Source organism: Flavobacterium sp. N3904 (genome assembly GCF_025947305.1).
GTDB lineage: Bacteria > Bacteroidota > Bacteroidia > Flavobacteriales > Flavobacteriaceae > Flavobacterium.
Map to the genome: position 1 here is coordinate 2,411,720 of NZ_CP110009.1, position 57,671 is coordinate 2,469,390.

Sequence of the window (57,671 nt, forward strand, 5' to 3'; positions counted from 1 at the left end):
TTGTAGCTTCCTCGGTGTTGTATTTAATAGCTGGTTTTGTGCTGTAATTGAATAAGTTATGATTAGAAAAGATGTTTTGTTTAATGAATTTCTAATTCGAAATGCAACTCCTGAAGATGCAGTTCAGATGGAATATGTTCAAAAACAATGTTATCCTACTTTGCATCCAACAGAGTTATTAAACAGAGAACATTTTATAAATCATATCAAAGTTTTTCCAGAAGGTCAGATTGTATTGGAAAGAGATGGGGTTATTGTAGGCTCAGCGAGTACCTTTCGGACTAATTTTCCAACAAAGGAATCTACATTTCTGGAATCATCGGATAATTTATGGATTACAAATGCCCATGTTCCCGATGGTGAATGGATGTATGGAATAGACATGGGAATTTTACCGGAATACAGAGGTTTGGGCCTTTCGACAGAAATGTATTTGGTGCGGCAGGAAATATGTAAAAAACTAGGTCTAAAAGGCCAACTCATTGCAGGAATGACAATAGGTTATGGCAAAGTAAAGCACAAAATGGCCATAGAAGAATATTGTTATGCGCTGGAAATTAAGAAGTTTACAGACCCTACGGTGACGCCTCAAAAGAAAGCGGGGTTCAGATGGATAAAGCCATTGTACAATCATATTAATGATCCAGAAGCCGGTTTTGCCTGCATTTTAATGTATTATCCTGTTGATGAAGATTATAAATTAAAATTATAATAGATTACTAAGGGGCTAAGAATCTAAATATCCAATACTCTAAAAGATATGATTGCTAAAAAGATTTTGAATGATACATTTTTAATAAGAATCGCAAAAGTTGAAGATACTATCCAAATGGAGTATGTACAATCTAGATGTTATCCTACGTTGCATGAATCGGAAATTTTGGATAGAAATCATTTTGCCAATCATATAAAAGTTTTTCCTGAGGGTCAAATTGTTGTAGAAAAAGAGGGAATTATTGTGGCTTCGGCCAGTACTTTTAGATGTGATTTTCCGGAACACGACAGTACTTTTCTGGAAGAAACAGATAATTTATGGATTACCAATGTGCAAATTCCAAACGGTGATTGGATGTACGGAATAGATATGGGAGTTTTGCCGGAATATAGAGGATTGGGACTTTCAAAAGAAATGTATAAAGCACGAAATGAGGTGTGTGCAGCACTCGGATTGAAAGGACAAATCATTGCAGGTATGACCATCGGTTATGGAAAAGTAAAAGACCAAATGACTATTGAAGAATATTGCAAAAAGGTTATGAACAACGAAATAATTGATCCAACAATTACACCGCAACGTAATGCTGGATTTCGATGGATTCGGCCTTTATACAATTATATCAATGATCCTGAAGCAGGGTTTGGAAGTATATTAATGTATAGGCCAGTCGACGAGAATTATTATTTATAGATTAAAAATTAAAGAATAAAAAAAATAAAAAAAAATAAAATGGGAACTCAAATTAAAAAAGTATCAGAAATTCCAGGGCCAAAAAGCAAATTGATTTTAGCAAGGAGAGCGGCTGCTTTACCGGCTGGGCTTGGAAAATCTACCGAGGTGGTAGTTGAAAAAGCAGAAGGAGCATTGGTGTGGGACGTAGATGGAAATCAATTGATTGATTTTGCTGGCGGAATCGGAATGGTAAATTTGGGACACAGACCACAAGTGGTTATTGATGCCGTAAAAGAGCAATTGGACAAATACATTCATCCGGGAGCCCTTGTAACTACATTTGAACCTTATTTGGAATTTGCCGAATTGTTAAACGAAATTACGCCGGGTGATTTCCCGAAAAAGACGTTATTGGCAAATTCTGGTTCTGAAGCTGTTGAGAATGCAGTAGCCATTGCGAGATATTATACCAAAAGACCTGCCGTTATTTGTTTTGAAGGAGCCTATCACGGACGTACCATGCTTACCTTAAGTTTGACTAGTAAATATGGTTTATTCAAAAAAGGATTCGGCAGTTATGCACAAGATATTTATCGTTTTCACTCTCCAAATGTATATAGAAGACCAAATTCTATGACCGAGGAAGAATATATTGATTTTTGTATCGAACGTTTTGATCAAAATTTAATTTCTCATGTAGATCCATCTGCCGTTGCGGCTATTATTATTGAGCCAGTTCAAGGTGAAGGTGGATTTATTCCGGTACCAAAACGTTTCTTGGAAAAAATTAGAAAAGTGTGTGATGAACATGGAATAGTATTCATTGCCGATGAGGTTCAGGCAGGAGCGGGTAGAACTGGAAAATTTCTTTCTATAGAGCATTCAGGTGTAGTTCCGGATATTGTTACGATGGCAAAATCAATTGGATCTGGATTGCCAATTTCTGCTATTACTGGAAAATCCGAAATCATGGATGCACCACATTTAGGTGGAATTGGTGGGACGTATAGTGGAAGCCCAATTGCAGTTGTTGGAGCGCTTGCGACCGTGAAAGAAATCATCAAACCAGAATTTTTGGATCGTGCAACGCATGTTGGTAAAATCATTACCGACAGAATCAATGCCATGAAAGAGAAATTCGAAATAATTGGTGAAGTTCGCGGACTTGGAGCTATGCTTGTGGTTGAGTTTGTAAAAGACAGAACAACCAAAGAACCCGATATGGATTTTGCAATGGCGGTTATCAAAAAGTCGGTGGCTAATGGTTTGATTTTAATTAGAGCGGGATTGTATACCAACTGTATTCGTTTCTTGCCACCAATTGTAATTACTGACGAACAATTGAATGAAGGTCTTGATGTAATCGAAGCTGCTATTCAAGACGTATTGAACGAGAGAGGATAATATATTTTTGAATGTGTTTCCAAATAGGTTTCTAAAACGGGTTAGGAACTTGAAAATCTATAATTAAATAAAAAAAAAGAGTGCTACTAATTTTAATACATAATGCCACAATTATTACTATGGATGAGGCTTTCGCCATTGCTGATTCCATAGTAATTAATGATTTAGGCAAGATTGAAGCGATTGGTACTGTAACCGAACTTCGAAATCAATTTGGTTCTTTTGAGAAAGAAATTGATTTTCAAGAGAAAACTATAGTTCCAGGACTCAACGACGCGCATATTCATGTTTGGAAAATTGGACATCTTCGCACCTATATGTTGGATGTTCGTGGCGTAAAATCGATAGTAGAATTCAAACAAAAGCTTAAAGATTTTGCTGCCAAAAATCCAAACTCGGAGTGGATTATGGCTCGCGGAATCAATGAAATGGTACTCGAAGAAAAGCGTTTACCTACCAAAGAAGATTTGGATGAAATCATTTTAGACCGACCTGTTTTTGTCATAAGAACTTGTGCCCATATTGGTATTGCCAATTCCAAAGCGATTGAAATTTCGGGAGTTAGTGAAGCTACCGAAGTGCCTTTTGGAGGTGAAATTCGCAAGAATCAAGACGGCAGTTTGCAGGGAATTTTTACCGAAAGAGCTTTGGGTTTAATAATGAATAAGATTCCTCCTTTTACTTTCGAGGAATATAAAAATATGATTCTTGAAGCGCATGATTATTTGTTAAGTCTAGGAATCACTAGTGCTACAGATCCTGCGGCCAACGAAGAATTGCTTGCGGCCTATATTCAATTGGATCAAGAAGGTTTACTCAAAGTGAGAATGAACGTTTTTCCACTTCGAATTCCAGACGGTAGTGACGAAATTCAGGTGTTGCCGGAACAATATGAATCGGAATTTTTGCAAATAAAAACCGTGAAGTTCTTTTCGGATGGAGGGTTGAGTTCGGCTACGGCGGCATTGAATGTTCCTTATAAAAACACCGATGGCTACAAAGGAGTGTTGCGATTGGATTATGATAAATTTTATGCCACAGCCAAAGAAGCGGTGGATAAAGGTTTCTCGGTAGCGACGCATGCCATTGGTCATCAAGCAGTCGATTTGACTTTGAAAGTGTATAGTGATTTGTTCAAGATCGATCCTACTTTAAGACACAGAATCGAACATGTTGGGTTTTTATCACAAGAAAATATAAATGATTTCAAACGAATGAATATGACTGCTGCGATGCAACCCGTATTTATTTATGAACTGGCCAATAATTTCAAAAGCACTTTGCCAGATGAATTATTAGATGTCGTTTATCCGTGCAAAACGGTTTTAGATAATGGAATCAATTTGGCTTTATCAACAGATGGACCAGTAGTGAAAGAAATTAATCCTTGGGTAAATATTGAAACGGCGATTACCCGAAAAGCAGCTGATGGTTCTATTATTGGCGAAAGCCAAAAAATTACTTTGCAACAAGCATTGTATGCATATACACAAGGAAGTGCTGTTGCCGATAATCTCGAAAATATAAAAGGAAATTTGACTGTTGGGAAATATGCCGATTTTATCGTTTTAAATCAAAATCCTTTTGAATTGAATACAGTTGCTACTGTAGAATCTATTGAGACTTGGGTTGCTGGTATACGCAAATATAAAAAGTATTAGGTTGATTCGAAAATAAAACCAAAAAATCGTTTTTTATTGCAAATAAATTAATTACTTTTGATTTATTATAAAATATTTACAAAATCAATTAAAGATGAGTGTATTAGACGATGAATTAGATTTCCAAATTTTGACATTATTGCAAAAAGACGGTAGGATGTCATTTACTGAAATTTCAAAAGAGATAAATGTTGCAGTAAGTACTATAAGGCACCGTTTTATCAATTTGGTTGAAGATGGAACTTTGAAAATAATAGGAAGGATTGATCCAAATAAAATTGGGTTCAATGCTTATGCCAGTATTTTGATTTCGGTCAAACCAAAAACGTTCATGAACTCAATTTTTGAAGAGTTGACTAAATTGCCAGAGGTGAGTTTTTTGGCATCAGTATCGGGTGATTTTGATATAGAAGCGAATGTAATGTGCCGGGATATGGAACATTTGAATGAGTTAATTGGAGATAAAATACATGTTTTGGAAGGTGTTTTTGATACCAAAACCAATATGTATATGAAGATTTATAAAATAGCGCAACCCGATTTGGAGTTGGCAAAATTATCAAGCAAACAAAATGAATAATACAGATAGATTATACGAAAGAAGAAAGAAAAGTGTTCCAAACGCTTTGGGGATTTTTAATCCTTCCAGTATTCAATCGGCCAAAGGCGCCATAATCATTGATGCCGATGGTAGAGAACTGATTGATTTTGCTGGTGGAATTGGTGTAAATAATGTAGGACATGGTGTTCCTGAAATTATTGAAGCCATTCAAAAACAAGCCGAAAAATTTATTCATGCTTCATTCAATGTTTCGGTGTATGATCAATATTTGGATTTGACTGAAAAATTATGTGAAATATTACCTCATGGCGAATCTACAAAAGCGATGCTTACTTTATCAGGTGCTGAATCTGTAGAAAATGCTATTAAAATTGCTCGTGCGGTAACCGGAAAATCGGGAGTTATCTGTTATGATGGTTCTTTTCATGGTCGTACCATGATGGCGATGACTTTGACATCCAATGTGAAATACAAAGAAGGAGCTGGACCTTACGCACCCGAAGTATATCGTTTGGAATATCCATATTACAAACCGAGCATGATCGGCAGAATGACTCAAGATGAGTTTGATGATCTAATGATTATGAAGTTGCATAAAACTTTTTCGTCAACCGTTTCTATTAGTCAGACCGCTGCGATTATTTTGGAATTGGTGCAGGGAGAGGGCGGTTTTACGGTAGCTTCCAAAAAATACGTTCAATATTTACGCAAATTCTGTACCGAAAATAATATCTGTCTGATTTTTGATGAGGTGCAATCCGGCTTTGGTCGTACCGGAAAATGGGCGGCTTACGAGCATTATGATGTAACACCAGATTTGTCTACTTGGGCAAAATCTATGGGTGGCGGAATGCCGATTGGTGCTGTAATTGGGAGACAAGAAATTATGGATGCCATAAAACCAGGACTTATTGGAGGAACTTATTTAGGAGGCCCGTTGAGTTGTGTGGCTTCATTGGCAAGCATCAATTACATGCAAAAAAATGACATCAATGCTGCTGGCAAAAAAGTCGGTAAAATTGTTCATGATAAATTCAAACACATACAATCTTTATATCCGGAAACGATTACTGATGTACGTGGATTGGGAGCAATGTTGGCTATCGAATTCACCAATCCAAAAACCGGAATTCCAGATGGTGTGGCCACAAAAGCAATTGTAGATAAATGTTTGGCCAATGGATTGATTGTGATTACATCAGGAACTTACGGAAATTGTATTAGAATTTTGAGCCCGTTGTTTATTGAAGATGAAGTGTTGCATAAAGGCTTAATAATTTTGGAAGAAGCGATAGAAGAGGTTTTATCTTAAATCGGATTTATCTAAAAAAAGCAAATTAATTTAAAATATCCCCCATTTTGGGGTCAAAGGCTATGAGAAAGCAATATATAAATGGAGAATGGTGCGACGCAATAGATGGCGCAAAATGGGATTTGCAAAGTCCATCGACGGAAGAAATATTGGACAAAGTTCCTTTCGGAAATTCGGCCGATTGCAAATTAGCCATTGATGCAGCAGATAAAGCTTTCAAAGGATGGAAAAATACAACTCCTTATTTTAGAGCCGAGTTTCTAAAAAAAGCGGCCAACTATATGAGGGAAAATGTGGAGGCTTTCGCAAAAGAAACCGCTTTAGAAACGGGAAAACCAATGTTGGAGGCAAGGGGAGAATGGCAAGTTTCTGCCAATCTTTTCGAATGGTATGCTGAAGAAGGAAAACGCAGTTATGGAAGGGTAATTCCTTCGAGTAGAATCGACAAACGTTCGATGGTTATTTATCAGCCCTTGGGTGTCGTTGGTGTGATTACAGCTTGGAATTTCCCGGCTTATAATCCGGCAAGAGCAGTAGGAGCTGCATTGGCTGCGGGTTGTACTGTTGTAATGCGAGGTTCCGAGTTTACACCATTGTCGAGTTTTAATATGGCAAAAGCCCTGCATGAAGCAGGAATTCCGAAAGGAGTTTTTAATTTAATCAATACCGAACCAGTTTCTACAGGAACGGAAATGATTGAAAATCCTTTGTTGAAAAAAATAAGTTTTACTGGAAGTACTCGTGTTGGAAAAATATTAATGGATGGTGCTTCAAAAACATCAACAAAATTGTCATTAGAATTGGGTGGAAATGCTCCTGTTATAATTGATAAAGATGTTGATGTAGTATCGATTGCACATCAGGCTTTGGTTGCCAAATTAAGAAATTGTGGACAAGTTTGCGTAGCACCACAGCGTTTTTATGTGCATTCGAGTATTTTTAATGAGTTTATTTCAGTAGTAAAAGAGGATATTTCGAAACTAAAAACAGGAATCAATAGTGGAGATATTGATTTTGTTGGACCACTGATTAATAAAACGCAACAAAACCATTCATTGGCTATGCTCGAAAAAGCAAAAAGCGAAGGAGCAGTTGTTCATATTGGTGGAGAAAAATCAGAGAAAGGTTTTTTTGTGCATCCTGCCTTAATTGAAGCAAGACAATCACAATCATTTATCAAAACGGAAGTATTTGGACCGTTAATGATTGTAATTCCTTTTGATACTCAAGACGAAGTTATCGAATGGGCAAACGATACGGAATATGGTTTGGCATCTTATGTCTTTACCAATCACATTAAAAATGCAAATATTTATGCCGAAAATCTGGAATTCGGGATGGTAGGTATCAACGAATGGGCGGCACACGGAACAGAATTGCCTTTTGTTGGAATAAAAAGCAGTGGAATGGGTCACGAATCAGGATCAGAAGGATTGAAAGAATATTTGGAAATGAAATTGATTAGCTACGGAAATATGTGCTAAATTATAAAAAGACCACAATCAAAAATGCCATCAAATTATGAAAAAAGAGATTTTAGGCAAATATATTTTGCAAACGCCTTTGCCGGAACATGCAAAACAACAAGCCGAATTGCAGGAAATTGTATTTCCAACATTATCAGCTGAAGAATTAATTACAGAAGAAAAATACAAAAGACATTTGGAGATTTTTCCCGAAGGGCAGTTTATAGTTTTGGATGGGGATAGAGTGATTGCTTCCTGTACGACTTTGCTTCAAAATTACCATAAAGGGCATCATACTTTTTTGGAAATTTCGGATGATTTATGGCTGGGAACCCACGATCCAAAAGCAGAATGGATTTACGGACTGGACGTTTCAGTTCATCCCGATTATCAAGGAAAAGGAATTGGTAGAGAAATTTACAATGCACGTCAGGATGTAGCCAGACAATTGGGTTGTTTGGGACAAATGACTGCTGGAATGCCAATTGGATATGATAAAGTTAAAGAGCAAATGACCATTGCAGAATATTGCGATAAGTTGATAAAAGGAGAAATTATAGATCCAACAGTTACGGCTCAAACCAAATGCGGATTCATTCTTGTTGAACCTTTATTCGATTATTTAGACGATCCAAGAAGTGGTAATTGCTCCGTTTTAATGTATTGGCCATTAGACCCAAATACAAAATTAAGTGAACATCATTAATCAAAAAGTGTTCAGTTTTTAATGAACAGAAAAAAGAGAATTTAATGATATAGTACAGTTTTAAACTAAACTTACAAACCTTCTAAACTATTATAACCAACCAAAAAAACCAAACCAAATGAAAAAAATAGCATTATCGTTACTAGTACTAGCCGGCTTATTCTCAAGCTGTGGTAAAAAAGCTGAAGAAGCAAAGACAGGAACAGTTGATTTGGAAGCATTAAAAGGCTCTACTTTAAACATTCTCGCTTGGGAAGGGTATGCAGACGCTTCATTTACCAAAGAATTTGAGGAAAAATATGGAGTAACCGTAAAAGGAACCTATTTTGGATCTTCGGATGAGTTGGTTTCAAAATTACAAAGTGGTGGTGGTGCTAGCTATGATGTTATTACACCTTCGTCTGATGTGGCGGGATATATTGTTTCTTCTGGTTTAGTTGAAGCGATTGAGACCGATCAAATCAAAGCTTGGGATTCGCTTTCTCCAACACTTTTGGCAATGAAGGACGTTCAAAAAGACGGAAAATTTTATGGTATGCCTTTTACTTGGGGGCCAGACTATTTAATTTATAATGCTGATGTAATCAAGGAAACTCCGACTTCGTGGAGCCTTTTTAATGATCCAAAATACAAAGGTAAAATTGCTTTGTATGATGATATTTCTTCTATTTATTTAGTGGCACAAATGCTAGGTTTTGATAAAACAGATCCAAATGCTTTATATAATATGAGCGAAAATCAATTATTGGCCTGTAAAGCAAAATTGGTAGAAATGAAACCTCAAATCCGAAAATTTTGGGCTTCGGCAGGAGAATTGGATAATTTATTCAAAAACAAAGAAATTGTAGCTGCTGTGGGATGGCCTCTTACTCCCGCTAATTTGAATAAACAGGGAATGAACATCAAAGCCGTGATTCCTAAAGAAGGAGCAACGGGATGGATTGACCGTTTGATGATTGTAAAGGATGCCAAAAACAAGCAATTGGCACAACTTTGGTTGGATTATGTTTCCCAACCAAAAGTAATGGCTCAAGTGGCAGAATTTACGCAGTACTACGTAGCAAACCCAGCTGCAAATGCACTATTATCTCCAGAAACTCAAAAATTAATGGATGTGGCAAGTATGGATGCAATGTTCAAAACGTTGAATTTTTGGCAACCCGTAAAAGAGAGAAAACGATACAATGAAATTTGGAATGAGGTAAAAAACCAATAGTTTTATTGAGCTTGATATATCCTGACAGTTTTTTTGAATCTGTCAGGTATTGTTTTTAATTCTGTTTTTTTAACTATGAAGAATATCAATAAATACTTTCTAATTTTTCCATTATTGTTGTGGTTGCTACTATTTTTGGTATTGCCCTATATCTTCATTTTGACGCAAAGTGTGCTGTCAACAGATGATTTTGGGAAAGTGGTATACGATTTCAATTTTGATTCTTACATCAAGATTTTTACAAATCCGTTGTATTACGAAACATTGATTCGAACTTTTTTTTACGCCATTATTGTGGCTTTGGTTTGCATTCTGTTGAGTTTGCCATTAGCCTATTTTATTGCTTTTAAAGTCACCAAAAACAAGTCGTTCTATTACACTTTAATTGTGTTGCCTTTTTGGATGTCCTACATTGTGAGAGCCTATGCATGGAAAATTATTCTTGGTGAAAACGGAATTTTCAATTCCTCATTAATGAATTTGGGTATAATAGATAAGCCTCTACGCTTTGTGTTGTATTCTGATTTTTCTGTGATTCTGTGTTTGATTTATATCTTTTTGCCTTTCGTTTGTATACCAATTTATACTTCGTTCGAACAAATTTCAAAATCATTGGTTGAGGCCAGCAAAGATTTAGGAGCCAATTCTTGGGTGACTTTTCGAAAAGTAATTTTTCCATTGATTCTTCCCGGTGTAATATCTGGAGGGACTTTAGCCTTGGTGCTTACGCTTGGGGACTTCTTGGCAGCATCACTTTTGGGCGGTCCCAACACATTGTTTATATCGAGTATTGTTCAAAATTTATTTGGAACATCCAATGACAAACCGCTGGGATCAGCAGTTGGAGTAGTTTTGCTCGTATTGGTTTTTATATTACTAGAATTGTCGTCTCGTTATGAGAAAAAACACGAAACTCAATAATCATGAAAAATGTAAGAGCATTTATAATTTCCTTTTCAGCCTTTTCGGTGCTGTGGTTTTTGTATTTCCCAATATTCATTATTATTTGGTTTTCATTCAATAAAGAATCGGTAAGTTCATTTCCAATAGAACATTATTCGTTGGATTGGTACATAAAATTATTTCACAATCAATCAATGATTAATGCTGTTGAAGTCAGTTTTATAATTGCAATATCAAGTACGCTCGCCGCTTTAATAATTGGAATACCGTCTGCTTATGCGCTACACAAGTACAATTATTTTGGTAAAAACTTTTTGTTAAAAATCATTTTGCTTCCCATAACGCTTCCTGGAATTGTGACGGGAGTTGCCATGTTGAGTCTTTTTCCTTTAATGGGAATTCCATTGTCATTGAAAGCCGTTTTTATTGGTCATACGACTTTCTTAATTGGGATTATGATTACACAGATTTTGGCTAGATTCAAGAAATTAGATCCTTATCTGGAAATGGCCGCTTTTGATTTGGGAGCCAGCCCGTTGTCAGCTTTTTTTAGAGTGATTTTACCCAATATAAAAACAGCCATAATTGGCGCCGTTTTATTATCACTGGTATTATCAATGGATGAAATACCTGTTACTTTTTTCTTGATTTCAAGAGAAAACACATTGCCGATAGAAATTTATGGAATGATGCGTCGAGGGATTACACCCGAAGTAAATGCTGTGGCAACTTTGGTATTTTTAATATCGTCAGCGGCCATTTTTATTTCGTTAAAATTTAATAAAGAGAATTAAGCATGAGTAAATTAGAATTAAAAGGAATCAGTAAATCATACGGAAGTGCGCTTATCGTAAACAATTTGGATTTAGAAATTCAAGATGGAGAATTTTTGACCATTTTGGGGCCAAGCGGTTGCGGGAAAACAACAACGTTGCGCATGATTGCAGGTTTCGAAACTCCCGACAATGGACAAGTTTTACTCAATAAACAAGATATTTCGCAATTGCCTCCATATAAAAGAAATGTAAATACAGTTTTTCAAAATTATGCCTTGTTCCCGCATCTTAATGTGGCTGAGAATATTGCTTTTGGTTTGCACCAAAAAAAATTAAGCAAAACCGAAACCAATAAACGAGTGGATGAAATGCTAGAATTGGTTCAAATGACGGCTTTCAAAACCAGAAAACCTTTTGAAATGTCAGGTGGACAACAGCAACGTGTAGCTATTGCGAGAGCGATTGCACCCGATCCCGAAATTTTATTATTGGATGAACCTTTAGGAGCATTGGATTTGAAATTAAGAAAACAAATGCAATTTGAATTGAAACAGTTGCACAAGGATTTGAACAAGACTTTTGTATATGTAACGCACGATCAGGAAGAAGCCTTGACTATGTCGGATAGAATTGCAGTGATGAATCACGGAGTTATAGAGCAATTGTCGAACAGTCAAACCTTATACAATCATCCTAGAACCAAATTCGTGGCAGGATTTATTGGTGAAGCAAATTTGATTCCAGTACAAATAGCTAATACTTCAACATTTACATTAGAAGATAAAACCTTTAATTTCAATCATGAAATAAGTGATAATAAGGGAATATTATTTATTAGACCCGAAAATGTTTCGTTTGATACAATACATGACATATCGCTTCAGGTTACTATCGAAGATGTCATTTTTGTGGGGAATCATAGAAAATACAAATTGGTAACCGCGTCAGGTCAAAAAATCATTAAAACCGAAGATTCTTCGGTGGCATTAACAAAATTAATTGGTCAAACAGTGACTATTTATTTATCACCAAGTCTAATTCAGATTTATAATTCATAAATATTTTAGATTTTGGAGCAATCTGAAATCTAATTTCTAAAATAAAAAATTATGTATAAAATGTATATCAACGGTGCTTTTGTGAATGCGGCATCAGGCAAAACAAGAACAATATTGAATCCTGCGACCAAGGCTGCAATTGCTACAGTTCCAGAAGCACAAATTGAAGATGTAAATGGGGCTGTCGACGCCGCAAGAGCTGCTTTTGATGGAGACGATTGGAAAAGTAAAACGGCTCAAGATCGTCAGAAAATATTGTTTGCAATAGCGGGAAAAATAAGAGACAATTTTGATGTTTTTGTAAAATTGGAAGTAGAAAATAATGGTAAGCCCATTCGTGAAGCCGAATTTGATATTGATGATGCGGTATCTTGTTTTGAGTTTTACGCAGGATTAGCGACCAAGATTCACGGCGAAACGATGAGTGTTCCTGGAAATTCATTTAGTTATGTAACTCGCGAGGCTATTGGGGTTTGTGCGCAAATTATACCTTGGAATTTTCCGTTCCTGATGTGTGCCTGGAAACTAGGACCAGCTATTGCAGCAGGGAATACCGTTGTTTTAAAACCATCCGAAGTGACACCATTGACAGCTTTGTTTTTGGCACAATTAATAGCCGAATTGGATATTCCAAAAGGGGTAATTAATATTGTAACAGGCGATGGCCCCATTGCTGGAAATGCTTTAATCAGCAACACCAAAATTGATAAAATTGCTTTTACTGGAGGAACTTCAACAGGAAAATATATTGGCAAAATCGCTGCCGAAAATCTTAAGAAAGTTACTTTAGAATTGGGAGGAAAAAATCCGGTAGTCATTTTTGACGATTGTAAAATGGACTTGGCTATTGATTGGGGACTGTTTGCCGCTTTCGCCAATAGCGGACAGGTGTGTACAGCGGGATCACGAATTTTGATTCAGGATACTATTTATGATGAGTTTGTAAAACAGTTTGTGGCTAGAGCCAAAAATATAAAAGTGGGTGATGGAAGTGATGCCGAAAATACAATGGGACCTATTGTATCTCAAGCTCATTTTGACAAAATTAAAGCCTATATCGAGGTAGGAAAAGGGGAAGCTACATTGGCTTTTGGAGGCAATACAGATGACAGTAAAGGATTTTTTATTGAGCCAACCATTTTTACAGATGTTACTCCAAATATGCGAATTGCCAGAGAAGAAATTTTTGGGCCTGTAGTTGCATTATTGAAATTTTCCACTGAAGAAGAAGCAATTGCAATTGCCAATGATACCGAATATGGTTTGGGTTATGGATTATTTACGCAAGATGTAACACGTGTTCATCGGGTAATGCCGAAGATAAGGGCAGGAATTGGATGGGTTAATTTTTATCATCCTACCTTCAACGAAATGCCATGGGGTGGTTACAAACAATCAGGAACTGGTCGAGAATTAGGGTTGTATGGTATTGAAAATTATCTCGAAATAAAACAAGTCAACATCAATCTAGATACAGATCCGGTGGGATGGTACTAGAAAGTAAATAGGCAGTAATCAGTTTTTAGTTTTCAGTTGAACAACTTTAAACTTTCAAACTTTAAACAAAAAATTACAATGATATTCAAATCTATAAATCCGTTTACACAAGCAGTAATTGCGGAGCATGAAGTATTAACCAATGCGCAATTGACACAAAAACTGCAATTGGCTGAATCCGCTTTCAAGAATTGGCGCACTACCACTTTTCAGGAAAGAGCCGATAAAATGAAAAAACTGGCTGATATATTAAGAGCCAACAAAGACGAGTTGGGTTTGCTGATTACCAATGAAATGGGTAAAACGCTGCCAGAAGGAATTGCTGAAGTCGAAAAATCAGCAGGGAATTGTGATTTTTATGCTGAGAATGCTGAAAGAATGCTGAAAGATGAACAGTATGACACGCCTTTCAAAAGTATGTCGGTTTATGATCCATCAGGTGCTGTTTTTGCGATTATGCCTTGGAATTATCCTTTTTGGCAAGTGCTGCGTTACGCTGCACCGGCAATTATGGGTGGAAATGTAACGCTTTTGAAACATGCACCAAACGTTATTGGTTGTGCCAAAGCCATAGAAAATGCTTTTTTGGAAGCTGGTTTTCCAGAAGGTGTTTTTCAGCAAATAAACATTGATATTCCGCAAGTAGAAAGTGTAATTGCTGCTGATATTGTTTCAGGAATAACCTTGACAGGTAGTGAAATGGCCGGTTCTTCTGTTGCCGCATTAGCAGGAAAACATATTAAAAAATCGGTGATGGAATTGGGTGGTTCGGATGCTTTTATTGTTTTGAATGATGCCGATTTGGAAAAAGCCGCAACTGTAGCTACTCAATCGAGAATGTTAAACGCAGGTCAGGCTTGTATTTGTGCCAAACGTTTTATTGTTACGGAAAAAGTGGCTGATGAATTTGCAGATTTGTTTGCTCAAAAAGTAGGAGGATTGCAACAAGGAAATCCATTGCAAAGCGGCATTAACATGGGACCTTTGGCTAGAATCGATTTGGCCGAAAAGTTAAGTTATCAATTGGAGCATTCTTTAAAGCAAGGAGCTAAAATGGTAGTAGGAGGAGAGCGGGAGCATTGTAACTTTCAACCCACCTTGATTGATTTTGTGGATGCTAATAATATCGCTTTTCAGGAAGAAACTTTTGGCCCACTAGCTACAATTATTAGGGCTAAAGATGAAAATGATGCGATTGCAATTGCCAATAATCACAGATACGGTTTGGCTTCTGCAATTTGGACTGAGGATAGAGAAAAAGCCTATAAATTGGCCAGAAGAATAGAAGCAGGTAATGTTTTTGTCAATTCTTTGGTGCGATCAGATTCTAGGATTCCATTTGGTGGGACCAAAAAATCAGGCTACGGAAGAGAATTATCCGAAATAGGAATTAAAGAATTTATGAATATGAAATCAGTGATTATTGAATAGTTATTTCGCAAAGAAGGCACAAAAGAGGATGGAAATTCAATTGATTTAAATTATCTAAAATAAAATATTGAATTAAAAAACACTAAAAACACTTTGCGTATCTCTATGTTTACTTCGCGAATCTTTGTGTAATGAATTAATAACCAAACCAAAAACATATGAGAAATCCAAAATCAACCGTACTTAAGAATATTCTTTTGAATTTGAAACTTGCACAATTTTCAAATGAGAATCCAGAAATTGAAGTCGATACAATTATTGCTTTCAAAAATAGTGATGCAGTGACTAGAAGAAAGTTTGTGACGGATGTTGCAAAATTTAGCTTGCTTACCGGAATTATCGGAACCTCTGTTATAAGTTGCAAAAAAGAAGAAGAAAAAACTAAGCAAGCAATATCAGATGAAGGTGTTGGTTCTTCAGTTAATAAAAAAGTGGTGATTGTTGGTGCAGGAATGGCTGGTTTGAATGCAGCTTATCAATTGAGAAAAGCAGGAATTAGAGCCACTATTTATGAAGGAAGTTTTAGATTGGGCGGAAGGATTTTGACGCATTATGGTGATGCGCTACAAATGGGGATTCATCCTGAATTTGGAGGTGATTTTATAGATTCTACCCATGAGGATATGCTCAATTTGGCAAAGGAATTTGATTTGGAGTTAATCGATATGTATGCCGAATCGAAAGCAGCTCATTTGATACATGAAACGTACTTTTTTGATGGAAGACACATTCCAGAAGAAGAAATAATAAATGAGTTTAAAAAGATAGCACCAACAATTCAAAAAGATGCGGCAAGTTTGGGAGAAGATTATGATACTCCTGCAGCTTTGGTTTTTGATAAAATGACTTTGAAGGATTATATAAAATCTTTGAAATGCAATCAATGGCTGAAAGATATTTTTACCGCAGCATATTTGGCAGAGTTTGGTCTGGATACTTCGGAACAATCGGCTATTAATTTCTTGGATATGATTGACACCAATACTTCTGAAGGTTTTAAAATTTTTGGAGATAGCGACGAAAAGTACAGAATTAAAGAGGGAAATTCGAAATTAATAGAACATTTAGCTGGAAAAGTGGCAGATTCAATTGTGGTAAAATCCATATTAACAGCCATTTCAAACAAGGGTGGAAAATATACATTATCATTCAAGGATAAAGAAGATGTTCAGGCCGATTACGTTATTATTGCCATTCCGTTTACGATGTTGCGTGACGTAAAAATTGATTTAAGTGACATGACTCCTGAGAAAATGAATTCAATTCAGGAATTGGGTTACGGGCAAAACAATAAATTATTTTTGGGATATCAGGACAGACCTTGGCGGGAAGGGAAAAACAATTATTATGGATATTTATTTCACAAAGACATTCACGACGGTTGGGATTCCAGCAGTATAAAAAGTGTAGCAAGTAATAAAGGAGCGTATTGTTGTTTCTTTGGCGGAGATGAATCTATTGCTTTGTCAAAAGTGGCATTGCATAATCCTCATGCACCGGCTTCCCATATCTGGAAAACCGATCTGCCTCAAAAAGAGATTGATAAATATTTAGGTCAATTGGATGAAGTTTTTCCAGGCTCTAAAAAGCAATATGCAAACAAACATGTCTTTGCTTGTTGGTCCTCTTATCCATTCGTAAAAGCCAGTTATACCTGTCCGAAACCCGGTCAATGGAATGCTGCTATGTTGTATACTGCAGAGCCTGTAGGGGATGTGTATTTTGCTGGAGAGCACTGTAGTGTCGATTATCAGGGATTCATGAATGGTGCTGCAGAAACAGGTCGATTGGCAGCTGAGCAAATTACATCAAAAATTAAAAAAGCACAGATTTAAACAATAACATAAAGAATATTATTAACAGAAACCTAACCAAAAACCAAAACCAAGATGAAGAAAGTAGTAGTAGTTTTAGCATTGATGCTAACGAGTAGTTTGACATTTGCACAAGATGCACCAACTGATGAAAATGGATTGCCAAAAGAAGAAAAAGAAAGCAAATTTGCCGCAGCTGTTGATGTTGTAGCTCCTTATCTATGGAGAGGAATTAAATACAGTAGTAATAAAGTCGCATTTCAACCTTATGCCTCGTATGCTTTTACAGATAAATTAACTGTAGGAGTATGGGGTACAACCAATTTCTCTAGCGCAGCAGATGCTTATAATGAGTTTGACTGGTATGTATCTTATCAGGTTACCCCACTTATGAAAGTAATGTTGAGTGATTATTATTGGCCTGCTACGAAAAAAGCGTATGAAGAGGATAATTCGAACTCAAGAGATCCATATTTTGATTACTCAGAAGGGTCTGCTCAAACATTGGATTTGTCCATCCTTTTTGATTTCTCGGATAAAGGAGTGCCGTTGGATTTTCAATGGAATACGATAGTAGGTGGAAATGATTATGATGCTGATGGAAATAGAGCATTCTCTTCTTATGCGGAAGCTGGATATACTTATTCTTGGGAAAAACCAGGTCTTGATTTCAGACCATTTGTCGGGGCTGTGGTAATTAATGGTGGATATTATGGCGAGGACGAAGAAGGAAATATAGGAGCCTTCTTCTCAAATGTAGGTTTGAATGTTGCCAAAGAGATTAAATTCTCTGAGAAATTCAGTGTGCCTGTTTTTATTAGATACACTTATAATGAGTATGGTTATGAAAATGAGGATGGCGAGTGGAGTCATAATTTTATTTCTGGAGGTGTAACGTTTACCATCAAATAAAAAGTACAAAAGTTTTTTTAAACCTTAAACTCACTCTGGTTATTAGTGATGAGTTTAAGGTTTTTTTATTTTTCTTTCTGTTGAAATAATTAATCGCTGTTAATGTCAACTTTTTCAGGAAGGTTCAAATAAAAAATCCCAAATTCCAGTACTTAGGAATTTGGGATTTTAAATATTTAGAATTTAAACTTTTTAGATTTTAAATCTTTTTCTATCTGTTTCTGTCAAATAAATTTTTCTCAAACGAATAGATTTTGGAGTTACCTCTACGTATTCATCTTTTTGAATGTATTCTAAAGCTTCTTCAAGAGAGAAAATGATTGGAGGAATAATCCTTGCTTTTTCATCATTACCAGAAGAACGAACATTAGATTGTTTTTTCTCTTTAGTTACGTTTACACACATATCATCACCACGAGAGTTTTCTCCAATTACCTGACCTTCGTAAATTTCGGCATTTGGTTCAACAAAAAACTTACCACGATCTTGCAATTTATCGATAGAATAAGGAATAGCTTTTCCTTTTTCCATAGAAATCAATGAACCTTTGTTACGTCCAGCAATTTCTCCTTTGTAAGGTTCGTATCCTATAAAACGGTGTGCCATAATAGCCTCACCAGCAGTAGCAGTAAGCAATTGATTACGCAATCCAATAATTCCACGTGATGGAATATTAAATTTTACAATCATACGTTCACCTTTAGTTTCCATACTCAGCATTTCACCTTTACGCATAGTAACGAACTCAACCGCTCTACCTGAAAGAGATTCTGGTAAGTCGATTGTTAATTCCTCAATAGGCTCACATTTTTTACCATCAATTTCTTTGATGATAACTTGTGGTTGACCGATTTGCAATTCGTACCCTTCTCTTCTCATCGTTTCGATAAGAACAGACAAGTGAAGTACACCACGACCAAAAACCATAAATTTATCAGCAGAATCAGTTTCACCCAATTTCATGGCTAAGTTTTTTTCCAATTCTTTTGTCAAACGCTCTCTAATATGACGAGAAGTTACAAATTTACCCTCTTTACCAAAGAAAGGAGAGTCATTAATTGTAAACAACATACTCATCGTAGGTTCGTCGATATCAATTGTTTTTAATGCTTCTGGATTTTCAAAATCGGCGATTGTATCTCCAATTTCAAATCCTTCAACACCAATAATTGCACAAATATCTCCAGCAATTACTTGTTGTACTTTTTTACGACCAAGTCCTTCAAAAGTGTGTAATTCCTTGATACGTGATTTAGTGATAGTACCATCTCTTTTTACTAATGAGATTGGCATACCTTCATTAAGAACTCCTCTTTCAAGACGACCGATAGCGATACGACCTGTAAATGCTGAGAAATCCAAAGAAGTAATCAACATTTGTGGAGTTCCTTCAGAAACTTTAGGTGCTGGCACATGAGTAATAACCATATCCAACAATGCTTCAACATTATCAGTTACGTTTTCCCAGTGGTCAGACATCCAGTTGTTTTTTGCTGAACCGTAAACGGTAGGGAAATCCAACTGCCATTCTTGAGCACCTAATTCAAACATTAAGTCAAAAACTTTTTCATGAACTTCTTCAGGAGTACAGTTTTCTTTATCGACTTTATTGATTACAACACATGGTTTTAATCCTAAGTCAATCGCTTTTTGTAATACAAATCGCGTTTGTGGCATTGGTCCTTCAAAAGCATCTACAAGAAGACAAACTCCATCAGCCATATTCAATACACGCTCTACCTCACCACCAAAATCGGCGTGACCAGGAGTGTCAATAATATTGATTTTTGTTCCTTTGTAAACTACTGAAACATTTTTTGAAGTAATAGTAATACCTCTTTCACGCTCTAAGTCGTTGTTATCAAGGATTAAGTCACCTGTGTTCTCGTTGTCACGAAATAATTGACAGTGATACATAATTTTATCAACCAAAGTTGTTTTACCGTGATCGACGTGGGCAATAATTGCAATGTTTCTAATAGCTTCCATCTGTGATTTTTAATGGGTGCAAAGGTACACTTTATTTTCATATAAAAAACCTTTATACAATAGTTTGCCATTATGTTAACGTATAAGTAGTTAAAGTACCTTTTAATTTAACCTGCTGAATATATTTTTTATTGAAGTTTTACTTTTTAACAATAATTATTTATATTTGATTAATGAAAAACAAAACCAATCAAATAACCTTAATATATATTGTTGCTTCATTATTTGTTGCTATTCTTAGTTTCAAGTTATTAAGAAAATTTACCTCCTATTTTGATTGTTATTTTTTCAGTTTCATCAAAGACATCATTTTCATAGTTGCTACCGGTTTTCTTTTTAGATATATCTTATCTAAAAACCGTAAAGACAACACAGAAATCTTCAAAGACCTCAAGGAGACAAACGAACGGCTAAAAGAATCTAACGAAAAGTATGACATTGTTGCAAAAGCGACCAGCGATACAATATGGGATTGGCGAATACAAGAGGATCGCCTCACATGGAACAAAGGAATTAAAGGGATTTACGGTTATAATTTAGATCAGGTTGGGGCCAATTCAAAATGGTGGTTTGATAATATTCATCCCGAAGACAGTATAAAAATGTCTATAAAACTGTATTCTTTTTTAGAACAAAAAACAGAAAAATGGCAAGATCAATACCGATTTAAATGTGCTGATAACACCTATAAATATGTGTTGGATAGAGGTTTTATTCTGAAAGACGAAAACGATAAAGCAATTCGGATGATTGGTGCCATCCAAGATATTACCAAACAAAAAGAAGAAGAAAACCGCTTGAAATTACTTGAAACGGTTTTTACAGAAGCAAAAGATTCTATTATTATTACCGAAGCGGAATCCCACGACAATCAAATTCCAAAAATCGTTTTTGCCAATCCTGCTTATACCAGAATGTCGGGATACAATCACAACGAAATCATCGGCAAATCCTTTAATTTTTTCTTTGGACCAAATTCAAATAATGCACAAATAGAAAAATTAAGCAATGCCATTACTAACAAAGAAGAATGTTTTGTTGAAATTATTTGCTACAAAAAAGACCAGTCCGAATATTGGGTACGACTTTCTTTTATCCCTGTTTATAATATTGAACAGGAACTTTCTCATTGGATTTCAATTCAAAGGGATATTACCGAAGAAAAAAAATTAGAAAAAGAAAAAGAAATTCTAATAAGAGAGTTAATCATAAATAATAAAGATTTAAAACAGTTCTCTTATATTACCTCTCACAATTTGAGAGCGCCCTTGTCTAATCTTACAGGCTTATTGAACTTAATTGATGATATTATTATTGAAGATCCAGAGTTGAAAGAAATCTTGTCAGGCTTCAAAGTATCAACGCATCTGCTTAATGAAACCATAAACGACCTTGCCAAAGTTATCACTATAAAAGATGGTCCTTCGTCACAAATTGAAATACTTTCAATAAAAGAACTTTTTGAAAATATATTAAATCAAATAAACTACCAGCTCGAAACTATAAAACCAACTTTGAATATAAATTTTGGAGAAGTTGTTACAATAAATACCAATAAAGCCTATTTTGAGAGCATTTTGTTGAATTTATTGACCAATGCCCTAAAATACAGATCGAAGGATAGACTTCTAATAATAGATATAACGATTATAGGGGTAGATAACACTGTGATAATAGAATTTAAAGACAATGGAATTGGAATAGATTTAGAGCGAAATAAAGATAAAATCTTTGGACTTTATCAAAGATTTCATAATTATCCAGATAGTAAAGGGTTAGGTCTGTATTTAGTAAAATCTCAAATAGAAGCGATGGGAGGGACCATAAGCATTGAAAGTGAGGTTAATAAAGGAACTGCTTATACATTAACATTTAAAACCTAATAAAGAATGTTAGATCTCATTATGTGCATAGACGACGATCCTATAACTCTAATGTTAATCAAAAAAGTGGTTCATAAAGCTTCCTTTTCTAAAGAAATAATAAATGCTCAAAACGGTGAAGAAGCACTCTCTATACTTGATGAACTTAACAACGTTAAAAATAATCAAGCAATTGCCAAACCTCAATTAATTTTTTTAGATCTAAATATGCCTGTTATGGGAGGATGGGAGTTTTTGGACTTTTTTAGCAAGTCAAATTATTTTGATTTAAAAAATATAAAAGTTATTGTATTGACCTCTACTATAGATCCAGATGACATAAAAAAATCAAAAGCGTATCCAAATGTTATCGATTTTCAATCGAAGCCAATTACTGTAGAAATGCTAAATCATATTAAAACTAAGCTTTAAAAACCTGAAATTTCTTTTTGTTTTAAAAGTCAGAAACAAAAATTTTACTAAAAACATTCATTATAAAGTTGGTTTAATTTGACTTACTTTGTCTTTCATTATTAAATTAATTGTATTGTTTTTCTTTGCTTCAAATAAAGCCATTTTAAAGGATTTGATTCCAGACAATCACGTTGATATCCATTCACATCTCATGCCAGGAATTGATGATGGGGCCAGAACTTTTGAGCAAAGTCTTGACTTGGTCCGATCTCTTCAGGAACTTCGTGTTTCCCAGTTTATTACTACTCCCCATATTATGGGTCATGTGTGGAAAAACACAAAGGAAGGTATTCTGGAACTTAAAAATCAAACGGTAAAAGAATTGGAAAAGCACTCCGTTGTTGTGCCTTTTCAGGCTGCTGCTGAATATATGGTAGACGATCAGTTTGTGAAACTTTTTCAGGCGGGTGAATTATTGGCTTTAAAAGGTAAACATGTATTGATCGAGATGTCTTATGTAAATGCGCCAATGCAATTGTATGCCATTCTTTTTGATTTGCAGATTGCTGGGTATATTCCTGTTTTGGCGCACCCGGAGCGATACACATTTTATCATAATAATTTTGATGAATACCTAAAACTTAAAAGGGTTGGTTGTCTTTTTCAGTTAAACTTGTTGGCAGTTGTTGGTTATTATGGAGAATCTATTGCTAAAATTGCTGAGCAATTACTCCAAAAAGGAATGTATGATTTTGTAGGATCTGACGTGCATCATAGTAAGCACATTGCTGCGTTTGAACAGAGAGTAAAATGGAAAGAGGTAACTGCACTTGAGGAAGTTATAAAAAACAATCAGTTTTTTAGAATTGAATAGAATTTTGTTTTTGATTAATTTATAAAGAAAAAAAGACTTATTAAAACTGAAATATTTAAAATATTTTCAACTCAGTAATTTTAATAAAACAGTACCTATTCGATCCCGATCCGAATCAGTTAAATTTGACCCTGATGGCAAGCTCAAACCATTTTCAAAAAGGGTTTCGGCAATTTTGTTTCCATAAAATGGATACTTTTCAAACAAAGGCTGTAAGTGCATAGGCTTCCATAGAGGCCTACTTTCTATATTAGAGTCCAATAATGTCAATCGAATGGTTTCCCGGTCAATTCCGTTTTTGGTTTCAGATGGGTTGATCAAAATAGAGGTCAGCCAGTAATTTGCAAAATAGTCATGGCTTGTTGTTGAGAAAACAGTTATTCCTGGGATGTTATCAAAAAGGGTTACGTAAAAATCATGCATAGCTCTTCTTAAAACAATATGCTCGTCAAGTACTTTCATTTGGCCTCGACCAATACCTGCACAAATATTGCTTATTTGGTAATTGTATCCTGTTTCACTGTGTTGATAATGAGGAGCCTCGTCTTTCGACTGTGATGCCAAAAACTCAACTTTTTTCTTTAATTTTTGATTAAAAGTTACAATCGCTCCGCCGGCGGAAGTGGTTATAATTTTGTTTCCATTGAATGAAAAAACGCTAATATCACCAAAAGTCCCACATTTTTGGCCTTTGTAGCTACTGCCTAATGCTTCGGCACTGTCTTCTAGAATTGGGATATTGTATTTATTGGCAATGGCTCGAATTTCATCGATTTTATAAGGAACACCGTATAAATGTACCGTAATGATTGCTTTCGGACTTTGTCCTTTGTAAATACAATCAACGATGGCCGCTTCTAAAGCTATAGGGCAAAGATTCCAGGTTTCGAGTTCACTGTCGATAAAAACAGGCGTTGCACCTTGATACAAAATAGGATTGGCAGATGCCGAAAAAGTCATGGATTGACAAATAACGACATCACCAGCTTTTACATCCAAAAGGATTAGTCCTAAATGAATGGCTGCCGTAGCTGAGTTGAGGGCTGTTACAAAAACATCTTTTGATAAATATTTTTCCAAATCATGTTCAAATCCAGTAATATTTGCTCCCACTGGAGCAATCCAATTTGTATCAAATGCTTCGTGTATATAGTTAAGTTCGGTACCTCCCATGTGGGGGGAGGATAACCATATTTTAGGATAATTCATTTTGAGAAATATTGAAAAAAAACTTTATGTTTAGATATAGCCTGCTATTTGGTTCTGAATTCTGTTTATAATTTTGCGCAACAATTTACTTTATGTATAACGAGCAGCATTTTCATAATAATTGTCTAAAGTAATTACTTTTGCTTGAGTGACAATTCTCTGCGCTGAAGTTTCTGCACATAATTTTGAATTTTTAGAAAAAATAAAATTTTAAATAAAGGATTTAAAGTAAAAACGCCTTTTGAATCGACCAAAAAGCGCTTTTTATAAAGTGTAATATTTTATTTTGTGTAAATCGAGTAAATAGTGCTAATCGTTTTTTCGTCTAAGATATCATTAACTTCAGTCTGTATATAATGAAGTTTAAAAGCGATAATGGCTGCTGAAAGATTTTTTGTGTTGTAGCCTATTACTTGTAAGCCTTGTTCTGCATTAAAATCATCTGGAGGACAAGGGAGTATTTCATCTGGCCAGATTCCAAATCCATTCAGTGCAAGAAGTTTCCATGGAAACAATGCGCTCGGATCTTTCTTTCTGGTAGGTGCAATGTCTGCATGCCCAATGATGTTTTGTGTTGGAATGTTATAATCTTTTTTTAATTTGGTCAATAAAGCCAGCAAACTATTAATTTGGATGTCTGAGAATGCTTCTGTACCGTTGTTGTCTAGCTCAATTCCAATTGAACCTGAGTTCATATCGGTATCTTTGCCCCAAGAGCCATTTCCTGCATGCCAAGCTCTCAAATAATCATTCAGCATGTGTATTACTTTTCCATCTCTTGAAATCACATAATGGGCGCTAACTTTGCTTTCTTTTAATGTAAATGTTTTTAACGTTTGTTGAACCGAATCCTGAGCCGTATGATGGATAATGATAAAATTGGGTTTTCTTAAATTAAAGTTTACCGTTCCCACCCATTCTGATACTATGCCGTTATTCAAAATCTTAGAATCAGTTTTAGAAAGTGTGTCTTTATAATTTAGCAGTTGGTTTTTGTATCTATAAGCGACACTGTCAATTACAATTACTGTTTCGTTTTGCAAAGGCACTGCTTCTTTTACAGAAAGGGTTTCTTTCAAAGAATTTATTTGAGTATCATAAACCTTCTCACTTTTTTTATGGGGATTGGTGGCGCAAGAGGATACAATAAGAATTATAATAAGGTAATAAAAGTGCTTTTTCATATTGATCATCGGATTTTTATTCATCCAAAGGAAAGTTGAAATCGTTAGTGTTTTCTAGCTTCTATTTGGCTTTTTCTTTCTTCACTCAAGATTTTATATTTTGCCTTTTGTTCTTTATTTAGAATTTCCATTACTTCCAAATCTGTCATTTCGCTAAGAACTTTAAATTCATTGGTTTTATCCTCGTCGCTAATTTCTTTTTTTATCAAGGCCTCTTGTTTTTTTAGCGATTTAATATACACATTTGTGATAACAATCTCTTGTAGGGCATCCAGATTGAGTTCTTTTTTATAGTATTCTACGATTTTTGCTGCTGTTTTTTCTACTGGAACTTCTTTTGGAGTATTTTGAGTAGGTGTTTGACTCATCTGACTCATCTGGCTTTGACTTCTATTGCTACCATAACCATTATTATTTCCATAGCCACTATTACCTCCATATCCATTACCATATTGGGCCATAATAGTGTTGGCAGATAAAAAGGCAATTGCACAAAACAAAACGATTCTTAATGTTTTCATATAGGTTTATTTACAGTGTTTTATAAAGATCTAGACCGGCTCTCCGTACAAATCAAATTCAGTAGCTTCAATAATTTTTATCATTACAAATTCACCTGTTTTTACATAATGTTTTGTAGCGTCTATCAAAACTTCATTGTCTACATCTGGACTGTCAAATTCGGTTCTGCCCACAAAATGGCCACCTTCTTTTCTGTCAATAATACATCTAAATGTTTGGCCTACTTTCTCTTGGTTCAAATCCCAGGAAATCTGTGATTGCAATTCCATTATTTCGTTGGCGCGGTCTTGTTTTACATCGTCTGGAACATCATCTTCCAGTAAATAAGCATGTGTGTTTTCTTCATGCGAATAAGCAAAACAACCCATTCGGTCAAATTTCATTTCTTGAACAAATTCTTTCAAAATATTAAAATCTTCCTGAGTTTCTCCTGGATATCCCACAATCAAAGTGGTACGAATAGCCATTCCGGGAACGGCAGCTCTAAAGTCTTTTAATAATTGTGTTGTTTTTTCTTGAGTAGTCCCACGACGCATAGATTTTAAAATTGAATCCGATATATGCTGCAACGGAATATCAATATAATTACAAATCTTAGGTTCGCGTTTCATGATTTCAAGCACATCCATCGGGAAACCAGTTGGGAAGGCGTAGTGCAAACGAATCCACTCAATGCCTTCAACTTTTACCAACGCTTCCAATAATTCGCCCAAAGCGCGTTTTTTATATAAATCAAGCCCGTAATAGGTTAAATCCTGAGCGATTAAAATCAATTCTTTTACACCGTTTTTGGCCAATCCTTCGGCTTCTTTTACCAGCTTTTCAATGGTTTGCGAAACGTTTTTTCCTCTCATTAACGGAATCGCACAAAAACTACAAGGTCTATCACAACCTTCCGAAATTTTTAGATAAGCATAATTTTTAGGAGTTGTCGTCAAACGTTCTCCCAGTAATTCATGTTTGTAATCGGCTCCCAAAGCTTTCAATAAAGCAGGTAATTCGGTAGTTCCAAAATACTGATCTACATTTGGAATCTCTTTTTCTAAATCCGGACGGTATCTTTCAGACAAGCAACCCGTAACAAAAACTTTATCGACAAGTCCTCTTTCTTTTTTGTCAGCATATTCCAAAATCATATTAACCGATTCGGCTTTAGCATTATCAATAAACCCGCAAGTATTAATCACAATAATATTTCCTTCATCTTCGGCTTTGGCTTCATGGGTTACTTCTTTTCCGCTTGCACGGAGTTGGCCCATTAGCACTTCACTGTCATATACATTTTTGGAACACCCCAAAGTGATCACATTTATTTTGTTCTTTTTTAAAGACTTCGTTCTCATAGTATTATATCCCGATAATTTAGGAATTTTGCAAAATTACAATTTTTTACCCAAACCTTGCCTGTTTCCTTTTCAAAAAGCCCCGTTTTGTTTGTTTAAAATGATTTGGAGCACCACTTTTGGTCAATTCAATAACTGTTGTCCCGCTGTCTGCTATATCCATCTCGTAGAAAAAACGAGATGGGATGCCGCGACCATCGGGGCTGATTATTGATATTTGGTTTTCATTACAAATCTTGTTCTTATACCTTTTATATTAAAAAACAAAAACCACTTCCGAAAGATTTCAAAAGTGGTTCTTTAATAGGTAACAGTATAGTTTACATTTCAAACAACAGGGTCATCGAAACATTATTTTTGTATGTATTAATGTGTGCACTCTCTGTAAATCCTTGCGAGAAAAATTGTTGTTGTGAGGTGCTGTGCGCGTAAACATAAGCAAAATCAAGTTTTATAGAACCAAAATTATAACCCAAGCCACCTGATAAACTATTCAAATCTCCTATTGTAGATGAGTTATTATAAGGGCTACCTTCATAGCGATACCCTCCTCGCAAACTGAAATTTTGAATTTTATATTCAGCACCCACTTTTATTTCGTTTGTTGCACCCAATGAATTGTACATATCATTATTTAAACCTCTATAATACGGATCATTTTCTGGACCAAATTGAGTGCAGCTATAATCTTTGTATTTGTAATCCAGACTTAGCAAGCCCGTTTTTCCGAAAACATAAGCAATACTTCCTGTAAAACTTCCTGGAGTACGTAAATCATAAGGGGCATAATAATTAATAACCAAAGGATCTACTACGTCTGGGGGTAGTGTATCTATAGAATTACTACTAATACTGGCTAATCTTTGGGATAATTCGTCCTGAAGATTAAACCATGTTGGGGATTGATACCCAACTCCCAAACGAATTGCATTGGTGACTTTTACAATTGTTCCTACCTGAAATGAGAATCCAACTCCATACGTATGCAGGTCATTGCTGAAATTTAAACTCTTAACTTTGTAATTCAAATCCAACGGGTTGTTATTTGACTCATAAAAGTTGGTAGATTGTACATAATCAGTAAAATGCGAATTCAAATTGATTCCAAAATAGATTTTGTCTTTGTACTGTAATGCGGTATTGAAGATTAATTTACCATTATAACCACTGGCATAAGCACTACTTTCTTGGTAATATTTTCCTCCAGGGCGCACATTTGAAGTGTACAAAGCATTATTTGGAGAATCTATTAATGGATTTATTACATACCCTTGGTAGCCCAAAAAGGCTTGTTGTGCTCCATTGTCTAAATCGGCATAACGAGAATTTTCTAATAAACTTAAAGGAACACCATTAGCATAATTCAAAAAATACTCAGCAACAGATTTTGTTGGACTGGTCCCCGCAGAGAATAAGGAGTTGTCAAAATTATTGATGTTTTCATAATTGACTGCCATACTCAGTTTCTTCCAATCGCTATTTGGGTTTTGGTTCTTGAAAACAAATACACCTCCAGCCTGATTGATATCGAATGAATTATCGCTGGCAGAAGTTATAGTCCCAAAGTAATTGGAATTGTTTTTGGTATTGTAATTGCCCATAGTAAAGGCAAATTGATTGTTTACAAAAACCGCAGAACCTGCCGGGTTTACATTCATGGAAGATAAATCTCCCCCAAGAGCTCCAAAAGCACCACTCATGGCGGTAAAACGAGCTGTTCCATTCAATTGATTTTGCGCATAACGCATGGCGTCAGTAATTTCTTGAGAGTGAACTACACTAAATGATAGTCCGACTACGAGTAACAATAGTTTTGTTTTCATTTGGTTGCGTTTATGGTTTATTAATTCTAGCACAAAATAATACTATCTTCTACCGCCGCCGCCTGACATTCGAGCTCCACCGCCACCGCCACCAGACATTCTTGAACTTCCTCCAGACATACTGCTGCCGCTACTTCTGTACGAGTTGCTTGGAGTATAACTGTTAGACGGAGTATAGCTTTGTCTTGTTGTGGTTGTATTTGTTCTTGTTTGATTGTAGTTACTTCTAGTTTGTCCCTGTGAATAATTTCTGGAAGAGGTGTTACTATTTCTATTGGTAAAAGTAGGAGATGTTCTGTTGTAATTAGTGTAGCTGTTTCTGCCAGTGTTAGAAATGCTGTTTCTACTGTAGTTTCCGTTTCTGCTAGCGTAATTTCTGTTATAAGGTGTAGCAGTATTATATCCCCCTCCATAAGCAGAACCTCTTCGGCTAGAGTTGTAAGAGTAAGCTGCTCCATAATGATAACCTGGGTAATAGCCTCCGCGGTAACCTGGGTAGCCCCATCCATATCCTGGATAGCCCCAACCGTAGCCTGGATAACCCCATCCATATCCATAATATGGGTAGCCCCATCCATAACCGTATCCATAACCATAATAAGGATAACCAAACCCAAATCCAATGGACCAATAACTATCAGGATATACTGTTACTGTAGTTTCTTGCGGTGAACTTCCCCAAGCTGCATAGCCAACAGATGGCGCTCGTATGCTATCATTTTCAGTATCGTAATTGCTGCCATAACTGTTTACATCCGTAAAAATGTCTCCAGATTGATCTGTGTTTTGTAATGAATTAAAATATTCTTTATATTGAATAGAAGCTGGAGTAGGCTGTGCTTCCTTTATAACAATTTTCTCCCCATTTGTGCCATAAATACCGTCATTCTCATAATAGGAGCTGTTTTGGTAAGAACCACAAGAGGTTACAAACACACTCAATAATCCAATTAGGAAATAAAGGGAGGTTTTTTGGGTAATATTAATATTAGTTTTCATATCTGTAGATTATTTTATTGTTGGACAATACAAATTTAGTTAGTTTTGCGTAATTATTTAGTTAATAAGTTAAATTATATATTTACAAATTTTATGCCAAACTATTCAATATGAGCAAGAATCTTACAACAAGAGCAGAAGATTATTCAAAATGGTATAATGAGTTGGTTGTTAAGGCCGATTTAGCCGAAAATTCAGGAGTTAGAGGATGTATGGTAATAAAGCCGTATGGTTATGCTATATGGGAAAAAATGCAGGCTGAATTAGACAGGATGTTTAAAGAAACAGGGCACCAAAATGCTTATTTTCCTTTGTTCGTTCCAAAGAGTATGTTTGAAGCAGAAGAAAAAAATGCCGAAGGATTTGCCAAAGAGTGTGCTATTGTAACTCATTATAGATTGAAAAATGATCCTGATAAACCAGGGAAACTTATGGTTGATCCTAATGCAAAATTAGAAGAAGAACTAATTGTTCGTCCTACAAGTGAAGCAATAATTTGGTCTACCTATAAAGGTTGGGTACAATCATACAGGGATTTGCCTTTATTGATTAATCAATGGGCTAATGTTGTACGTTGGGAAATGAGAACTCGTTTGTTTTTAAGAACTGCAGAGTTTTTATGGCAGGAAGGGCATACTGCTCATGCTACAAAAGGTGAAGCTATAGAGGAATCGGAGAAAATGATGAACGTCTATGCTGATTTTGCCGAAAATTTCATGGCAATTCCCGTTATTAAAGGATTAAAAACAGAAACCGAACGTTTTGCAGGAGCTGAAGAAACCTATTGTATTGAAGCATTAATGCAAGATGGAAAAGCTTTGCAAGCAGGGACTTCTCATTTTTTGGGTCAAAATTTTGCAAAAGCATTTGATGTGAAATTTGCCAATGCCGAAGGGAAACAAGAGCATGTTTGGGGAACCTCTTGGGGAGTTTCAACACGATTAATGGGTGCGTTAGTAATGACGCATTCTGACGATCAAGGATTGGTATTGCCTCCAAATTTGGCGCCCATACAAGTGGTTATTGTTCCTATATATAAAACTGATGAGCAATTGGAGGCAATTTCCAATGAAGTTGATGTTTTGATGAAAGCTTTCAAAAAATTGAACATATCGGTAAAATTTGATAATAGAACGACACAAAAACCAGGTTTTAAATTTGCCGAATGGGAATTGAAAGGTGTGCCGGTTCGAATTGCTGTAGGACCAAAAGATTTAGAAAACGGTACTTTTGAAGTAGCAAGAAGAGATACATTGACCAAAGAAGTAGTTTCTAAAGATGGAATTACAACTTATATCAGCAATTTGTTAGAAGAAATCCAAAAAGATTTGTTCGAAAAAGCATTAAATTATAGAAATACTCATATTACCGAGGTAAATAGTTTTGATGAGTTTAAAGCGGTTCTGGATGGTGAAGGTGGCTTTGTTTCAGCACATTGGGATGGTACGGCGGTTACAGAAGAGAAGATTAAGGAATTGACAAAAGCGACCATTAGATGCATTCCTTTAGGTAGGGAAGAACAGGCGGGAAGCTGTGTGTTTACTGGAAATTCTTCTGTTGGAAGAGTGTTGTTTGCAAAGGCATATTAAAAAAAAAAATATTTTTTTTGTCTCTACTATTGCGCTTCTCAAAAATAGTTGTATTTTTGCATCCGCATTAGAGAAGCAAGGCCCGTTCGTCTATCGGTTAGGACGCATGGTTTTCATCCATGTAAGAGCGGTTCGATTCCGCTACGGGCTACAAATTCTTTTTGCAGATTAAAGTTTTCCTGAACTTAGAAGGAGAGATGGCCCGTTCGTCTATCGGTTAGGACGCATGGTTTTCATCCATGTAAGAGCGGTTCGATTCCGCTACGGGCTACAAATTCAGTTGTAGTAGATTGATAATAACTTAGGGGAAATGGTCCGTTCGTCTAGGGGTTAGGACGCCAAGATTTCGTCTTGGTAACAGGGGTTCGATTCCCTTACGGACTACAAAAAAGTATAAAAGATAAAAATATAATAAAATGGCAAATCATAAATCAGCTCTAAAGAGAATTAGAAGTAACGAAAAGAGAAGAGTATTAAATAGATACCAACACAAAACTACTCGTAATGCAATCAAAGCGTTAAGAATAGCTACAGACAAAGTTGATGCAACTTCTAAATTATCAAATGTAATTTCTATGATTGATAAATTGGCTAAGAAAAACATCATACATGATAATAAAGCTTCAAACTTGAAGTCAAAATTAACAAAACATGTTGCAAAATTGTAATTAAATACAATTCCGTTATAAAATATAAAAGCTCCTTCTAGGGGCTTTTTTTGTTGTATATATGTGCTAAAATGCTACTATAAAAGGGCTATATGTTAGTAAAGTCAAGTGTAATATTTGATAGGAATCAAGTCTAAAACTTGTTTTGTGCAGCTTGATTCATATTCGAAAACTGTCTAGAAATACTAAAAAGAAACCATAGAATACTGTTGTAGTTATAAAGTGCGAGTAAAAAAGGGACTCTGAAAATTTGAGCTCATCAAAAAACTCAAAAGAAAACTCATATTTCAGGCTTTTATTAAAAAAAAGCTGCCAAAATCCCTAAAGATCTTGACAGCAAAAAAAATATTTTTATAACTTAGAATGTATAAGTAGCGGCTACCAAAGCATAAGTATTTACACCTTTGAATGCGCCGTCGTTGGCTACAAAAATATCATTTGAGGCAGAGTCAATTCTAAACTCTGGAATAATGGTCATGTTGCCTACTTTGTAATTTAAAGATAATGTATTGCCAATTACCGAAGATCCAGCTAATGCCCCCATTGAAGCAGCTGCGTCTTCTGAATCCAAATATTCTAAACGATATGCTAATAATACATTTGAGCTGATAGAATAGGTTGGATAAAGAACCAATGAAAACCAATCTCCGTCTAAATCACCATCTATATTGTTGCTAGTATTTGCATAAGTGGCATTAAATCCTAATGCAAATTTATCTCCAAACTTTTTTGTAGCTACAAAGTCAAATTGAGTTTTGTCTTCATCCGAAGGCAAAAGATCATCATTTATATCTCTTCTTGGAGCGCCATTAGAAGCGCCTGTTGATAAATTTAAATACGCACTGCCTGTTTCTCCAACATAAGCAATTTGTCCTATGAAAGTTTTTGCGTCTGTTCCTGTTTCAAGAGCCGATTTGAAATCTGTTGGATTAGTGACACCTGCCATAAAACTCAATTTACCTGTGGTGTATTGTGCTTTTATCCCTGTGTTGTAAAAAGGACCGTAGGTAAAGGCATAAGACATACTGTAGTTTTTGTTGTCTACTGCGTCAAGTAACTCATATCCTACGTGAGTGCCAAAAGTACCTGCAACAAATTTGAAACTATCCGAAACATCATAGGTAAATGTTAATTGTTTAATCATAAAACTGTACGGATTGTCATTATAGGTAAATTCTTTTGCTCTACTTCCAAATCCTAAATCTACAAAAACAGATGCTTTTTTCCATTTATGAGAGGCTTCAAGCGAAACCATTCCTAATTCAAATGAATTGTCAGTGTTGGTAAAACTGGTGTAACCATTTGTTACATGTGAAAAATCATATTTATAATAACCATCTGCAGATCCTGCGAATACAGTTGCTGGTGATCCAGCCGGTTCTACTGTTTCTTGTGCAAATGAAATACTTGATGTTAATATTAATGCTAAGAGTGTTACTGCTTTTTTCATGTTTAATTTGTTTTAATTTTTTAATTTGATTTTTTAAACTTGTTATTATTATTTCAAAGAGAATAAACTCATTTAGATTTTACTCTCTTATTTTTCCGGATAGTTACAAAAAACACTCCACATCATTTAAAAAAAAGAACATTTCACTGTAAACTAAATGCTTATAAGTTTTTTGCTAAAAAATCCAATAAAAAAACCTTTTCAAAATGATAGCCTTTTATCAAAATGTACATGTTTTCTGTTGTTTTAGAATAGATTCGGTTTAGACTTTGTCAAACAATTATTAAATAAAAGTCTGGGCTACAATCTCAAAAGCTTTTCGGTTATTATTAAAAAGGAAACGAAGTTTAGTGAGTGTCAAAATTGTTAGAAACCAATGAACTAATATTTTTTAATAACAGGAAGGATTACTTGGTTTTTAAAGAGAATTTAAACTCAATGATTTCTAATGTGCAAACTGGGTTTAAATTTGGATAACAAAAAAAAGCTGCCAAAACCCCTAAAGATCTTGACAGCAAAAAAAAATATTTTTATAATTTAGAATGTATAAGTAGCAGCTACCAAAGCATAAGTATTTACGCCTTTGAATGCACCGTCGTTGGCTACAAAAATATCATTTGAGGCAGAGTCAATTCTAAACTCTGGAATAATGGTCATGTTGCCTACTTTGTAATTTAAAGATAATGTATTGCCAATTACCGAAGATCCAGCTAATGCCCCCATTGAAGCAGCTGCGTCTTCTGAATCCAAATATTCTAAACGATATGCTAATAATACATTTGAGCTGATAGAATAGGTTGGATAAAGAACCAATGAAAACCAATCTCCGTCTAAATCACCATCTATATTGTTGCTAGTATTTGCATAAGTGGCATTAAATCCTAATGCAAATTTATCTCCAAACTTTTTTGTAGCTACAAAGTCAAATTGAGTTTTGTCTTCATCCGAAGGCAAAAGATCATCATTTATATCTCTTCTTGGAGCGCCATTAGAAGCGCCTGTTGATAAATTTAAATACGCACTGCCTGTTTCTCCAACATAAGCAATTTGTCCTATGAAAGTTTTTGCGTCTGTTCCTGTTTCAAGAGCCGATTTGAAATCTGTTGGATTAGTGACACCTGCCATAAAACTCAATTTACCTGTGGTGTATTGTGCTTTTATCCCTGTGTTGTAAAAAGGACCGTAGGTAAAGGCATAAGACATACTGTAGTTTTTGTTGTCTACTGCGTCAAGTAACTCATATCCTACGTGAGTGCCAAAAGTACCTGCAACAAATTTGAAACTATCCGAAACATCATAGGTAAATGTTAATTGTTTAATCATAAAGCTGTACGGATTGTCATTGTATGTAAATTCTTTCGCTCTACTTCCAAATCCTAAATCTACAAAAACAGATGCTTTTTTCCATTTATGAGAGGCTTCAAGCGAAACCATTCCTAATTCAAATGAATTGTCAGTGTTGGTAAAACTGGTGTAACCATTTGTTACATGTGAAAAATCATATTTATAATAACCATCTGCAGATCCTGCGAATACAGTTGCAGGCGATCCAGCCGGTTCTTCCGTTTCTTGTGCAAATGAAATACTTGTTGTTAATATTAATGCTAAGAGTGTTACTACTTTTTTCATGTTTAATTTGTTTTAATTAGTAATTTGTTTGGGTATTATAAATTGATTTTGGTTATTTTTTTTAACGAAATTATTAACTTTTCTTTAACATCAAAACTTTTTTAAAACTTTCAGAAAAGAATTATTGATATCCAAAAATCATTAAAAAATAATAGGTATTCCATATTTAAAATTCGAAATATTAAAAATATCATAATGGAGATTTATTGAAAATACCCCCTTTTAATTTTTTAATATTGGTTTTTATTGCAATTAAAATATCGTAAAATGGCTTTTTTTGTTATTGTATAAAAAAACAACCCCTAAAACAATAGGGGTTGTTTTTTAAATTGAAAAAAAATATGGTTGGTTATTAGATTTAGTCCTATGCTTTTTTAGAGTAATATGGTATTTGTATTTAAATTGGTTTTTACTCAAATTTTAATTCTCCACCTTGCATGATTTGCTTGTAATTGATTTCGATACCTTCGATTTTCTTTCCGTTGAGAATAATTTTTTTATAGGAACTTCCTTTGCTAATAATTGTCAAAGTTTTATTGTCCGAGAGATGGATAGTTGCTTTTTTGACCTGTGGGATTCCAAAAACAAATGCACCTGTGGCAGGATTAACGGGATAAAATCCTAATGTAGTAAAAATGTACCAAGCGCTCATTTGGCCACAGTCATCATTGCCAGTTATTCCATTTGGAGTGTTGTTATAAAATTGGTTGTAGATTTGGGTAATTAATTTTTTACCTTTTTCGGGTTCGTTCGAGTAAGCATACAAATACGAAATATGATGACTTGGTTCGTTTCCGTGAGCGTATTGCCCAATCATGCCTTCTTGTCCAAGATGTCTATTGTCTTCTTCTCCACTTAGAGTAAAAAAAGTATTCAACTGTTTGGTGAATTGTTCTTTGCCGCCTAATAAGTTTATTATTCCCGGAATATCGTGCTGGGTAGATGCCCATGAATATTGCCAAGCATTGGCTTCGGTATAATCTCCAGGGTTGTTCATGGGAGAAGTTGGCTTTAAAGGATCAAATGGAGTTCTCCAATGGCCTTGCGTATCTTTTCCTCTCATTAATCCCGTTTCTTTGTCGAATATGTTTTTGTAGTAAGAAGCTCTTTTGTAATAGGTTTCGGCTACTGTCTTATTACCTAACTTTTCGGCTAATAACGCTACACAATAATCATCATAACCACTTTCTAAAGTTCTGGAAACAGATTCGTTATCTATTTTATCAAAGGGATAATAGCCATATTGGTTGTATAAAGTCCAATCGTTATTGGGATGATTTTTGCTTGTTGTTGCAATCATGGCCTGCAAAGCTTCATTAGCATCAAAACCTCTGAACCCTTTGTTGTAGGCATCCGTTATAATCGGAATGGCATGATTGCCAATCATACAATTGTTTTCTTGCCCCCAAACGGTCCAAATTGGTAGATATCCTGCTGCTTTATGATGAAGTAACATGGTGTTTATAAAACCGTTTACTCGTTCTGGAACAAGTATGGTATATAACGGATTTGCAGCTCGATAGGTATCCCAAAGCGAAAGTGTAGAATAATATTCACCGTTTGCTGCTGTGGCAACTTTGTCATCTGCACCTCGGTATTTTCCATCTACATCGGCAATATTACTGGGTTGCGTAAACAAATGGTACAGTGAAGTATAAAATATTTCTTTTTGTTTTTGAGGGGCTTCAATTTCGATTTTAGCTAAATAGCTGTTCCATTTGGCTTTGGCATTGGCTACCGTTTGCTCAAAATTCCAATTGGGCAATTCCGTTTTTAAATTATTTTTGGCTCCTTCGATGCTTACTGTCGAAAAAGCGATTTTGGCTTGCAATTTTTTGTTTTTTAATTCAAAATCCAAAATATATCTAGGTGCTTTTTCTTTGGCCTTTTTTGGTAATTCTATTGCATTTGAAAATGGATTATCGAAAGTCAGCGTAAAGAAGTATTTTCGCTCAACCCAGTTTTTGTTATGACAATAGCCCGAAATGGCAGTGTTGTTTTCAATGCTAACTTTACTGTCTAATACCAATGAGTCTGTTAAAAAACGCAATCCGTGTTGAATGTCAACCACTAATTTTGCTTTATTCGTGGGATAGAGAAATTGATTGAAAGCGACTCTCTCGGTTGCTGTTAGGTTTACTTTTATACTGTCATTTAGTGTAACCGAATAAAAACCCGGACTTGCTTTTTCCGATTTTTTAATATAAGTTGTTTTAAAATTTTCTGTTTTGTTTTCTACAAAAGGGAGCAATAGAATATCTCCTAAATCATTAATCCCAGTTCCGCTCAAATGGGTTTGAGAAAAGCCTAGAATTTCCTGATTCTTGTATTGATAGCCTGAAGTGTAATCCCAACCTATATCAACATTGTCAGGACTGGGTTGTACCATTCCAAAAGGCAAACAAGGGCCAGGAAAAGTATGACCTGTTCCATCTGTTCCTATAAAAGGATTGACAAATTGTGTAAAGTCTTTTGCTTCTTCCTTGTTATAGCAACTCTCCAAGGAAAATAATAGTAGGAATAGAAAGAATCCTATTTTTTTCATCTGTTATTTTTTTAATAAAAACAATAATGGAATATCCAATCGCTTTGCCCAAGCTACTTCCGAATGGTTTTCTCCAGGGAAAAATTTGGTTTCCCAATTTTTGTTGGTATATCCTTTTGCTTTCATCACAACATCTACTTTTTCTTGAAAAGGTTTATACATCGCGTCAAGGGTTTGATCGCCATAGTCAAAATAGATTTTATGGTTTTTTGGATTGGGGAGATTTACTTTCAGATAATTGACAAAGGCAGCAGGAATTGGATTATTATTTGCTGAAAATGTACCAGGCCAATGGGTAGATAAACAAGCGGCGCCTCCAAAAACTTTTGGATATTCACAAATGGCATACATAGATATAAGTCCTCCCATACTGGAACCGGCAATAAATGTATTCATTTGATTCGGCTCTGTAGAGAAATTTTTATCTATAAATGGTTTTAATTCAGTTACTAAGAATTTAAGATATAAGTCCGAATAAGGCTTGAAAATTTCGCTAGTTCTTCCTGCTTTTTGTAATTGGGCGGTGACCGTGTCTTTTTGAATTTGACTTAGGCTTTCATAAGGTTTTTGAGGAAAATATTCAGGATGACGTTTGGCACCATTGTTCCAAATTCCAACAACTATGAATTTTCGGGTTTTACCTTCTGCGATTAATTTTCCTGCTACTTCGTCAACTTCCCAGGCTTGTTTATTCCAAGTGCTTTCGGCATCATACAATGCTTGTCCGTCGTTCATATACAAAACGGCGTATTTTTCTTTGTTTGAATATCCGTCTGGTAACCAAATATCGATGTTGCGAGCATCAATCAGTTTCGATTGAAAATTTGAAATACGTTGTACTTTTCCGGAAGTAACTTTGACTTCTTGAGCGTTTGAAGGGAAACTAAGCATTCCTACAATGAATACGATTATAGATCTTTTCATTTTAAAACTATTATATTTATTTTATTTCTAGAATTAAAGCGCTTTTTGGGGCGATTTCTAAAGTATTATTTACGGTGATGTCATTATTACTAATAATTTCTTTGGCTTTGAAAGTGCGTGGTATCATTTCATTGTATTTATTCATTTCGAGATTTACTTTCTCTTTGTTTTTATTCAAAATCACCATTACTTTTTCTTTGTCATTGTATCTAAAATAAACGTAAACATCATTTTTTTCCGGAGTATAATGGATGAATTTGCCGTTATGAATAACTGACGCAGTTTTTCTCCAAGTCAGTAAATTAGTCAAGTATTTTTGAGCTTCAAGTTCTTTGGCCTCCAGTCCTTTTCCTGTAGCAGCATTTTTAGTATCATCAGGCCAGCCGCCATAAAAGTCAGCTCTTCTTTGACCGTCATTTCCTGATTTTTCATTGGTAAATAATAATTCGGTTCCGCAATAAAATTCTGGAATTCCTCTCATAGTGGTATATAAAGCCATGGCAATTTTCCAGTTATCAAAGTCTTTATTCAACCTAGAATAAATTCGATCCATATCGTGATTGTCGGGAAAAATTAATAAATTGTTTGGATTTGGATATAGATAATCTTGTCCCATTCCTTTATAATATTCTTTCCAAGTAGATTCCCAATCATTTTTTGTAGTGAGGGATTTTACTAAGTTGTCTGTTAATGCAAAATCCATCAAAGTTGGTAAATAGCATTTATAGCCATCAATGTTGATTTTGTCTTTTTGCCAATAGGCGGAAAGTTCTGTGACTGTGGTCATTTCTTCGCCAACGATATTGAAATTTGGATATTCATCCAAAATAGTTTTGGTCCATTTGGCCAAAAAATCTTTATCGGCATAAGAGAAAGTATCTTCTCTAAAACCGGAAAGTCCAGCATATTCTATCCACCAAATAGTATTTTGAATCAAGAAACTTGCCATAAAAGGATTTCTTTGGTTGAGATCTGGCATGGAAGTATCAAACCAGCCATCCGTATAACCAATTCTATCTTGTTCTGTTGCGTAAGGGTCTAACAAAGTAGATTTAATATGATTTGTTCTTGTTTTGGTTTCCTGAAAATTAAGCCAGTCTTTCATAGGTAAATCTTTGACAAAATAATATTCGGAGCCACAATGATTGAGAACTACGTCCCAAATTACACCAATGTTTCTTTTTTTGGCTTCTTCAACCAATTTCTTAAATTGTTCATTGGTGCCATAACGACTGTCTATTTTGTAAAAATCAGTGGCAGCATACCCGTGATAGGAATAATTGGGCATGTTATTTTCTATAATAGGAGTATTCCATATTTGGGTAAATCCTAAGGATTGAATGTAATCTAAGTTATTGATGATTCCCTGTATGTCTCCACCGTGCCTGCCACTTTCGTCATTTCGATTGGCTTTTTCTAGACTTTCTGGAGTGTTGTCATTTTTTGGGTCACCATTTGCAAAACGATCAGGCATAATTAATAAAATAGCATCTTTTGGAGAAAAACTTAATCTGTTTGCGCTATTGTTTTCTCTTGCCAGCAATGGAAAATCTTTAGTGACTATAGTTTTGTTGTTTTTTTTGAAATTTATTTTGGCAGTTCCAGCAAGAGTTTGTGGATTAATATTTATAGTAACAAACAAATAATTTGGATTTTCTACCTTTTCAGTTTTTATAATCTGTACTCCTTGGTATTTTATTTCAGGTTCCAAATTTTGAATATCGGTTCCGTAAACCAAAAGGGTTATTTGATTTAGTTTCATTCCAACCCACCAATTTCCAGGTTCTAGGCGGCTGATTTGTGCGTTTATGCAATTGGTTATCATTAAAAATAGAATTACAAATTTTTTCATTTATTTAAAATTTATTCGTTAGTAATTAAATGGCTTTATTTATTAAATTGTGAACCTCGATTTAAAATATTGGTGATTAAAAAGAAACCTGTCTTAATACAGTTTGTCCAAAAGGAACTAAAACAACATTTTCTAATTGATTGGTAGTAGTGTTTTTTAAGGTTACGTTGATTTTATCATTCTCAAATTTTGCATTGTTATTTTCAATGAATTGATATTTTGTATTTTCTATCGGACTATAGGTTACATCATAAAAATCTCCTTTGTATATTTTTCCTTTATGTTCGATAGCCGCAATTGGTTTTGCAAAAACTTGTGCTCCATAAGTGAAATATTTTTCATTATTGGCGTCTTCTTTTACAATGATTGAAGCTTTGAACTCAATTGTAACTTGGTCTTCTTTGGCAAATTTTCTATCTAAAACGATGAATCCATTTTCTAGAGTAAATTTCTCTGTGGTTTTTATATGGGTTGCCCAAACGGGTTTTCTGATTTTCAGTTTAAAGTTACTGTTTTTTGAATTTTGAATTTTAAAAACAAACTTATTTTTAAACGGATATTCGGTGATTTCTTCAATTCGAATGGGGTTATTTTCAATCGTTGTTTCTACTATATTTGGAGAAAGAATGGCAGCTACCAAAGTATTGTTCCCCTCTTTCAACCAAGATTTTTCAATAAAATAAGGTGTAATTCTTCCCGCATTGGGATTGCAACATACCGCAACATCTTGGTGTGCGGGTGAATACTTATAACGAGTTTGTTTGCGATCGGGCTCAATTTCTCCGTTTTTGGTACCTAACATTTCAAAAGAATTGTCGGTTTTGAGGTACGCAATACAAGAGTGTTTGGTATCTCGGCTACCTTGAGCAGCATTGTAAAATATGGTTTCAATTTCATCGGCAGTTTTTGCTTGACCTAACTTTTGTAATAGGACGGTGTAACTGTCCAACAATTCGTGTATAGAGCAATATTCATAACCAGTACGAGTGGCATTTGGAATTCTTTCTGCAATCCATTCGTCTCCAATTGGGCCACCAGTAATGGTTGTTGCGTTTTCCAAACGTTGAATATAAATTGCCAATGCTTTTTGTAATTCTACATTTTTGGTTGCATAAGCTGCCACAATCAAAGGACGTAGATGTTCGAAGGTGTGTACGCCATGCGATTGCAATTTGTAATTTGGATTTAAAATATTGGTCAATTGTACATCTTTTTCAGATTGATACGTTTTAGAGAAGTCTTGATATAAAAACAAAGCGTATTCTGCGTATTTTTTATCTCCAGTAATTTGATACATTTTATCTAAAACATCTGTAAAAGTTAGTCCGTGCGAAACACCACCGTTGAATTTCTCTCCAGAAGAAAAAGGACTCGAAGCATTTATAGGATAATTTTGCATCACATTATCAACTGCTTTGACCAATGCGTCCCATACTTTTTTGTCTTTTGAATATTCATAATAGGCGAGTAGCCCTCTGTATAATGTAGTCTTTGACCAAAGTTCTCCGTTTTCGGAATTGAATTTATAACGTAATTCGTCGTCATAAATACCCAAATAGCCATCAGGATCTTGAGTAGCTAATATACTGTAAACGTATTTTTTTACTTTTTCCAAACCAGCTTTGTCGTCAAGAAGTATTACATTACGGATGTAGCCATCCCACCAATTCGATTGGGTTTCGCTATTCCACCACATGTATTGTTCACTTCCTTCGGCATCACCTTCTTTGAGATTGCCTAATTCTTTGGATTTACTGTGTTTTTGCAATCTTCCAGAACCATAAATGGGGTCGTTTATTAAATCCGGAACGAGTTGGTCCAAATTACCAACAAATCCATTTACATCTTTTTGCATTTGTACTTTAATCCAACCGTTAGGTTTTATGCTGCCAAAAGGTAATAATTGATATTTTTCTATTTTTTTTTCTTGAGCATTCATAAAACTCATGGTTAGTAAGTTGAAAATTAATAGTATGTACTTCATTTTTAAATTATTTTTATTCAAAATTAACTCGTTTTTACAAATTAATTTATTACTGAATTGTCAAATTATAAGACTATATTGAATTTTTATTTAGTATTTTTGATGTTATTTTGAGTATATAGTTTATGAAAGCCGTTTTAGAAGATATGAGGTCTCATCAAGAAGTAACTAGTTTTTATGCGTATCGCTTTCAAATTCCATTTTTTGAGTTTAAGTTGCATTATCATCCAGAATTTGAATTGACGTATATTTTAAAAGGGAATGGTTATCGATTAGTAGGAAATAGTCATGAAACATTTGCTGATGGTGATTTAGTTTTATCGGGTTCTAATTTGCCTCATACTTGGGTTGGAAAATCAAGTAACGAAGAGAATTTTGATGCTGTTGTGATTCAATTTTCAACTTCCTTTATAACACCATTTTTAGGGTTTGAAGAAAGTGCTGCATTAAAAAAAATGCTGGAGCAGTCTAAGAAAGGATTATTCTTTCCGGCTGAGAATATTGAAGTCAAAAGGAAATTATTAAAGCTTGTTCATTCTGCAGGTTTTGATAGAATACTAAATTTAATGGTGGTTTTAAATCAATTGACAAACTGTGAACAAGAAGTTTTGTGTACCAATTATTTTCAGTCGGTTTACTCAACTGAAAGTGAAAATAGAATCAATACGGTTTGTGTTTTTTTGGAAAATAATTTTTCGAATAAAATAGGTTTAAAACAAGTGGCAGCCCTAATTCATTTGACGGAAAGTAATTTTTGCAAGTTTTTTAAAAAAGCTACAGGAAAAACTTTTTCGGATTATTTGAATGAAATTCGGATCACTCGAAGTTGCCAATTATTATTGCAATCAGACAAACCTATAAATGTCATTGCTTTTGAATGTGGGTTTGAGACTTTAAGTTATTTCAATCGGGTATTTATGAATAAAAAAGGTTTAACTCCCAAAGAATTTAGAAAGTTAAACCTTTTATGATTTATCTTTTCAGCGAAAAATGTCCCTTAGCTTCTCTGCCATCTTCCAGTTTAATAGTGTACCAATAATCATCAGCAGGCATTGGGTTACCTATAAAAGTCCCATCCCAACCATTGCTTGAGGCAAGAACTTGTTTGATAAGTTTTCCAAAGCGGTCAAATATTAGAATTTTTGCTCCGTTATTAAACGTTTCATTGGCTCCTTTTATATTCCAATAATCATTGTAACCATCATTGTTTGGAGTAAAAAATTTAGGGATTCCAAGTACTGCGATTGTTTTTGAGAATGTTCCGCATCCATTTTTGTCTCGAATGTAGAGGTCGTGTATTCCTGCGGAAATGTTGTCAAAAAAATTGGATTCTTGAAAAGGTCCGTTGGGCAAATCAATGCTGTATTCGTAATCTCCTTGACCTGAAACGTTAGCAGTGACAGTATTTGATTCGGATAAATCAGATATAGTAACCGAGTCGAGATGTGCAATATCAGATGCCGTTACGGTTATTGTTCGGGTTCTGTCGCAGCCTTTAGTTGTTGAAACAGTTACAGTATATATCCCTTCTTCATTGACATTTAAGATGTAATTATTTTCGTTTGGAATAATGCTTCCGTTTTTGGACCAAACATAGCTGTAATCACTAGTTGGAGTATTGCCAATAATTCCAGCATCCAGTTTAACAAAAAAGTTTGGTAAATTGGAACAAACTAATTCATTAGCATTTTGATTATCGTTGGTGTCAATATTTGGTTTTGGATTGACCTGAAGTGTGATATAAGAGCCTAGTCCAAAGCAGGCATTGTCGAGATTGCTTTCTACTCTTACCCAAATATCTTGTTGATTGGGAGTCGTATTTCTATAATTGGATGGATTCGGAATGGCATTGCTTTCCGCTAAGGCATCGGCTTCATTTGCATAGTATTTTATAGTATAGTTTGCACTTGAACCTGGCAGTAAAACTTGAATATCGGCTGCTATACTGCTGAAATCAAACGTGGCGATTCCGTCTTTGTCATCATTGGTGGCATCTATAAAATCATCACAAACTTCAAAAACTTTATTGAAAGAAGAATTGATTTGAGTTGTTGAAACGACAAGATCTAATTGGGCTACACTAAAACAACCATTTGAGTTTTCAACTCTTGTCCAAATACTTTTATTAGAACTTGTATAAGCGATAGGATTTGTGATGAGTGTAGCTGCATCTTTTGTGTTTGCTCCAGCCAAAGTAGTGTAATAGAAAAAAATTTCGTTAGTATAATTGGAAGAAACGAAACTGTTTTTCTCGGCGACATTAAAATTGGATATTCCATCAGTATCATCATCACATTGTACTAATGTAATTGGGGAATTTAAAACAGGTAAAGCAAAAACAGTCAATACAGCAACAACAGAGGTCAAGCCACAAGCATTATTATTTTTGTCTAAAAGAATACGATATTGATATCCATTCATTGTTGCATTTACTTTGGTTACGAGTAATGATGCAGTTTTGGCTCCAGAATAAATGGCATTGTCTATAATTGAATTCCAGGTATTACCTCCATCTGAAGATAGTTGCCAAAGGAAAGTATCAGCATTGGATTCAATACTAAAAGTGGTATTTTGTAATTCACAAATAGATTGATTTGCGGGTTGTTTGGTTACAAGGATTGGATTGGCAATACTATAATTACCGTTTGGTGTGGTATAACCATCGGTTTTACTGGTTACGACTCCGTTTGCGTTAACAGTAACGGGATTTGTTCCTAGCTGTCCGTCAAAATTGGGGTCTGTAAAACCAGCTTCAATAACATCGTTGCAAAAGTCATTGTCGCTGTCAGTTTCGGAAGCATTCATTATACCATCAGCATCGGTATCCGAAACGGTATAGTTTAGAATTCCATTATCTGGAGCAGTTTCCAAAGCATCTGCAAGTCCGTTAGTTCCATAAGCAGTTGCGTCGAGAATTCCATTTTTATTACCATCTGCAGTATTACTGCCAGATTCGACCAAATCATAGATTCCATCATTGTCACTATCCAGATCTAGATAATCTGAAACACCGTCATTATCAGTGTCAATTGTGATTGTTATGGGTTCGAAAATATCATCGAGTCCATTTAGATTACTATCAATATTGGATAATATTTTTGGTGATTTTTGGCTCTCAATAAGGTCTGTTATGCCATCGTTATCCGAGTCTGCATCCAATTGGTCCGGGATTCCGTCATTATCGGAATCTTTTGGAATACAAGTGGCAACAAGTCTGAAGGTCGCTTTGTTGGCTGCAGAATCCAAGAGATTTTTGTGGGTTATTTTTAAAGATTTGGTTTGAAACGATTGAAATTTAAAAGTACCAGTTCCTGCTGGTAAAGGAATACTTCCATTCAATCTGAAACGAATTTCGAAAGACGAAAATTGAGTAACACCGCTTTCATAAATTCCATCGTAATTGGTGTCAATCAGCAACTGATTGGTTGGGTTCAAAACTGTAATTGTTTTGTCAATGTCTGAATTGATACTATATTCGGAATCGGTATTTAATAAATCGGTTGAGTTTGCCGCAGAAACATATTCCAAACTAATGTTTATGGGTTTAATGAAATTTAAATTGTAAGTTACTGAAAATCCTTTTCCTGCCAAAACTTCGGTTACAAAACTACCATCTGCATTTCCTGCAAAAGGAATAGTAGCTGCGGGTGTAGTGTTGGTAATGAAACCAGAAAATGAATTTGAGTAGGTTCCTGTTGTTACAATACCCGAGCTTAAATTGGCAATGTTTAATGCTTGATCACCATACGATTCTGTACAATTTAAGATTCCATCATTGTCGTAATCAATGTCGATATTGTCATTTGCTAAATCGTTATCATAATTTGTTGGGCACTCACTCACTGGGATTTTATCCGAGAAAACATCACTCAAACAACCCGATATACTTCCTTTTACCTGATAAAAACCAGGCTGCGTCGGTGTATAATTATTATTGGTTGCAGATGAAATTGCAATATCATTTTTGTACCATTGAAAAGTATCATAAGAAGATAATGAATTGATTTTCAATGATACGTTTGGAATACAGGGGGAATTTTCGACCGATGTTTTGTCGGATACAATTTCAGGTTTTAAATCAAAACCGGAATAATAGCCTCCATAGGTTGCAGCTCCATTAGTACCAAAATAAGACACATAAACTTGTTTGGTTGATTTTACCGATATATTTCCAGACAAACCATATTCAGTATATCGTACGAATTTTGGATTTCCTATAATAGCAATAGGCGGCGAAGTAATTGGATTGTTGTTTAGTAAAACATTTGCTCCTGATTCTGTAACAATATTTATAACACCATCAAATGTGGTGTTCCCAATGGATTGTATTAAAGGAATGTTGTCAACCGTATTTGGTGTTGAACAATTTATTGGGGGAACAAAAAATAAGTTTTGATTGGCGGGTGAATCGGATCCGCCAATACTTTGGTAGGCAAATATATTTTCGGTAGCAGTTATATACATATTCCCATTGATGAATTGGCTTCCATCCAAGGCAATATATTCACCTTTATTGAGTATTTTAAAGGGGGCAGAACTGCCATTGAGAAAAATTTGTGTTTGATCAGAATGAGCAACTAATAGAACGCGCTCCAATTCATCAGTTCCAATTCCTTTTACAAAAACATATTCTTTCCCGGTTTTTTCTAATGAAACTATTTGGTCAAAACCTACGTCTCTTCCAGTAGGACTTTGAACTCCATCTTGATTTGCGCGTGTCACTATGCTATTGCTTCCGCCAAAAGAACCAGAATTGACAACAACCGGTTTATCGGAAGTTACCAATGCTCCAATTATTTTAGAACTGTTAGAAACACTACTTCCATCATCATAATTTTCCAATGCAAGAATGTAACTTTCATTTTTATTTAATATTACTGTGATTGGTCCAGAAATTACCGATCCATCCAAAAGTCTGGTTCCGTTTTGAAGGTTTGAAATAGTTATTTTTGTTCCGTTTTCGGTAGCAAGTACAGAAGCAAAGTTTAACAATGAAGTGTCAAAAAGAGGATTGAGCATAGCGCCTAATCTAAAAATTGTTCCTAACGCGCTATTGCCTTTAGATACAAGGCCACCTGCATGATTATAACCTCCATTATTATTGATTCCGGCATTGACTCTGGCACTGACATAAATCAAATCTTCGGCTTCAATAATATAACCTTTGTTTTTTATAATTCCGGTCGTAGGAGTGAATAATTGGGTGTTGTCTCCTGATCCAATATCATATCTATAAGGATTTGTGCTATTGACAGTTCCATATTGAACGCTTCCCCCATTTGCAATTATTTTGAAAGTTACATTTTTTAGACTGGGTGTAGAAATGTATAAATATTGATCTTCAACCAGTCCAGTAGAGGAGATTAATGGCGGGATATAATGGGTTTTGCTAAACTGAGCAAAGCTGTTTATCGAAAAAAAGAAAAGTATAATGAATAAGACTTTTTTCATTTGATAAAAATAACAAATAAGACTATCTTTTTAATGAAAAATGCCCTTTTATTTGCTTTCCATCTACAAACGACAGTATAAACCAATAATCATCTGCGGGTAGTGTAATTCCATTTAATGTGCCATTCCAGCCAATATTGCTTGAATTCAATTCTTTTAATAATTTACCATAACGATCAAAAATCGTAATGGTAGATTTTGGCAGAATATCAAGATTTTTTATTTTCCAAGTATCATTAAAACCATCATTATTTGGGGAGAAAAATCGAGGGTAATCAAGCACATAAACTGGATATGGAGTAGTAGCCCCACAACCATTTTTATCCCTGATAGTTGCAAAATAAATACCAGGATTTATGTTTGTAAACAATGGACTATCTTGGTAGTAATTTCCGTCTAATGAAAATTCGTAAACTCCATCACCAGAATATGAAATTGAAATTGTGTTTTCGGATCCGGAAAAATCAGTAACAGTTGCATTGGTAATGGAACCAATCCCGGATGATTTCACGATGATTTTTTTCATTTTTTGGCAACCGTTCGTATCAGTTACTGTTACCGAATAATTTCCAGGAGTTTTAACGTTCAATGTATTTGTCGTGTCACCATTACTCCACAAATAACTAGAAAAGCCATTTTCAATGACTAAGTTTTTATTAGATCCATTGCATAAATAAACAGTTTCCTCTTGAAAATTGGGAGGGTCAAAAGTGTTTACAATTAGTGTTTCGGGTGTAATTTTATAGCAATCAGAACCATTTACAATTCGGGCATAAATAGTTTGCTGATTTGGAATAATATTAGTGTAACTATTCGGCAATTGATTCTTTTGGTCAATGGCATCAGTTTGGTTAAAATAATACTCAACTTTTAAACCAGGAACCAATCCATTAATCACTTGAGGCGTTACCATATTATTTAAGTCAAACTGTGTAAATCCATCTTGATTGGCGTCATTGTCACAAGTTTTTATTGGATTTTGAATTGCAATAGTATTGTTTGAAATGGACAAATTCAGTTGTGCATAATTACTGCAACCAAAAGTGTTATTCACTTTGGCATAAAGGATTTGATTGATTGTTGTGTTTTTAAAAGTAGTTGGATTCAAAATTGGGTTACTATTTCCCTGAGCATCTCCTAATGAGGTATAATAAATCACTTTCGAGAGGCTAGTATCGTTGTTTTTAATGATATTGTCCACTTTGGTCAAATCAAAAACAGCTACTCCATCACCATCATCATCACATTGGGATAAGGTTGTGTTATTTAAAACGATTTGAGGAGCATATTCTATTTTTATCTCATCTTCGGCTTTACAGGTAGAAGGAGATAAAATAACTTTTACTTTGTAGATGCCAGCTCCTGTTATAGTTAGCGTTGGTTTTGTTTCACCTGGAATTGGAATCGTAGAGCCATCTTTAAACCATTCGTAAGTATAAGTTGCAGGAAGTTTGGTGTCAATAGTAAAGCTTTCTCCATAACAAATTGAATTATTGCTTGCCTGAGAACGATCAGGACCCAAATCTAATTTTGCCGAAAAGCTTCCCGCTTCCAGAAATACGGCTGAGTCAAAATATTGTGCTTTATCATCGGCAATTACCAATTTTATATGATAGGTTTTTCCAATGATCACATCGGCCTGCGCTTTTAATTTAATAGTTTGTGCGCTAAAATTTACTGGGCTTGTAGCGTTATTAAATCCATTAAAATAAGATTCATTTATGGCAGGACAGCCAGCATGGGTAATATTTTGATTGTCTACAACCGAGTTTGTGATTGGATGTACATTTTTTGAAGAGACCGGAATCGTCGTTCCCGATAGAACAGCAATATTCGTATAACTGTCAGCGCTCCCTTTTTCCTTAATCAGAAAAGCAAAACCATCGGAGAATTCACAAGGAAAATAGGATTGGTATTCATTCGAAGCAAAAATATAATTGAAGCTAACAAAATTGGTTAAAGGCACAAAATCAAATTCGAGTACAGTTGCATTTATGCTTTTTATTCCCAATGTTTGGTCCAAATCACTATCGCCCAGCCACAACGTATTTCCGCCACCATCTTTGTTGCTTTGATAAGGGCCTATTGAATTTTTACTGCTGGATGTACTCAATACTATTCCTTCGGTAAAAGGAAAACTACTGCTATTGGAATTAAAATAACCATAACTATTTTGCCCAGTTGTAAATGTGTCACCGTTTGCACTAAAGTTAGAAACGTTAGCACAACTGCTATTGACCAAAATATTCTCTATGAGTTGTTGGGCAGTTTTGGTGTCGTCTACTGCAATAAACTGCGCAGTTGCAATTGATGAGCAAAAGCAGAGAACAAAAAAAAGATTTTTTTTAATACCATTCATAGCATACAAATATACTATAAATCCCTATTTTTTAATATTCGGTACGATAGGAAAAGGAAAATTACAGTCCAGCACAAAACAATTGCAGTTGCTGAAAATGAAACGCTATAGTCTTTCAAATTTTCAACACCCATTTGGGTTCCAATAGTTTTTACTAATGACAATCTTGTAAAGGGTTCTGAGATTAGATTTGACATCGCTTCTAAAGGAAAAAATTGGGTAATGTAACTTGCAGTGTTACTATCAGGAAAAATTCTAAAAGTCAAAATACCTTTTCCAATTGCTTCAATAATATCCCAAACCAATAAAAATCCCAATGCAAATGCAGATCGTTTTACGAGTATTCCCAAGAACAAACAGAAAGAGAAAAATCCAACCAGTTTTACAAAAAAGGCCAAAATATATTCCAGATCAGAAAAAACAATTGCAATTTCTGTATAAGAGGAAAAACTATATCCTAGAATTAGAGTCATCACAAAAACAAATACAGTAGAACACAATGAAAATAATACTATAGTAACGAATTTTGAAAGTATGAATTCTTTCTTGCTCAATCCGTCAATTAAATTTTGTTTTAATGTGCCATAGCTGTATTCATTGGCCATCATCGAAACGATAACTATCGCCAAAAAGAATTTCAAAATGGCTGCAATATACGTGTTGAAATGCCAGATATAAGGGAAATTAAAGATGCCCATTTCAGCCACCTGAAAATGAATATTGCCAATGTTAAACTTGATAGAAGCTATCAAAGCGATAAAAGAAAGTAATATAAAATAAGTTAAAGTCAGTACACGACTGGCTTTGTTTAACCAAATTTTTTGTAATTCTATAGAGAGTAATCGTTTCATGTTTTTAATTTTAGATTTCAGTCCCGATTGCTATCAGGAAAGATTTGAAATTGCTATTGCTATTGAATTTTGTTATTGATTCTTGGTTAATTCCAAAAATTGCTCTTCCAGACTGTTTTTGCGTTTTACTAAATGACTTAGACAAATGTTATTTGAAAACAGAAACTGATTCAAATCTTTTGACTCTAAATTTGTTTTTAAATACACCAAAAGTTTTCCTTCAGATTTAGTCATTTTTTCAATAGCGGGGTGGGTATTCAGTACCTGAATTAAATGTTCGATATCGTCTGTCTGCAATTCGAAGAAACCTTCATTGGCAGAAATGCCATCTACAGAACCAGAATAGAGTACTTCACCTTTTCTTAAAACCAAAACATGGGTACATACTTTCTCCACTTCGTCCAATAAATGAGAAGCCAGTAAAATGGTAGTTCCTTTTGCTGCGATTTGTTTGATTATATCTCGTATTTGATGAATTCCCTGTGGATCCAATCCATTGGTGGGTTCATCCAGAATTAAGATTTCTGGATCATTCAGTAGGGCAGATGCAATGGCAAGGCGTTGTTTCATCCCCAATGAAAAAGTACTGAACTTACTGTCTTTTCTGTCGTTTAAACCTACTAATTCTAACTTCTCAGGGATTTTTGAGTAATTGATATTTTTTATTTTACAAACCAGTTTTAGGTTTTCTTGAGCGGTCATGTAAGGATAAAAGTTGGGTCTTTCAATGATGGCTCCTACTTTTTTCAATGCTTCGTGCGTTTGCAGGTTACCGCCAAACCAACTGTATTCTCCCGATGACTTATTGACCACATTGAGTACAATGCCCAAGGTTGTAGATTTTCCGCTTCCATTGGGACCAAGAATCCCGTAAACATTGCCTTTTTTTATTTCTAATGAAACATTTTTTAAGGCCTGAACACTGCCATAACGTTTATTGAGGTTTTGAATTTTAAGTATTGTTTCCAATTTGGTTTGATTTTTAATTTTAAGTAGGACGAATAAAAGCGAAATTTGTTACTTAGAATTAAAAATTGATTTTAATAATTCAATTTGGAGCTATTTATTTTTCGTTTAAATAAATTTTGAAAGTAGAACCCACGTCTTCAATGCTTTCTATTTCAATCTTACCACCCATTGCTTCAATTTGGTTTTTGGTAATAAATAATCCAATGCCCAATGCGTCATGATTGCCATGAAAAGTTTTATACATGCCAAAAACTTTTTTCCCGTATTTATCTAAATCGATCCCTAAACCATTATCTTCAAATGAAATAACAGTACATGTTTCCTCAATTTTATGACTGATTTTTAAAAAGGCTTTTCGTTTTGGGGATTTATATTTTATGGCATTTGTCAATAAATTTAATAAAATGCTATCCAGATAAGCTGGTATAACGCTGATAATTAGATCTTCAGGAATGGTGTTGATAATAGTGATTTGACTTTTATTGATGGTCAAATTCAAAGCATTATTTGTTTTTTTGATTTCTTCTCTTAAAAAGACTTTTGTTTTTTTGATATTAGAATTTTGTTGAATCGTGATAATTTCGTTTAAGTACCTTATTGTTTCTTCCAGTTTTTCTGTTGCACCTTTGAGCATGCTTATATACTTTATTTTCTCATTGGGATCTTCTTCGTTTTCTATCACATCTATAAGCATTGTTAAATTACTCGAGTGCGAACGAATATTATGGGAAACAATATGCGAAAAATTAAAAAGCCGGTTGTTTTGATCAATTGTTAAATCAAGAAGACGTTTGAGTTCGATTTCTTTTTCTTTTCTAAGTGTAACATCTCTTCCAACTCCAACAAAATTCAGTAAATTATTTTCACTATCAAAAACGGGTGTAATATTCAATTCAAACCAATATTCTTCCTTTTTTTGGTTATAATTTAGAATAGTCGTATTAAAACTTTGTTTAGCTAGAATAGCTTCTCTCATTCTGTCAGTAGTAATCTTATCTGTCTTTTTTCCTTTAGACAAATAACCTGCTTTGTGTCCCACTATTTGTTCCATAGTGAGTCCTGTTAATTCCAGATATGCATTGTTTGCCCAAATGCTAAGCCCTTGAGCGTCTGCAATTAAAACAGTGTCAGATGTCCCAGATGCAGCAAGTAATAGCATTTGCATCCGTTCTTCATTTTTTTTTCTTTCGCTGATATCTCTAAAAAACGAAACTAAATAAATCTTATCATCAATTTGAAATTTCTTTCCAGAAGCCATTTCTATTGGTATTACGATTCCGTTTTTGGTTTTCAAAAAGGTTTCTTGTACTTTGTAGACCCCTTCATCGGTATGTTGATGAAGAAAAAATTTAATTTCTTCCCAGTATTTTTGTGGGAATAGAATTGATTTATGACTTCCTATTAATTCAGAATCACTGTAACCTGAAAGATCAGTTAATCTGGAGTTGCAGTCTGTTATAATTCCATTAGAGGCGTCAATTATTAAAATAGCATCGTTTGCACTGGAAAAAATGGAATATAATTTATCGATATTTAGTTGAAGATCATTAATTAAGTTTTGCTCTTTTGTAATATCTTGAATAGTACCTCTTACTTTTATGATTTTTCCATCTTTATATACAATATGTCCAATAGTTTCTATAAAACGAGTATTGTTTTTTGCGGTGAGAATTTCAAATGTACCTTTGTAAGGTATCCCTTTTTGGATTGCATTTTCAACAAGATTTATGATCTTTGTCCTGTTTGCTCCTTCACGATAGAAATTAATTCCATTTTCAACAGTGACAACAAAATCATCTTCTACTTCATGTATTGATTTGGTAACATCATCCCAATAAGAGACATTGGTCAAAAGATCAATCTCCCAAAGTCCAATTTTAGCATATTTTGCCGCTTCGATATAATGCTCTAGCTTGTTTTTCATTAATTGCTATTTTGCTATAATTTAGTTAATGAGAGTCATACCTTAAATCAAATATAGTGAATTTTTTATTGTCTTTATTTTTTTTTATGTTATAAAACTTACATATCAATATGAATTTGATATAAATTCGATCTTTTGGGTATTTGAACCAATAGATTTTTAGTTTTTTTTTATGAAAATTTGATTTTAAAAAGTAAGTTTTTTTATTGTATTTTGGCGATATACCAATTCTGTTTTTTATAATTCTTGAAATTATTTAATGTAAATTTGTATCAAATCTGACTAAAATGAGTGAGCAACCCTTAATGTTTTTAAAAAAACCGTGTTATCCTATAAATAACTCACTTATGAATTATTTAGAACGTTTTGATCTTGTGTCAAAAGAGCCTATTATTTATGATGATTTATTACGTTTTTCTGGGGCAATAAGTGTTTTTGACAAAAACGACAAAGATACTTTGTGGATTCGGGTGTATTATAATGAATTTGAAAGGGATGAAATTGATTTGAATTTAAAAAGAGTGTATTCTCTATTGTATTCTGATGGGAATACCGATATTCTTAAATTCTTGAATATTGATGCAATAGACTATTGTACTTTTGGTAATTCTAAGCCATTTCGAATAAAAGTTAGAAATATTTTGAATGATAATTACACTTATTTTTATATCAAAAAAGCAGATGCTTCCAGGGTTTATGGTTTAGAATTGGAGCATTTATTATCACCATATAAAATTAATTTTCTGGTATTTAAGGATACTTTGATTGAGGAGCATATTACGGGAATTCCCGGAGATGTTTTTATGCAATCGTTACTCAATAAATGTACTGAAATAGAAAAAGCTCAAATTGCCAAAGAGTTTGTGAAGTTCAACGAGCGCTGTATGATCCGTTTGTTGGGTGATATGAGATCCTATAATTATGTAGTTATTCCAATTCACGATTTTGATCAAGTGGTTTATAAAATAAGGCCAATTGATTTTGATCAACAATGTTATGAAGGAAATTTTAAGGTGTACCGTCCGCAATTTTTCAAGGAAAATTATCCGATGATAAAAATTGTAAAAGATAAATTGCAAAACACATCGGTTGAGCAATACAAAAACGAGGAGCGTTCTGCTCTGGCCAAAAGAATAAATTCTGCCGAAAGTAGAATTAAAATATTAATGAAAATTATGGCAAATGATGTTATTTCTACAGAAGAAAATTTGAAACATCTACAAATGGAATTGTACCGCTATACCAACGATATTAATTTTAAAAACGCAAAGTCCATGGGCAGTTTATTGAGTGCTGCTTTTGAATTTCTTACTCGAAATTTCAATACCACCAATTTGTTTAAACCGGGATTTTAAAATTTATTTTAAAAAAATCTTACAAAGAAAGTTGTCTTCTTCTATAATGATCCAATAAGGTTTCGTTGATTGCTTTAAGTTCTGGAGTAAGGAATGTTTTTCTGTCTTGTAAATCATTCGTTAATTCAACTTCACAACAGGTACATTTGTACTCTTTAAAATGACCAGTTACATTTCTAACAGTCACTATTTTATGTCCGATAATAGAACAAATTGTCTTTTTACTAACGAATTTTGAGGTAATTTCTAAAAAGCTCATTGTGTGGGGGTTAATATTTTGACAAACGTATAATAAAATCAATTATCAATCAAATAAATCCGATGAAATGCACTAATTTTTTTAAAAAATATCTTTAATCTTACAAAAGTGTTTTTATTTTATTAATTTTTAAGTTTTTGTTAAAAAAAATCTCCAACTGTCTAAACAGTTGGAGATTATATTTTTTTTTGAAATTTGGATTTTGACAATTTAAACAGAATACTAACTTTTCTCTTCTTTATTGAAATAAACCAAATAGTAATACATTTGTTTTTCTTCGTCCCATCCTTTTTCCACAAATTTTTCGGCACTTTCCGGATTAATGAAATCCATTTTGATTTGAATGTGTGTATCTAAATTGATTACGTTTTTTATTGATTTTCGAGCATCGCTTACAGCAGCATTGGCAATCGGGAAAGAGGTTACGTCTTCGATACTGTATTTTTCACCTTTATCTACCTTGTAATTCTTAAATTCTGGAATCAAATCGGGATTATCCAAAACTTCATTCAGGAAATTGGTTTCTTCAAATTGATCGTTTTTTGCAAAATAATTTACAGAACGATTCATAAACATAACTTCTTCTTTCTTGTCTTCGGCAGGAAAAACAACATCTTTGGCAAATCCTTGACAGAATTTCAAGTATTTTTTGGTGATGAAATTTTCATCCTCAAAAGCATCAACAGACAAGAAATGTTCCAACCAATATCTGGCATCGTAACGATTACTGTCAACAGAAAGGATTTTATAGCCCTCTTCTTTTTTGTAATTAAAAATCAAACAACCTTTGTCCAGTTTGTTCAAACTAACACCGTGCTGCAATATCATTTCCAATTGTGTTCCTTTTTCTTCAAATTGTAAAAAGTCGGATTGAATTTCACTTTTAAAAATACCGATTGCATCTACAATATTGTTGTCAATACTTACATTGGTCAAATAGGTTACATACACTTCTCCGTTTTTGATATGCGGGTGATTGGATTGCTCAAAAAGGTGTTTGGTAATCTTTTTGGAAGCCTCATGCAAACTCGCTGGATTAGCAAAAATTTCGGTTGCAAATTTAAACATGTCATTGTAGTCTAAATCTACTTCATGTGCAAACTGAAAGTAGTTTTCTTCTTTTTCTTTAAACGATTTAAAAAAGAACTCTTTCATCAAAGGCACAATTTCGTCATTTAATTTAAAAGGCTCTTCTGATAAAAAAAGAGGTTCATTACGACTGATGTTTCCCACTCGATGAATAGAAAGGGTTTCGATGTGGGTGTTGTATAGGTTGATCATATTTTTTATTTTATAGATGAAAGAGCCAAGAGAAAAGACAGAATTAAGGTCTTTACTCTTGGCTCTTGATTCTTATTCTCTTATTGTTTTAATTCCAATTCTCCTCAAAACCATAGTCCTCAAAACTATCGTCTCCTTCAAACATGTCTAAATCATCTTCGTCTAAATCATCTTCAAACTCTCCATAGATATCATCATGCATATCGGCTTCAAAGTTTTTCTCCATGGCTTCGTCTGGCATTTCTCCATGCGAA

General features: G+C 34.4%; 45 protein-coding genes and 3 tRNA genes (2 of these 48 running past the window's edge). 27 read left to right on the plus strand and 21 right to left on the minus strand.

Annotated elements, in window-relative coordinates; genetic code table 11:
- From OLM57_RS10170 to OLM57_RS10250, 17 genes are all read left to right on the plus strand, one after another.
- Positions 1-47 carry the 3' portion of a Na+/H+ antiporter NhaC family protein gene (locus OLM57_RS10170; RefSeq protein ID WP_264563584.1) on the plus strand. The gene continues 1,480 nt to the left of window position 1, outside the view, so the window shows 47 of its 1,527 coding nt (coding positions 1,481-1,527); its start codon lies off the left edge, out of view; it ends in the stop codon at positions 45-47.
- 11 nt (positions 48-58) lie between these two features.
- Positions 59-712, plus strand: a complete 654-nt coding sequence (locus OLM57_RS10175) for a GNAT family N-acetyltransferase (protein WP_264563585.1) — start codon at positions 59-61, stop codon at positions 710-712.
- 48 nt (positions 713-760) lie between these two features.
- Positions 761-1,408: a GNAT family N-acetyltransferase gene (locus OLM57_RS10180; protein ID WP_264563586.1), complete on the plus strand. Its 648-nt coding sequence runs from the start codon at positions 761-763 to the stop codon at positions 1,406-1,408.
- Between the two features lie 39 nt (positions 1,409-1,447).
- The gene (gene gabT / locus OLM57_RS10185; RefSeq protein ID WP_264563587.1) at positions 1,448-2,794 is read left to right on the plus strand and encodes a 4-aminobutyrate--2-oxoglutarate transaminase; all 1,347 of its coding nucleotides are present in this window, start codon (positions 1,448-1,450) and stop codon (positions 2,792-2,794) included.
- An 80-nt stretch (positions 2,795-2,874) separates the two neighbouring features.
- Positions 2,875-4,455, plus strand: a complete 1,581-nt coding sequence (locus tag OLM57_RS10190; protein ID WP_264563588.1) for an amidohydrolase — start codon at positions 2,875-2,877, stop codon at positions 4,453-4,455.
- A 94-nt stretch (positions 4,456-4,549) separates the two neighbouring features.
- Complete coding sequence (locus OLM57_RS10195) at positions 4,550-5,035, plus strand: Lrp/AsnC family transcriptional regulator (protein WP_264563589.1); 486 nt, start codon at positions 4,550-4,552, stop codon at positions 5,033-5,035.
- On the plus strand, positions 5,028-6,329 hold the full coding sequence (locus tag OLM57_RS10200) for an aspartate aminotransferase family protein (RefSeq protein ID WP_264563590.1): 1,302 nt from the start codon (positions 5,028-5,030) through the stop codon (positions 6,327-6,329). Before OLM57_RS10195 ends, OLM57_RS10200 begins: the two co-directional genes overlap by 8 nt.
- 62 nt (positions 6,330-6,391) lie before the next feature.
- Complete coding sequence (locus OLM57_RS10205; protein WP_264563591.1) at positions 6,392-7,813, plus strand: NAD-dependent succinate-semialdehyde dehydrogenase; 1,422 nt, start codon at positions 6,392-6,394, stop codon at positions 7,811-7,813.
- Between the two features lie 37 nt (positions 7,814-7,850).
- Positions 7,851-8,501, plus strand: coding sequence for a GNAT family N-acetyltransferase (locus OLM57_RS10210; protein ID WP_264563592.1), 651 nt, complete (start codon positions 7,851-7,853; stop codon positions 8,499-8,501).
- A 118-nt stretch (positions 8,502-8,619) separates the two neighbouring features.
- Complete coding sequence (locus tag OLM57_RS10215) at positions 8,620-9,717, plus strand: ABC transporter substrate-binding protein (protein ID WP_264563593.1); 1,098 nt, start codon at positions 8,620-8,622, stop codon at positions 9,715-9,717.
- Positions 9,718-9,792: 75 nt separating this feature from the next.
- Positions 9,793-10,638: an ABC transporter permease gene (locus tag OLM57_RS10220; RefSeq protein ID WP_264563594.1), complete on the plus strand. Its 846-nt coding sequence runs from the start codon at positions 9,793-9,795 to the stop codon at positions 10,636-10,638.
- A 2-nt stretch (positions 10,639-10,640) separates the two neighbouring features.
- The gene (locus tag OLM57_RS10225) at positions 10,641-11,414 is read left to right on the plus strand and encodes an ABC transporter permease (protein ID WP_264563595.1); all 774 of its coding nucleotides are present in this window, start codon (positions 10,641-10,643) and stop codon (positions 11,412-11,414) included.
- Positions 11,415-11,416: 2 nt separating this feature from the next.
- On the plus strand, positions 11,417-12,454 hold the full coding sequence (locus OLM57_RS10230) for an ABC transporter ATP-binding protein (protein WP_264563596.1): 1,038 nt from the start codon (positions 11,417-11,419) through the stop codon (positions 12,452-12,454).
- A gap of 51 nt (positions 12,455-12,505) precedes the next feature.
- Positions 12,506-13,951 (plus strand): aldehyde dehydrogenase family protein, encoded by a 1,446-nt coding sequence (locus OLM57_RS10235; RefSeq protein WP_264563597.1) that lies wholly within the window; start codon positions 12,506-12,508, stop codon positions 13,949-13,951.
- A gap of 78 nt (positions 13,952-14,029) precedes the next feature.
- On the plus strand, positions 14,030-15,382 hold the full coding sequence (locus tag OLM57_RS10240; protein WP_264563598.1) for an NAD-dependent succinate-semialdehyde dehydrogenase: 1,353 nt from the start codon (positions 14,030-14,032) through the stop codon (positions 15,380-15,382).
- Between the two features lie 158 nt (positions 15,383-15,540).
- A complete protein-coding gene (locus OLM57_RS10245; protein WP_264563599.1) occupies positions 15,541-17,217 on the plus strand; it encodes a flavin monoamine oxidase family protein in 1,677 nt (558 codons plus the stop codon).
- Between the two features lie 54 nt (positions 17,218-17,271).
- Positions 17,272-18,108 (plus strand): TorF family putative porin, encoded by an 837-nt coding sequence (locus tag OLM57_RS10250; protein WP_264563600.1) that lies wholly within the window; start codon positions 17,272-17,274, stop codon positions 18,106-18,108.
- A gap of 192 nt (positions 18,109-18,300) precedes the next feature.
- Here OLM57_RS10250 and typA read toward each other — a convergent pair whose 3' ends face one another.
- Entirely contained in the window at positions 18,301-20,097 is a 1,797-nt protein-coding gene (gene typA, locus OLM57_RS10255; RefSeq protein WP_264563601.1) for a translational GTPase TypA, read from the minus strand.
- A 173-nt stretch (positions 20,098-20,270) separates the two neighbouring features.
- On the opposite strand from typA, the gene OLM57_RS10260 reads away from it, so the two are divergent.
- The 3 genes from OLM57_RS10260 to OLM57_RS10270 all read left to right on the plus strand — a co-directional run bounded on the left by OLM57_RS10260 (position 20,271) and on the right by OLM57_RS10270 (position 23,247).
- Positions 20,271-21,980, plus strand: coding sequence for a PAS domain-containing protein (locus tag OLM57_RS10260; RefSeq protein WP_264563602.1), 1,710 nt, complete (start codon positions 20,271-20,273; stop codon positions 21,978-21,980).
- A gap of 6 nt (positions 21,981-21,986) precedes the next feature.
- Positions 21,987-22,391: a response regulator gene (locus OLM57_RS10265; RefSeq protein WP_264563603.1), complete on the plus strand. Its 405-nt coding sequence runs from the start codon at positions 21,987-21,989 to the stop codon at positions 22,389-22,391.
- Between the two features lie 88 nt (positions 22,392-22,479).
- Entirely contained in the window at positions 22,480-23,247 is a 768-nt protein-coding gene (locus tag OLM57_RS10270) for a tyrosine-protein phosphatase (protein WP_264563604.1), read from the plus strand.
- Positions 23,248-23,313: 66 nt separating this feature from the next.
- On the opposite strand, the gene OLM57_RS10275 is transcribed toward OLM57_RS10270, so the two are convergent.
- From OLM57_RS10275 to OLM57_RS10300, 6 genes are all read right to left on the minus strand, one after another.
- A complete protein-coding gene (locus OLM57_RS10275) occupies positions 23,314-24,456 on the minus strand; it encodes a DegT/DnrJ/EryC1/StrS family aminotransferase (protein ID WP_264563605.1) in 1,143 nt (380 codons plus the stop codon).
- 281 nt (positions 24,457-24,737) lie between these two features.
- Complete coding sequence (locus OLM57_RS10280; protein WP_264563606.1) at positions 24,738-25,640, minus strand: N-acetylmuramoyl-L-alanine amidase; 903 nt, start codon at positions 25,638-25,640, stop codon at positions 24,738-24,740.
- Between the two features lie 44 nt (positions 25,641-25,684).
- Positions 25,685-26,161, minus strand: a complete 477-nt coding sequence (locus OLM57_RS10285) for a hypothetical protein (protein ID WP_264563607.1) — start codon at positions 26,159-26,161, stop codon at positions 25,685-25,687.
- A gap of 30 nt (positions 26,162-26,191) precedes the next feature.
- Positions 26,192-27,505, minus strand: coding sequence for a 30S ribosomal protein S12 methylthiotransferase RimO (gene rimO, locus OLM57_RS10290; protein WP_264563608.1), 1,314 nt, complete (start codon positions 27,503-27,505; stop codon positions 26,192-26,194).
- 320 nt (positions 27,506-27,825) lie between these two features.
- Positions 27,826-29,328, minus strand: coding sequence for an OmpP1/FadL family transporter (locus tag OLM57_RS10295; RefSeq protein ID WP_264563609.1), 1,503 nt, complete (start codon positions 29,326-29,328; stop codon positions 27,826-27,828).
- Between the two features lie 42 nt (positions 29,329-29,370).
- Positions 29,371-30,327 (minus strand): hypothetical protein, encoded by a 957-nt coding sequence (locus OLM57_RS10300; RefSeq protein WP_264563610.1) that lies wholly within the window; start codon positions 30,325-30,327, stop codon positions 29,371-29,373.
- Positions 30,328-30,437: 110 nt separating this feature from the next.
- Here OLM57_RS10300 and proS point away from each other — a divergent pair, with 110 nt between their 5' ends.
- The 5 genes from proS to rpsT all read left to right on the plus strand — a co-directional run bounded on the left by proS (position 30,438) and on the right by rpsT (position 32,584).
- Positions 30,438-31,916: a proline--tRNA ligase gene (gene proS, locus OLM57_RS10305; RefSeq protein WP_264563611.1), complete on the plus strand. Its 1,479-nt coding sequence runs from the start codon at positions 30,438-30,440 to the stop codon at positions 31,914-31,916.
- Between the two features lie 79 nt (positions 31,917-31,995).
- Positions 31,996-32,067 (plus strand) — tRNA-Glu (locus OLM57_RS10310).
- A gap of 48 nt (positions 32,068-32,115) precedes the next feature.
- Positions 32,116-32,187: transfer RNA gene (locus OLM57_RS10315), tRNA-Glu, on the plus strand.
- A 41-nt stretch (positions 32,188-32,228) separates the two neighbouring features.
- Positions 32,229-32,300, plus strand: a tRNA-Glu gene (locus OLM57_RS10320).
- 32 nt (positions 32,301-32,332) lie between these two features.
- Positions 32,333-32,584, plus strand: coding sequence for a 30S ribosomal protein S20 (gene rpsT / locus OLM57_RS10325; RefSeq protein ID WP_073207384.1), 252 nt, complete (start codon positions 32,333-32,335; stop codon positions 32,582-32,584).
- Between the two features lie 358 nt (positions 32,585-32,942).
- Here rpsT and OLM57_RS10330 read toward each other — a convergent pair whose 3' ends face one another.
- From OLM57_RS10330 to OLM57_RS10355, 6 genes are all read right to left on the minus strand, one after another.
- The gene (locus OLM57_RS10330) at positions 32,943-34,034 is read right to left on the minus strand and encodes a porin (protein WP_264563612.1); all 1,092 of its coding nucleotides are present in this window, start codon (positions 34,032-34,034) and stop codon (positions 32,943-32,945) included.
- A 537-nt stretch (positions 34,035-34,571) separates the two neighbouring features.
- Positions 34,572-35,663: a porin gene (locus tag OLM57_RS10335; RefSeq protein ID WP_264563613.1), complete on the minus strand. Its 1,092-nt coding sequence runs from the start codon at positions 35,661-35,663 to the stop codon at positions 34,572-34,574.
- A gap of 409 nt (positions 35,664-36,072) precedes the next feature.
- Positions 36,073-38,208, minus strand: a complete 2,136-nt coding sequence (locus tag OLM57_RS10340; protein WP_264563614.1) for a GH92 family glycosyl hydrolase — start codon at positions 38,206-38,208, stop codon at positions 36,073-36,075.
- 3 nt (positions 38,209-38,211) lie between these two features.
- Positions 38,212-39,132, minus strand: coding sequence for an alpha/beta hydrolase (locus OLM57_RS10345; protein ID WP_264563615.1), 921 nt, complete (start codon positions 39,130-39,132; stop codon positions 38,212-38,214).
- 16 nt (positions 39,133-39,148) lie between these two features.
- Positions 39,149-40,984, minus strand: a complete 1,836-nt coding sequence (locus OLM57_RS10350) for a glycoside hydrolase family 13 protein (RefSeq protein WP_264563616.1) — start codon at positions 40,982-40,984, stop codon at positions 39,149-39,151.
- 76 nt (positions 40,985-41,060) lie between these two features.
- The gene (locus OLM57_RS10355; protein ID WP_264563617.1) at positions 41,061-42,968 is read right to left on the minus strand and encodes a glycoside hydrolase family 127 protein; all 1,908 of its coding nucleotides are present in this window, start codon (positions 42,966-42,968) and stop codon (positions 41,061-41,063) included.
- A 125-nt stretch (positions 42,969-43,093) separates the two neighbouring features.
- Between OLM57_RS10355 and OLM57_RS10360 the strand changes: the two genes are divergently transcribed.
- Positions 43,094-43,939: an AraC family transcriptional regulator gene (locus tag OLM57_RS10360; protein ID WP_264563618.1), complete on the plus strand. Its 846-nt coding sequence runs from the start codon at positions 43,094-43,096 to the stop codon at positions 43,937-43,939.
- Between the two features lies 1 nt (position 43,940).
- Here OLM57_RS10360 and OLM57_RS10365 read toward each other — a convergent pair whose 3' ends face one another.
- From OLM57_RS10365 to OLM57_RS10385, 5 genes are all read right to left on the minus strand, one after another.
- A complete protein-coding gene (locus OLM57_RS10365) occupies positions 43,941-48,419 on the minus strand; it encodes a T9SS type B sorting domain-containing protein (protein ID WP_264563619.1) in 4,479 nt (1,492 codons plus the stop codon).
- Positions 48,420-48,441: 22 nt separating this feature from the next.
- Complete coding sequence (locus OLM57_RS10370) at positions 48,442-50,778, minus strand: T9SS type B sorting domain-containing protein (RefSeq protein ID WP_264563620.1); 2,337 nt, start codon at positions 50,776-50,778, stop codon at positions 48,442-48,444.
- Positions 50,779-50,792: 14 nt separating this feature from the next.
- Positions 50,793-51,629, minus strand: a complete 837-nt coding sequence (locus OLM57_RS10375) for an ABC transporter permease (RefSeq protein ID WP_264563621.1) — start codon at positions 51,627-51,629, stop codon at positions 50,793-50,795.
- A 72-nt stretch (positions 51,630-51,701) separates the two neighbouring features.
- The gene (locus tag OLM57_RS10380; RefSeq protein ID WP_264563622.1) at positions 51,702-52,598 is read right to left on the minus strand and encodes an ABC transporter ATP-binding protein; all 897 of its coding nucleotides are present in this window, start codon (positions 52,596-52,598) and stop codon (positions 51,702-51,704) included.
- 94 nt (positions 52,599-52,692) lie between these two features.
- Positions 52,693-54,522: a sensor histidine kinase gene (locus tag OLM57_RS10385; protein WP_264563623.1), complete on the minus strand. Its 1,830-nt coding sequence runs from the start codon at positions 54,520-54,522 to the stop codon at positions 52,693-52,695.
- 287 nt (positions 54,523-54,809) lie between these two features.
- Between OLM57_RS10385 and OLM57_RS10390 the strand changes: the two genes are divergently transcribed.
- Positions 54,810-55,877 carry a hypothetical protein gene (locus OLM57_RS10390; protein ID WP_264563624.1) on the plus strand — a complete coding sequence of 356 codons (1,068 nt, stop codon included), beginning with the start codon at positions 54,810-54,812 and terminating at the stop codon, positions 55,875-55,877.
- A 19-nt stretch (positions 55,878-55,896) separates the two neighbouring features.
- Here the strand turns inward: OLM57_RS10390 and OLM57_RS10395 are convergent, their stop codons facing one another.
- From OLM57_RS10395 to OLM57_RS10405, 3 genes are all read right to left on the minus strand, one after another.
- Positions 55,897-56,136, minus strand: a complete 240-nt coding sequence (locus OLM57_RS10395; RefSeq protein ID WP_264563625.1) for a hypothetical protein — start codon at positions 56,134-56,136, stop codon at positions 55,897-55,899.
- 222 nt (positions 56,137-56,358) lie between these two features.
- On the minus strand, positions 56,359-57,417 hold the full coding sequence (locus OLM57_RS10400) for a nucleoid-associated protein (RefSeq protein ID WP_264563626.1): 1,059 nt from the start codon (positions 57,415-57,417) through the stop codon (positions 56,359-56,361).
- A gap of 88 nt (positions 57,418-57,505) precedes the next feature.
- Positions 57,506-57,671: the 3' end of a plasmid pRiA4b ORF-3 family protein gene (locus OLM57_RS10405; RefSeq protein ID WP_264563627.1), read on the minus strand. The gene runs 374 nt beyond the window's last position; only the last 166 of its 540 coding nucleotides appear in the window; its start codon lies off the right edge, out of view; it ends in the stop codon at positions 57,506-57,508.

Bases quoted from the DNA above. Each gene is read 5' to 3' on its own strand.
- OLM57_RS10175 (WP_264563585.1), top strand. From the start codon at position 59: ATGATTAGAAAAGATGTTTTGTTTAATGAATTTCTAATTCGAAATGCA.
- OLM57_RS10180 (WP_264563586.1), top strand. From the start codon at position 761: ATGATTGCTAAAAAGATTTTGAATGATACATTTTTAATAAGAATCGCA.
- gabT (WP_264563587.1), top strand. From the start codon at position 1,448: ATGGGAACTCAAATTAAAAAAGTATCAGAAATTCCAGGGCCAAAAAGC.
- OLM57_RS10195 (WP_264563589.1), top strand. From the start codon at position 4,550: ATGAGTGTATTAGACGATGAATTAGATTTCCAAATTTTGACATTATTG.
- OLM57_RS10200 (WP_264563590.1), top strand. From the start codon at position 5,028: ATGAATAATACAGATAGATTATACGAAAGAAGAAAGAAAAGTGTTCCA.
- OLM57_RS10205 (WP_264563591.1), top strand. From the start codon at position 6,392: ATGAGAAAGCAATATATAAATGGAGAATGGTGCGACGCAATAGATGGC.
- OLM57_RS10210 (WP_264563592.1), top strand. From the start codon at position 7,851: ATGAAAAAAGAGATTTTAGGCAAATATATTTTGCAAACGCCTTTGCCG.
- OLM57_RS10215 (WP_264563593.1), top strand. From the start codon at position 8,620: ATGAAAAAAATAGCATTATCGTTACTAGTACTAGCCGGCTTATTCTCA.
- OLM57_RS10220 (WP_264563594.1), top strand. From the start codon at position 9,793: ATGAAGAATATCAATAAATACTTTCTAATTTTTCCATTATTGTTGTGG.
- OLM57_RS10225 (WP_264563595.1), top strand. From the start codon at position 10,641: ATGAAAAATGTAAGAGCATTTATAATTTCCTTTTCAGCCTTTTCGGTG.
- OLM57_RS10230 (WP_264563596.1), top strand. From the start codon at position 11,417: ATGAGTAAATTAGAATTAAAAGGAATCAGTAAATCATACGGAAGTGCG.
- OLM57_RS10235 (WP_264563597.1), top strand. From the start codon at position 12,506: ATGTATAAAATGTATATCAACGGTGCTTTTGTGAATGCGGCATCAGGC.
- OLM57_RS10240 (WP_264563598.1), top strand. From the start codon at position 14,030: ATGATATTCAAATCTATAAATCCGTTTACACAAGCAGTAATTGCGGAG.
- OLM57_RS10245 (WP_264563599.1), top strand. From the start codon at position 15,541: ATGAGAAATCCAAAATCAACCGTACTTAAGAATATTCTTTTGAATTTG.
- OLM57_RS10250 (WP_264563600.1), top strand. From the start codon at position 17,272: ATGAAGAAAGTAGTAGTAGTTTTAGCATTGATGCTAACGAGTAGTTTG.
- typA (WP_264563601.1), bottom strand. From the start codon at position 20,097: ATGGAAGCTATTAGAAACATTGCAATTATTGCCCACGTCGATCACGGT.
- OLM57_RS10260 (WP_264563602.1), top strand. From the start codon at position 20,271: ATGAAAAACAAAACCAATCAAATAACCTTAATATATATTGTTGCTTCA.
- OLM57_RS10265 (WP_264563603.1), top strand. From the start codon at position 21,987: ATGTTAGATCTCATTATGTGCATAGACGACGATCCTATAACTCTAATG.
- OLM57_RS10275 (WP_264563605.1), bottom strand. From the start codon at position 24,456: ATGAATTATCCTAAAATATGGTTATCCTCCCCCCACATGGGAGGTACC.
- OLM57_RS10280 (WP_264563606.1), bottom strand. From the start codon at position 25,640: ATGAAAAAGCACTTTTATTACCTTATTATAATTCTTATTGTATCCTCT.
- OLM57_RS10285 (WP_264563607.1), bottom strand. From the start codon at position 26,161: ATGAAAACATTAAGAATCGTTTTGTTTTGTGCAATTGCCTTTTTATCT.
- rimO (WP_264563608.1), bottom strand. From the start codon at position 27,505: ATGAGAACGAAGTCTTTAAAAAAGAACAAAATAAATGTGATCACTTTG.
- OLM57_RS10295 (WP_264563609.1), bottom strand. From the start codon at position 29,328: ATGAAAACAAAACTATTGTTACTCGTAGTCGGACTATCATTTAGTGTA.
- OLM57_RS10300 (WP_264563610.1), bottom strand. From the start codon at position 30,327: ATGAAAACTAATATTAATATTACCCAAAAAACCTCCCTTTATTTCCTA.
- proS (WP_264563611.1), top strand. From the start codon at position 30,438: ATGAGCAAGAATCTTACAACAAGAGCAGAAGATTATTCAAAATGGTAT.
- rpsT (WP_073207384.1), top strand. From the start codon at position 32,333: ATGGCAAATCATAAATCAGCTCTAAAGAGAATTAGAAGTAACGAAAAG.
- OLM57_RS10330 (WP_264563612.1), bottom strand. From the start codon at position 34,034: ATGAAAAAAGCAGTAACACTCTTAGCATTAATATTAACATCAAGTATT.
- OLM57_RS10335 (WP_264563613.1), bottom strand. From the start codon at position 35,663: ATGAAAAAAGTAGTAACACTCTTAGCATTAATATTAACAACAAGTATT.
- OLM57_RS10340 (WP_264563614.1), bottom strand. From the start codon at position 38,208: ATGAAAAAAATAGGATTCTTTCTATTCCTACTATTATTTTCCTTGGAG.
- OLM57_RS10345 (WP_264563615.1), bottom strand. From the start codon at position 39,132: ATGAAAAGATCTATAATCGTATTCATTGTAGGAATGCTTAGTTTCCCT.
- OLM57_RS10350 (WP_264563616.1), bottom strand. From the start codon at position 40,984: ATGAAAAAATTTGTAATTCTATTTTTAATGATAACCAATTGCATAAAC.
- OLM57_RS10355 (WP_264563617.1), bottom strand. From the start codon at position 42,968: ATGAAGTACATACTATTAATTTTCAACTTACTAACCATGAGTTTTATG.
- OLM57_RS10360 (WP_264563618.1), top strand. From the start codon at position 43,094: ATGAAAGCCGTTTTAGAAGATATGAGGTCTCATCAAGAAGTAACTAGT.
- OLM57_RS10365 (WP_264563619.1), bottom strand. From the start codon at position 48,419: ATGAAAAAAGTCTTATTCATTATACTTTTCTTTTTTTCGATAAACAGC.
- OLM57_RS10370 (WP_264563620.1), bottom strand. From the start codon at position 50,778: ATGAATGGTATTAAAAAAAATCTTTTTTTTGTTCTCTGCTTTTGCTCA.
- OLM57_RS10375 (WP_264563621.1), bottom strand. From the start codon at position 51,629: ATGAAACGATTACTCTCTATAGAATTACAAAAAATTTGGTTAAACAAA.
- OLM57_RS10385 (WP_264563623.1), bottom strand. From the start codon at position 54,522: ATGAAAAACAAGCTAGAGCATTATATCGAAGCGGCAAAATATGCTAAA.
- OLM57_RS10390 (WP_264563624.1), top strand. From the start codon at position 54,810: ATGAGTGAGCAACCCTTAATGTTTTTAAAAAAACCGTGTTATCCTATA.
- OLM57_RS10395 (WP_264563625.1), bottom strand. From the start codon at position 56,136: ATGAGCTTTTTAGAAATTACCTCAAAATTCGTTAGTAAAAAGACAATT.
- OLM57_RS10400 (WP_264563626.1), bottom strand. From the start codon at position 57,417: ATGATCAACCTATACAACACCCACATCGAAACCCTTTCTATTCATCGA.